49 protein-coding genes and 1 tRNA gene (2 of these 50 cut by a window edge) are annotated in these 56,510 nt (G+C 72.8%); 16 read left to right on the top strand and 34 right to left on the bottom strand.

Going from position 1 to position 56,510, the window contains the following annotated elements; all coding sequences use genetic code 11:
• Positions 1-665, bottom strand: the 5' portion of a protein-coding gene (locus ACFWJ4_RS05780) for a sugar ABC transporter permease (protein WP_359911703.1). 337 nt of this gene lie to the left of the window's left edge; 665 of the gene's 1,002 nt are visible here — the first part of the coding sequence; the start codon lies at positions 663-665; the stop codon falls past the left edge of the window.
• Between the two features lie 215 nt (positions 666-880).
• A complete protein-coding gene (locus tag ACFWJ4_RS05775) occupies positions 881-2,158 on the bottom strand; it encodes an extracellular solute-binding protein (RefSeq protein ID WP_359911700.1) in 1,278 nt (425 codons plus the stop codon).
• A gap of 310 nt (positions 2,159-2,468) precedes the next feature.
• Between ACFWJ4_RS05775 and ACFWJ4_RS05770 the strand changes: the two genes are divergently transcribed.
• On the top strand, positions 2,469-2,975 hold the full coding sequence (locus tag ACFWJ4_RS05770) for a GNAT family N-acetyltransferase (protein ID WP_380539581.1): 507 nt from the start codon (positions 2,469-2,471) through the stop codon (positions 2,973-2,975).
• A gap of 32 nt (positions 2,976-3,007) precedes the next feature.
• Here the strand turns inward: ACFWJ4_RS05770 and ACFWJ4_RS05765 are convergent, their stop codons facing one another.
• Entirely contained in the window at positions 3,008-4,072 is a 1,065-nt protein-coding gene (locus ACFWJ4_RS05765) for an aldose epimerase family protein (protein WP_380539578.1), read from the bottom strand.
• Between the two features lie 311 nt (positions 4,073-4,383).
• On the bottom strand, positions 4,384-7,401 hold the full coding sequence (locus ACFWJ4_RS05760; protein ID WP_380539575.1) for an ATP-binding protein: 3,018 nt from the start codon (positions 7,399-7,401) through the stop codon (positions 4,384-4,386).
• Between the two features lie 309 nt (positions 7,402-7,710).
• On the opposite strand from ACFWJ4_RS05760, the gene ACFWJ4_RS05755 reads away from it, so the two are divergent.
• The 3 genes from ACFWJ4_RS05755 to ACFWJ4_RS05745 all read left to right on the top strand — a co-directional run bounded on the left by ACFWJ4_RS05755 (position 7,711) and on the right by ACFWJ4_RS05745 (position 11,285).
• A complete protein-coding gene (locus tag ACFWJ4_RS05755) occupies positions 7,711-8,658 on the top strand; it encodes a terpene cyclase (protein WP_380539572.1) in 948 nt (315 codons plus the stop codon).
• Between the two features lie 556 nt (positions 8,659-9,214).
• Positions 9,215-10,738 (top strand): aldehyde dehydrogenase family protein, encoded by a 1,524-nt coding sequence (locus ACFWJ4_RS05750; protein ID WP_380539569.1) that lies wholly within the window; start codon positions 9,215-9,217, stop codon positions 10,736-10,738.
• A gap of 223 nt (positions 10,739-10,961) precedes the next feature.
• A complete protein-coding gene (locus ACFWJ4_RS05745; RefSeq protein WP_359911682.1) occupies positions 10,962-11,285 on the top strand; it encodes a nuclear transport factor 2 family protein in 324 nt (107 codons plus the stop codon).
• 2 nt (positions 11,286-11,287) lie between these two features.
• Here the strand turns inward: ACFWJ4_RS05745 and ACFWJ4_RS05740 are convergent, their stop codons facing one another.
• Positions 11,288-12,511 carry a serine hydrolase domain-containing protein gene (locus ACFWJ4_RS05740; RefSeq protein WP_380539566.1) on the bottom strand — a complete coding sequence of 408 codons (1,224 nt, stop codon included), beginning with the start codon at positions 12,509-12,511 and terminating at the stop codon, positions 11,288-11,290.
• Between the two features lie 111 nt (positions 12,512-12,622).
• Here ACFWJ4_RS05740 and ACFWJ4_RS05735 point away from each other — a divergent pair, with 111 nt between their 5' ends.
• The 3 genes from ACFWJ4_RS05735 (at position 12,623) to ACFWJ4_RS05725 (ending at position 16,141) form a co-directional block, all read left to right on the top strand.
• Positions 12,623-13,132, top strand: coding sequence for an NUDIX hydrolase (locus ACFWJ4_RS05735; protein ID WP_380539563.1), 510 nt, complete (start codon positions 12,623-12,625; stop codon positions 13,130-13,132).
• A 98-nt stretch (positions 13,133-13,230) separates the two neighbouring features.
• On the top strand, positions 13,231-14,073 hold the full coding sequence (locus ACFWJ4_RS05730; protein ID WP_380539560.1) for a TetR/AcrR family transcriptional regulator: 843 nt from the start codon (positions 13,231-13,233) through the stop codon (positions 14,071-14,073).
• 139 nt (positions 14,074-14,212) lie between these two features.
• Complete coding sequence (locus ACFWJ4_RS05725; protein ID WP_380539557.1) at positions 14,213-16,141, top strand: hypothetical protein; 1,929 nt, start codon at positions 14,213-14,215, stop codon at positions 16,139-16,141.
• 281 nt (positions 16,142-16,422) lie between these two features.
• Here ACFWJ4_RS05725 and ACFWJ4_RS05720 read toward each other — a convergent pair whose 3' ends face one another.
• The 11 genes from ACFWJ4_RS05720 to ACFWJ4_RS05670 all read right to left on the bottom strand — a co-directional run bounded on the left by ACFWJ4_RS05720 (position 16,423) and on the right by ACFWJ4_RS05670 (position 27,598).
• Positions 16,423-17,136 carry a spermidine synthase gene (locus ACFWJ4_RS05720; RefSeq protein WP_380539554.1) on the bottom strand — a complete coding sequence of 238 codons (714 nt, stop codon included), beginning with the start codon at positions 17,134-17,136 and terminating at the stop codon, positions 16,423-16,425.
• Positions 17,137-17,252: 116 nt separating this feature from the next.
• A complete protein-coding gene (locus ACFWJ4_RS05715; RefSeq protein ID WP_380539634.1) occupies positions 17,253-18,380 on the bottom strand; it encodes a YeiH family protein in 1,128 nt (375 codons plus the stop codon).
• Between the two features lie 58 nt (positions 18,381-18,438).
• Positions 18,439-19,020: a cysteine dioxygenase gene (locus tag ACFWJ4_RS05710; RefSeq protein ID WP_380539551.1), complete on the bottom strand. Its 582-nt coding sequence runs from the start codon at positions 19,018-19,020 to the stop codon at positions 18,439-18,441.
• A gap of 211 nt (positions 19,021-19,231) precedes the next feature.
• On the bottom strand, positions 19,232-20,137 hold the full coding sequence (locus ACFWJ4_RS05705; protein WP_359911662.1) for a LysR family transcriptional regulator: 906 nt from the start codon (positions 20,135-20,137) through the stop codon (positions 19,232-19,234).
• Positions 20,138-20,311: 174 nt separating this feature from the next.
• Positions 20,312-21,181: an amino acid ABC transporter permease gene (locus tag ACFWJ4_RS05700; RefSeq protein ID WP_359911659.1), complete on the bottom strand. Its 870-nt coding sequence runs from the start codon at positions 21,179-21,181 to the stop codon at positions 20,312-20,314.
• The gene (locus tag ACFWJ4_RS05695) at positions 21,178-21,822 is read right to left on the bottom strand and encodes an amino acid ABC transporter permease (RefSeq protein WP_380348813.1); all 645 of its coding nucleotides are present in this window, start codon (positions 21,820-21,822) and stop codon (positions 21,178-21,180) included. The genes ACFWJ4_RS05700 and ACFWJ4_RS05695 overlap by 4 nt, the downstream gene beginning before the upstream one ends.
• A 12-nt stretch (positions 21,823-21,834) precedes the next feature.
• Positions 21,835-22,716, bottom strand: coding sequence for a glutamate ABC transporter substrate-binding protein (locus ACFWJ4_RS05690; protein WP_359911653.1), 882 nt, complete (start codon positions 22,714-22,716; stop codon positions 21,835-21,837).
• A gap of 99 nt (positions 22,717-22,815) precedes the next feature.
• The gene (locus ACFWJ4_RS05685) at positions 22,816-23,544 is read right to left on the bottom strand and encodes an amino acid ABC transporter ATP-binding protein (RefSeq protein WP_380539631.1); all 729 of its coding nucleotides are present in this window, start codon (positions 23,542-23,544) and stop codon (positions 22,816-22,818) included.
• Between the two features lie 47 nt (positions 23,545-23,591).
• The gene (locus ACFWJ4_RS05680) at positions 23,592-23,837 is read right to left on the bottom strand and encodes a LapA family protein (RefSeq protein WP_359911650.1); all 246 of its coding nucleotides are present in this window, start codon (positions 23,835-23,837) and stop codon (positions 23,592-23,594) included.
• A 169-nt stretch (positions 23,838-24,006) separates the two neighbouring features.
• A complete protein-coding gene (locus ACFWJ4_RS05675) occupies positions 24,007-25,779 on the bottom strand; it encodes an ABC transporter ATP-binding protein (RefSeq protein ID WP_380539548.1) in 1,773 nt (590 codons plus the stop codon).
• Positions 25,780-25,822: 43 nt separating this feature from the next.
• The gene (locus ACFWJ4_RS05670) at positions 25,823-27,598 is read right to left on the bottom strand and encodes an ABC transporter transmembrane domain-containing protein (RefSeq protein WP_380539545.1); all 1,776 of its coding nucleotides are present in this window, start codon (positions 27,596-27,598) and stop codon (positions 25,823-25,825) included.
• A 557-nt stretch (positions 27,599-28,155) separates the two neighbouring features.
• Here ACFWJ4_RS05670 and ACFWJ4_RS05665 point away from each other — a divergent pair.
• Positions 28,156-29,022 (top strand): aldo/keto reductase, encoded by an 867-nt coding sequence (locus ACFWJ4_RS05665; RefSeq protein ID WP_380539542.1) that lies wholly within the window; start codon positions 28,156-28,158, stop codon positions 29,020-29,022.
• Between the two features lie 180 nt (positions 29,023-29,202).
• On the opposite strand, the gene ACFWJ4_RS05660 is transcribed toward ACFWJ4_RS05665, so the two are convergent.
• A complete protein-coding gene (locus tag ACFWJ4_RS05660) occupies positions 29,203-30,099 on the bottom strand; it encodes a MarR family winged helix-turn-helix transcriptional regulator (RefSeq protein ID WP_380539539.1) in 897 nt (298 codons plus the stop codon).
• Positions 30,100-30,472: 373 nt separating this feature from the next.
• Here ACFWJ4_RS05660 and fabG point away from each other — a divergent pair, with 373 nt between their 5' ends.
• Positions 30,473-31,240 carry a 3-oxoacyl-ACP reductase FabG gene (fabG, locus tag ACFWJ4_RS05655; RefSeq protein ID WP_359901584.1) on the top strand — a complete coding sequence of 256 codons (768 nt, stop codon included), beginning with the start codon at positions 30,473-30,475 and terminating at the stop codon, positions 31,238-31,240.
• Between the two features lie 378 nt (positions 31,241-31,618).
• On the top strand, positions 31,619-32,281 hold the full coding sequence (locus ACFWJ4_RS05650) for a phosphatase PAP2 family protein (RefSeq protein WP_380539536.1): 663 nt from the start codon (positions 31,619-31,621) through the stop codon (positions 32,279-32,281).
• Between the two features lie 144 nt (positions 32,282-32,425).
• Here ACFWJ4_RS05650 and ACFWJ4_RS05645 read toward each other — a convergent pair whose 3' ends face one another.
• A complete protein-coding gene (locus tag ACFWJ4_RS05645) occupies positions 32,426-32,677 on the bottom strand; it encodes an I78 family peptidase inhibitor (RefSeq protein WP_380539533.1) in 252 nt (83 codons plus the stop codon).
• Between the two features lie 75 nt (positions 32,678-32,752).
• Between ACFWJ4_RS05645 and ACFWJ4_RS05640 the strand changes: the two genes are divergently transcribed.
• Complete coding sequence (locus ACFWJ4_RS05640; RefSeq protein WP_359901593.1) at positions 32,753-33,025, top strand: DUF6343 family protein; 273 nt, start codon at positions 32,753-32,755, stop codon at positions 33,023-33,025.
• A 224-nt stretch (positions 33,026-33,249) separates the two neighbouring features.
• On the opposite strand, the gene ACFWJ4_RS05635 is transcribed toward ACFWJ4_RS05640, so the two are convergent.
• The 15 genes from ACFWJ4_RS05635 to ACFWJ4_RS05565 form a co-directional block, all read right to left on the bottom strand.
• Positions 33,250-34,647: an aspartate aminotransferase family protein gene (locus ACFWJ4_RS05635; RefSeq protein ID WP_380539530.1), complete on the bottom strand. Its 1,398-nt coding sequence runs from the start codon at positions 34,645-34,647 to the stop codon at positions 33,250-33,252.
• Positions 34,637-36,547 (bottom strand): 1-deoxy-D-xylulose-5-phosphate synthase, encoded by a 1,911-nt coding sequence (gene dxs, locus ACFWJ4_RS05630; protein WP_380539527.1) that lies wholly within the window; start codon positions 36,545-36,547, stop codon positions 34,637-34,639. Before dxs ends, ACFWJ4_RS05635 begins: the two co-directional genes overlap by 11 nt.
• A gap of 193 nt (positions 36,548-36,740) precedes the next feature.
• A complete protein-coding gene (hpnH, locus tag ACFWJ4_RS05625) occupies positions 36,741-37,769 on the bottom strand; it encodes an adenosyl-hopene transferase HpnH (RefSeq protein ID WP_359901601.1) in 1,029 nt (342 codons plus the stop codon).
• A 2-nt stretch (positions 37,770-37,771) separates the two neighbouring features.
• Positions 37,772-38,452, bottom strand: coding sequence for a 1-hydroxy-2-methyl-2-butenyl 4-diphosphate reductase (locus tag ACFWJ4_RS05620; protein ID WP_359901604.1), 681 nt, complete (start codon positions 38,450-38,452; stop codon positions 37,772-37,774).
• A complete protein-coding gene (gene shc / locus ACFWJ4_RS05615) occupies positions 38,449-40,386 on the bottom strand; it encodes a squalene--hopene cyclase (RefSeq protein ID WP_359901739.1) in 1,938 nt (645 codons plus the stop codon). Before shc ends, ACFWJ4_RS05620 begins: the two co-directional genes overlap by 4 nt.
• A gap of 151 nt (positions 40,387-40,537) precedes the next feature.
• Positions 40,538-41,626, bottom strand: coding sequence for a polyprenyl synthetase family protein (locus ACFWJ4_RS05610; protein WP_380348844.1), 1,089 nt, complete (start codon positions 41,624-41,626; stop codon positions 40,538-40,540).
• 236 nt (positions 41,627-41,862) lie between these two features.
• Positions 41,863-43,296 carry a hydroxysqualene dehydroxylase HpnE gene (gene hpnE / locus ACFWJ4_RS05605; RefSeq protein ID WP_380539524.1) on the bottom strand — a complete coding sequence of 478 codons (1,434 nt, stop codon included), beginning with the start codon at positions 43,294-43,296 and terminating at the stop codon, positions 41,863-41,865.
• A gap of 127 nt (positions 43,297-43,423) precedes the next feature.
• On the bottom strand, positions 43,424-44,281 hold the full coding sequence (hpnD, locus tag ACFWJ4_RS05600) for a presqualene diphosphate synthase HpnD (RefSeq protein WP_380539628.1): 858 nt from the start codon (positions 44,279-44,281) through the stop codon (positions 43,424-43,426).
• A 41-nt stretch (positions 44,282-44,322) separates the two neighbouring features.
• Entirely contained in the window at positions 44,323-45,285 is a 963-nt protein-coding gene (gene hpnC / locus ACFWJ4_RS05595; RefSeq protein WP_380539521.1) for a squalene synthase HpnC, read from the bottom strand.
• Positions 45,286-45,590: 305 nt separating this feature from the next.
• Complete coding sequence (locus ACFWJ4_RS05590; RefSeq protein ID WP_359901613.1) at positions 45,591-46,400, bottom strand: ABC transporter ATP-binding protein; 810 nt, start codon at positions 46,398-46,400, stop codon at positions 45,591-45,593.
• A complete protein-coding gene (locus ACFWJ4_RS05585; protein WP_380348796.1) occupies positions 46,393-47,334 on the bottom strand; it encodes an ABC transporter permease in 942 nt (313 codons plus the stop codon). The genes ACFWJ4_RS05590 and ACFWJ4_RS05585 overlap by 8 nt, the downstream gene beginning before the upstream one ends.
• A gap of 152 nt (positions 47,335-47,486) precedes the next feature.
• Complete coding sequence (locus tag ACFWJ4_RS05580; protein WP_359901618.1) at positions 47,487-48,383, bottom strand: glycosyltransferase; 897 nt, start codon at positions 48,381-48,383, stop codon at positions 47,487-47,489.
• Positions 48,380-49,117, bottom strand: coding sequence for a CDP-alcohol phosphatidyltransferase family protein (locus tag ACFWJ4_RS05575; RefSeq protein WP_359901747.1), 738 nt, complete (start codon positions 49,115-49,117; stop codon positions 48,380-48,382). The genes ACFWJ4_RS05580 and ACFWJ4_RS05575 overlap by 4 nt, the downstream gene beginning before the upstream one ends.
• A 91-nt stretch (positions 49,118-49,208) precedes the next feature.
• Entirely contained in the window at positions 49,209-50,270 is a 1,062-nt protein-coding gene (locus ACFWJ4_RS05570; protein ID WP_359901620.1) for an iron-containing alcohol dehydrogenase family protein, read from the bottom strand.
• Complete coding sequence (locus ACFWJ4_RS05565) at positions 50,258-51,013, bottom strand: phosphocholine cytidylyltransferase family protein (RefSeq protein WP_359901623.1); 756 nt, start codon at positions 51,011-51,013, stop codon at positions 50,258-50,260. The genes ACFWJ4_RS05570 and ACFWJ4_RS05565 overlap by 13 nt, the downstream gene beginning before the upstream one ends.
• Positions 51,014-51,694: 681 nt before the next feature.
• Here ACFWJ4_RS05565 and idi point away from each other — a divergent pair.
• The gene (gene idi, locus ACFWJ4_RS05560; protein WP_359901625.1) at positions 51,695-52,348 is read left to right on the top strand and encodes an isopentenyl-diphosphate Delta-isomerase; all 654 of its coding nucleotides are present in this window, start codon (positions 51,695-51,697) and stop codon (positions 52,346-52,348) included.
• Between the two features lie 57 nt (positions 52,349-52,405).
• Here idi and ACFWJ4_RS05555 read toward each other — a convergent pair whose 3' ends face one another.
• On the bottom strand, positions 52,406-52,873 hold the full coding sequence (locus ACFWJ4_RS05555; protein WP_359901750.1) for an ATP-binding protein: 468 nt from the start codon (positions 52,871-52,873) through the stop codon (positions 52,406-52,408).
• Between the two features lie 599 nt (positions 52,874-53,472).
• On the opposite strand from ACFWJ4_RS05555, the gene ACFWJ4_RS05550 reads away from it, so the two are divergent.
• From ACFWJ4_RS05550 to ACFWJ4_RS05535, 4 genes are all read left to right on the top strand, one after another.
• Positions 53,473-53,557, top strand: a tRNA-Leu gene (locus ACFWJ4_RS05550).
• 314 nt (positions 53,558-53,871) lie between these two features.
• Positions 53,872-55,521 (top strand): APC family permease, encoded by a 1,650-nt coding sequence (locus ACFWJ4_RS05545; protein ID WP_380539519.1) that lies wholly within the window; start codon positions 53,872-53,874, stop codon positions 55,519-55,521.
• Between the two features lie 305 nt (positions 55,522-55,826).
• The gene (locus ACFWJ4_RS05540; protein ID WP_380539625.1) at positions 55,827-56,291 is read left to right on the top strand and encodes a DUF6624 domain-containing protein; all 465 of its coding nucleotides are present in this window, start codon (positions 55,827-55,829) and stop codon (positions 56,289-56,291) included.
• 115 nt (positions 56,292-56,406) lie between these two features.
• Positions 56,407-56,510, top strand: partial view of an aldehyde dehydrogenase family protein gene (locus tag ACFWJ4_RS05535; RefSeq protein WP_380539517.1) — the beginning only. It continues 1,333 nt past the right edge of the window; 104 of the gene's 1,437 nt are visible here — the first part of the coding sequence; it begins with the start codon at positions 56,407-56,409; its stop codon lies off the right edge, out of view.

Below are 56,510 nucleotides of genomic sequence, written 5' to 3'. Positions count from 1 at the left end.
GGGATCGACTGGAGGCCGCCGAGCAGCGAGATCATCATGAACGGCACACCGGCCCAGGTGTTCACCATGATCGCGGCCGCCTTCTGCGCCCACGGGTCGGTGAGCCAGCCGGGCTCGGGCAGGTGCAGGAAGGAGAGGATGTTGTTGACGACGCCGCCGTCGGCGAGCATCAGGCGCCAGGAGAAGACGGTGACGAAGGTCGGTACGGCCCAGGGCAGGATGAGCAGCATCCGGTAGGCGGCGCGGCCGCGCAGCTTCTGGTTGAGCAGCAGGGCCAGGCCGAGACCGAGGGTGTAGTGCAGGCAGACGCAGACGGCCGTCCAGGCGATGGTCCAGACGAAGTGCGACCAGAAGCGGTCGTACGAGCCGGGGCCCCACAGGATGTCGGCGTAGTTGTGGAAGCCGACGAACTCGTAGCTCGCCGGGATCTCGTTGACGCCGATCTTGCGGGCGACGTTGAGGCTGTTGGCGTCGGTGAGGGTGAGCCAGATGCCCTCGGCGAGCGGGTAGAGCACCAGCGCACCGAGCACCAGTACGACCGGGGCGATCATCGCGTAGGCGTACCAGTGCTTGGCGTAGGAGCGCTTGACGCGTTCCAGCAGGCCCGGACGCTGCTCGCGTTCCCGGTTGCCCTTGCCGGTGGCGCCCTGCACGGCGACTGACATCGTTTGCACCTTCTCGGGGGGAATTCTCGGGGGGAGCCGACGGCCCGGTCCGCAGTGGGCGACGGGTGTCGCGGGGCGGGCGGCGACGGGCCGCGGACAGCGAACGGATGACAGCTGACAGATGATGAAATCTGTTATCCGTCATTCGTTCGCCGTCGCGCGGTCACCGCCACCCGCCCGCTGTCATCCGTCGACCGGCGGGCCGGGCACAGGGACTACTTGGCGAAGCCCGGCAGGAGCTTGGCGTAGTCGGTGGAGACGGTGTTCAGCGCGTCCTGGGTGCTGGTGCCCTGGACGGCCTTGCCCAGGTTGGTGCCCAGCGAGGCGAACAGCGAGCTGTACTCGGGCAGCTCGGGGCGCGGCTTGGCGCTGCTCAGCACGGCCTGGAAGCCGGCGATGCCCGGGTCGGCCTTGACGTCCGCGGTGAAGGCGTCGGAGCGGGTGGGCAGGGTGGAGTTCTTCTGCGCGATGAACGCCTGGCTCTCGGCCGAGGTCATGAAGGCGGCGAACTTCTCCGCGGCGGCCTTGTGGGCCTTGTCGGCGCCCGCGTAGACCGAGATGTTGTGGCCGCCGGTGGGAGCGCCACCCTTGCCGCCGGAGCCACCGGGGACGGCGGCGATGCCGAGGTTGTTCTTGTCGGCGAAGGCCGAACCCTTGTAGATGTTGGTGATCTCCCAGGGGCCCTGGACGATCGCCGCGACCTTGCCGCTGTTGAAGGCGTCCATCATGTGCGCGTAGGCGTCGGTGGTGACGTCGGCCTTGACGGTGCCCGGCGCGGTGAACATCGACTTGTAGGTCTCGACGGCCTTGACGGCCTCCGGCGAGGCGACGGTGATCTTCTTGCCCGCGGCGTCGACGGTGTCGGTGCCCTCGCCGAACAGGAACGGCATCGCGTAGTAGCCGTCGGCGGCCTTCAGCCAGAAGCCGTCCACGCCGGCCTTCTCCTTGACGGCGGCGGCGTCGGTCTTCAGCTCGTCCCAGGTCTTCGGCGCCTCGGTGATGCCGGCCTTGGTGAACAGCTCCTTGTTGTAGAGCAGGCCGAGGGTGTCGGTCACCAGCGGCACGCCGTACAGCTTGCCCTCGTACTTGGCCTGCTGGATCAGGCTCGGCTGGAAGGCGGAGGTGTCCGCGGCGGCCGGGGTGCCGTCCAGCGGCTCCAGGTAGCCGGCCTTGGCGAAGGCGGCGGTCCAGCCGACCTCGGAGCGGAACACGTCCGGAGCACCCTTGGCCCCCATCGCGGTCTGGAGCTTGTTCTGCGCCTGGTCGAACGGCACGTTGACGAAGTCGACCTTGACGTTCGGGTTCGCAGCCTCGAACTTCTTGACGAGCTCCTGGTAGTTCGGCGCCTCGTTGGTGGCGTTCGAGGTGTCCCAGTACGTGAGGGTGACCGGCCCGTCGGCCTTGCCGTCGGAGCTGGAGCCGCTGCTGCTACAGGCAGCCATCGAGACCGCGAGGGCCACAACGAGGGCAGAGGCCGCGATGCCACGCCGCATGAGAACTCCTTGGGAGGGTGGGGGTGCCCGAGATGTTCGGAGACAGGCGCATAATGGCTGCCTCGTACCGACCGCACCGTTGCTGCCGTCGGGCTCGGGAAGGAAGTTAACAGCGGTGCAAGATCGACGGAAAGTCCTTGCAGCAAGTTTCTGCAAGAAACCGCGATCGTTACGCCCGCGTGTCCTGGACGTTGCCGCTCGGTAGTTGACGGCCGCACCGATTGCCCGAGTTTGCCCGATTCCCCCCTTCGCTGACTGGCCGACGGCACCACCGTGCGTGGCCGAAAGCGGCCTGCAGCAGACTGGACGCATGCGAATCAGAGCCGTCACCAGGGACGAACTTCCACTGCTCGCCGAACTGGAGCGGGCCGCCGGCGCACCGTTCGCCGCGATCGGCATGCCGGAGATCGCCGAGGACGAACCCCCGGCACCGGAGGAGCTGGCGCACTACCTGGAGCAGGGCACCGCCCTGGTCGCCGAGGCCCCCGACGGGACCGTCGCCGGCTACCTGCTCGCCGAACCGGTGGACGGCGCGCTGCACATCGAACAGGTCTCCGTGCACCCCGACCACGCCCGCCGCGGCATCGGCCGGGCACTGATCGAGCACCTCGCCGAGACCACCGACGCCCCCGCGCTCACCCTCACCACCTTCGCCGAGGTCCCCTGGAACGCCCCCTACTACGCCCGCTGCGGTTTCCGCCCGCTGGCCGGGGAGGACCTCACCCCCGGCCTGCGCGAGATCCGCCGCAAGGAGGCCGAACACGGTCTGGACCGCTGGCCCCGGCTCTGTATGCGCCGGGACCTCGCGCAGCCGTAGCGCGCCGGGCGCCGCCGGCCGGGTACCGCCCGCTAGTTGGTCCCCAGCCGGAGCACGGTCGTCGAGCGGAACTCCTCCCCCGGCCGCAGCTCCGTGCTGGGGAACGCCGGGTGGTGCGGGGAGTCCGGGAAGTGCTGGGTCTCCAGCGCGATCCCGGCGAACGGCCCGTACGGGACGCCGCGCGCGCCGGTGACCGAGCCCTGGAACTTGTTCGCCGTGTAGACCTGGACGCCCGGCTCGGTGGTCAGCACCTCCAGGGTGCGGCCGCTGACCGGGTCCTCCAGCAGCGCGGCCCGCGCCGGGCTGCCGTCCCCCGGCCGGGCGCGCAGCACCCAGTTGTGGTCGTAGCCGCCGGGCCCGGTCAGCTGGGGGTGCTCGTCGTGCACCGACTTGCCGATCGGCGTGGCCACCGTGAAGTCGAAGGGCGTGCCGGCCACCGGCTCGGGCCGGCCGTACGGGATCTGCCGCTCGTCGGCGGGCGTGTACGCGTCGGCGTCCAGGGTGAGCAGGTGACCGAGGACGTCGCCGCTGCCTTCACCCGAGAGGTTGAAGTACGCGTGGTTGGTGAGGTTGACGACGGTCGGCTTGCTGGTGACGGCGCGGTAGGCGATCACCAGCTCGCCGGAGGCGTCCAGGGTGTAGGTGACGGTGACGTCCAGCGCGCCCGGGAAACCCTGGTCGCCGTCCGGGCTGTGCAGCGCCAGCCGCACGCCGCCGTCGACCGGCTCGGCCTCCCACATCCGGTGCGCGAAGCCGTCCGGCCCGCCGTGGAGGGTCATGCCGCCACCCGTGGGGGCGAGCTGGTGCTCCTCGCCGTCAATGGTGACCGACGAGCCGTCGATCCGGTTGGCGTACCGGCCCACCACCGTGCCGTAGTGCCGGGCCGGGCCGAGGATCTCCGACAACCGGTCGGTGGCCAGCAGCAGTTGGGCGGAGCGGCCGGAGCGGTCCGGTGCGCTCAGGGTGTGCAGGGTCGCGCCGAGGGTGAGCACGCTCGCCTCGTACGGGCCCGCCGTGAGCGTCCAGCGCTCGATCGCGGCGCCCGCGCCCGAGGGCTCCAGGGGTTCCTGCCGCACGCTGGTGGCCTCGCTCGCCATGGGCCTGCTCCTCACTCGCGGCCGGGTCGCACCGCGGCCGCCCGGTTCCGGGTCCGTCGAGGGGTCGCCGCGGCAGCCCCGTGTCCGTCAGCCTAGCGACGGCGGCGGCCGAGGGGGCGCTTCCGCGAACCCACGCGCCGCCTCCCGCGCCACCGTCCACCATCTGGCGCCCCCTACGACCGCCGGGCGCCCCATCCGCGCACCGTGCACCGGCCACGACCGCCGGGCGCCCGCCACGAACCGGGCGCCCCATCCGCGCACCGTGCACCGGGCACGACCGCCGGGCGCCACGACCGACCCCGGGGCCGCTCCTAGCCGTCCAGCTCCTCCAGCCGGCCCGCGTCCCGCTGCTGCTGCGGCGGCAGACCGAGCGCCGAGGCCAGGCCGTCCGGCCCGCTGCCCGCCTTGCGGTAGACCGCCGCCAGCCGACGGTTGACCAGCCCGAGCGGCACCCCGAGCTCGTCGGCGATCCGCTGCGGCGGCACTCCCTGCACGGCCCGCTGGGCGACCTCCCACTCGGCGCTGCTGAGCGTCTCCAGGGTGTCCCGGAAGTCGCGCAGCCCCAGCCGGTTGGGCCGCAGGCCGTAGTTGGCCAGCTCCCGCCGGGCCCGGTCGACCAGCCCCTCCGCGGAACAGTGCTGGGCCAGTTCGATGCCCTGGTACAGGTACTCCTGGGCGTCCTCCAGCCGCCCGACCCGGCGCAGCGCGGCGCCGAGGTCGACCAGCGCGACGGCGTGCTCGTAACCGGCCGGGGACTGCCCGAGGTACGCCACGGCGTCCTCCAGCAGTTCGACCGCCGCCTGGCCGTCCTCGATCCGGGCCTGCAGGCGCAGCGCGCTGCCGATCGCCGAGGCGGTGCCGAAGTTGCGTGCGTCCCGGACCGCCCGCTGGGCGTAGTCGCGGGCACGCTCGGGCTCGTCGTCCGCGATCGCGATGGCGAGGTGGCCGGCCCAGGGCGCCCAGACGGTGTTGTGCCAGCCGCGGACCTCCAGTTGGGCGCCCGCCTCGGTGAGCGCGGCGGCCGCGCCCGCGTACTTCTCCTTGGCGACCAGCAGCTTGCCGTACAGCGAGGCCGCGTCCGGCAGCACCATGGCCGTCGCGTGGTACGGCGGGTGGAAGCCGAACTCGTTGGCCAGCTTCCAGGCCTCGTCGACCCGGCCGCGGGCGATCAGGGTGTCGACGAGCACGCCGATCGCGTCCCACGCCAGCGGCAGCTTCTCCCCGATCCGCTCGGAGATGCGGTACGCCCGGCGCAGGAAGTCCTCGGCCTCGGCGAGCAGGCCGCGGCGGAACCGGGCCAGGCCCATCAGGAAGTAGGCGAAGCCCCGGTGGGCACCGCTCCACCCGGCGATCTCGAACTGGATGATGGCGTCCGCGGCCAGCCGTTCGGCCTGGGCGATGCGGTCGTTGTAGATGTACGTCAGGCCGAGCATCGAGGGCAGTTCGAAGCCCCAGGTGGTGTCGGTCCAGCCGAGGCCCTTGGGCAGTCGGCCGCCGTCGAGGACCTCGTCGGCGAGCGCGAGCGCATCGGCGGAGGCGGCGCCGCGCAGGGTGAGGTCCCAGGCGCGCATGGCGAGCACGGCCCGGTCGGCCGCCTCCCGCCCGCTCAGGCCCCGGCACATCTCGCCGAGCCGGGCGGAGCGACCCGGGCCGTCCTCCTCGGACTTGCGGAAGGCGTGCCACATGAACGAGGCGGCCTGGAGCCGCTGGCGCCCGGCCGGTTCGGTGGTCCTCAGGGCTTCTTCCTGGCAGACCAGGGCCGCCTGGCCCAGTTCACCGGCGCGGGCGAGCACCTCGGAGAGCCGGAAGGTGGCGTCCACGCGCAGGGCGGGGCGCAGCGGCACCTCGTCGGGGTCGAGGGCCAGCTTGAGCTGGTTGACGGTGGCGACGGGGTCGGTGAGCAGCGCGGAGCACCCGAGTTCGTAGAGCACCTCGGCCTTGATCTCGTCGGCGGGCGGCTCGTTGAGCGCGCGGTGCAGACAGCGCTGGGCCGCCTCGGGGGCGCCGATCAGCTGGTGTTCGACGGCGGCGCGGCGCAGCTTCTTGACGATCCGGTCGTCGCCCTCGCCGGAGTGGGTCTCGACCAGGTGGCGGGAGGCGGCGAGCAGGCCGAGTCCGGCGTTCTCGATCTCGGCGGCGGCGATGCCGTGCATGCCGAGGCGGGTGGCGTCCGGCATGGTGTTGTAGATGGAGCTGGCGATCAGCGGGTGGACGAACTCCAGGTTCCCGTTGGGGGTCTGGGTCAGCACGCGCTGCTTGCGCAGCTGCTTGATGGAGTCGCGGGCGCCCTCGGTGCTCTGGGTGGAGATCCGGGTGGCGAGGTCGACCCGGATGTCGGTGCCCAGCATCGCGCAGGCCCAGGCGAAGCGCAGGGTGCTGGCGCCGAGCCGGTCCAGCCAGCTCTTGAGGGTCATCCCGGCGGCGTCGACGGCGAGTTCGCGCAGCTGCCGGGAGTTCTCCTCGACCGGTTCGAGTTCCTGCTCGCGCACCTGGTCGAGCAGGGCGTTGGCCTCGAACGGGTTGCCGTTGACGACGTTCCAGAACTCGTAGCAGAAGGCGTCCTCGGCCCTGTCGCCGAGCTCGGCGCGGATCATGTCGGTGACGGAGCTGAGGGTGAGCCGGTTGAGCTCGTGCTTGCGACCCTTGAGGAGGAGGACGTCCCGCCGGAAGTCCTGGGTCTCGATGGGCCAGTCGTTCTCGTCCTCCCGGAAGGCGAAGACGAGCAGAACGGGAAGTTCACTCGATCGGATGGCGAACTTGGTCAGCCAGGAGAGTGACTCGCCGTCCGCCCAGTGCAGGTCGTCGACGATCATCACCATCGGCGCGCGGCGCGGCGCGAGCTGGGTGAGGACGTAGTCGAGGCCGTCGCGCACGCCCTGCGGGTCGAGGCGGCGGGCGCCGGCCTTGGGCTGCTTGAGGCCCATGGCCGGTCCCACGACCTCTTCCCAGGTGCCCATGACCTGGCTGAACACCTCGGGCTTCAGGTCGGTGAGCACGGGCTGGAGCAGCTGGCGCAGGACGTGGTACGGCTCCTTGAACTGCCGTTCACCGCCTCGGGCGAACAGCACGGTGGCGCCGTCGCGGAGCTTGGCGAGCCGCCTGACCTCGTGCAGCAGACTGGTCTTGCCGATGCCGGGGCGGCCCGAGAAGGTGAGCAGGTCGCCGATCTCGGTGCCGCCGGCGGCGAAGCCGCGGCAGAGCCGGTCGACAGCGGCCTCCACCGAGCGCAGTTCGGCGTCGCGGTCGCGCAACCGGACCCGGGGCGCGATGCCGTCGCCGTCGTGGGCGGAACCACCGCCCGCCCGAAGTGCGTTCTCCTGCTCGGTCACCGTCGTGCCTCCGCCTCGCCCGCTGCGTCACAGCTCCATCACTGCGTGGAGCCGAGGTTAGCGCCGTGCGGACCTCCCCGTGGGGCATTCGTGCAGGCTGGGGCGGACGGTGAGGGTTTGGGGGCCCTGTCAAGGGCAATTGCCCTACATCCCTAACATCCCATCATTGCATCAGATACCCTACGGCCTTCGAGGCGCGGATGATCTTGCGAAGCCCACCCTCACCGTCCGCGCCCCGTCGCGCCAACTCCCCCCACCATCACCGCTCCAACAACAAGCGCCCCCACCCTCCGCTGCACCGGGAGTCCGATGTCTGACGACACCTCACTTCAGATTCCGTTCCCGCACCGCCGCAGTCCGCACGGCATCCACGCCACCGCACTGCACAGGGACTGGCTGATCCGCCACCCGCTGCTGCCCGACGCCGACCATCCCGGCTACGCGCACTGGGAGGTGGTGGACCTCGCCGCACTCGGCTATCCGGACGCCGGCCCGGACGAACTCGCCCTGGCCGCCGACCTGATGGGCTTCTACTTCCTCTTCGACGACCAGTTCGACGGCCCGCTCGGCCGCCGTCCCGCCGAGGTGGCCCCGATCTGCGAACGGCTGATCGCCGTCCTGCACGGCGCCCGCCCCGACCAGGGCTCCGCGGTCGAGACCGCCTTCGCCGATCTGTGGAACCGCAGCATGCGGGGCATGCCGGCCCGCTGGCAGGCCCGCGCCGCCTACAACTGGGAGTACTACCTGGCCAGCCACCCGGCCGAGGCGGCCGGCCGGATCTCCACCCGGCCGCCGGACCGCGCCGGCTACCTGGAGCTCCGCCGGGGCACCGCGGCGATGGAGACCATCTTCGACATGGTCGAACGCCTGGGCCAGTTCGAGGTCCCGGCCGCCGTCCTGCACCACCCCGTGCTGCGTCAGCTCCGCCAGCTGGCCGCCGACATACCGTCGCTCAGCAACGACGTGCACTCCTACCCGCTGGAGGCGCCGCGCGGGGACGTGAACAACCTGGTCATGATCGTCCAGCGGGAACGGCGCTGCTCGGCCGAGGAGGCCTGCGCGGCGGTCATCGCCGAGGCCCAGCTGATGGTCGACCGCTGCGCCGAACTGCACGCCCGGCTGCCCGACGTCCACCGCGAGTTGGGCCTCTCCCGGATCGAACGCACGATCGCCCAGCGGTACGCGGACGGGCTGCTCACCTGGCTGGCCGGCTACCTCAGCTGGGAGGCCCGCACCGGCCGGTACCACGCGGTCTGACCGACGTGCGCCCCGGGCCGCCCGACGGGCGTGCGGTGGCGCGACCCGAGAGCACCGCCCCGGCCGTACGGCGGCGCACGGCGGCACGCCGCAGGGGCGGTCCGGCCGACGTACGGCGGCTTACGGAGGCACGCCGGGGACAGCCCCACCGACGCGCGACGGCGCGCGGCCGCGGGTCGCGGGGGTGCGTCCGAAACGCGCGCCCCCGCAGTGATCCGTTTCGGGACGCCCGCGGAGATCGGGAACGGGCCCCGGGGTCCCGCGGAGATCGGGATCACACCCGGGGTCCCGCGGAGATCCGGTCCGGGACGTCCGGCGGCCCAGGCCCCCGCGAACGACCGGAAGACACACCCTCCGTACCGGACACGCGTACGGACCGTAGCCGCGCCGGGCGCCCGGCGGTAATGCTCCCCGCCGGGGGGCGCCCGGGCGGGGCGCCGCTCCGTTTGCGTGCCCGACCCCTCCCGCCGGACCGCCCCCGAACGGGCGGTCCGGCGTGCCGCCCGTGGCCAGAGCCGTGCCCGGCGGCGCCCGACGCAGCGAGGAGACAGCGAACATGACGGTCTACCAGCCCCCCGGCACGCCCGGCAGCATCGTCGCCTACCGCCCCCGGTACGAGCACTGGATCGGCGGCGAATGGGCGCCTCCGGTGCGCGGCGAGTACTTCGGCAACCCGACCCCGGTCACCGGCGAGGTGTTCACCGAGGTCGCCCGGGGCACCGCCGAGGACATCGAGGCCGCGCTGGACGCGGCCCACGCCGCGGCCCCGGCCTGGGGCCGCACCTCCGCCGCCGAGCGCGCGCAGGTCCTGCTGCGGATCGCGGACCGGATGGAGACCAACCTGGAGCAACTGGCCGTCGCGGAGAGCTGGGAGAACGGCAAGCCGGTGCGCGAGACGCTGGCCGCCGACCTCCCGCTCGCGGTCGACCACCTGCGCTACTTCGCCGGTGCGCTGCGGGCCCAGGAGGGCAGCCTCTCCCAGCTGGACGAGGACACCGTGGCGTACCACTTCCACGAGCCGCTGGGCGTGGTCGGCCAGATCATCCCGTGGAACTTCCCGATCCTGATGGCGGTCTGGAAGCTCGCCCCGGCGCTCGCCGCCGGCAACGCGGTGGTGCTCAAGCCCGCCGAGCAGACCCCGGCCTCGGTGCTGCTGCTCGCCGAGCTGACCGCCGATCTGGTGCCGCCCGGCGTGGTCAACATCGTCACCGGCTTCGGCGAGGAGGCCGGCGCCCCGCTGGCCGCCAGCCCCCGGATCCGCAAGATCGCCTTCACCGGCGAGACCGGCACCGGCCGGCTGATCGCCCGTTCGGCCGCCGAGAACCTGATCCCGGCCACGCTGGAACTCGGCGGCAAGAGCCCCAACGTGTTCTTCGCGGACGTCGCCGCCGAGGACGACGCCTTCTACGACAAGGCCGTCGAGGGCTTCGCGATGTTCGCCCTCAACCAGGGCGAGGTCTGCACCTGCCCCAGCCGCGCCCTGATCGAGACCCCGGTCTACGAGCGGCTGCTCGGCGACGGCCTGGCGCGGGTGCGGGCGATGCGCCAGGGCAACCCGCTGGACACCGAGACCCAGGTCGGCGCCCAGGTCAGCGTCGAGCAGCTGAAGAAGATCCTCTCCTACTTCGAGATCGGCCAGGACGAGGGCGCCAGGATCCTGGTGGGCGGCGAGCGGGCCGACCTCGGCGGCACGCTGGCCGGCGGGTACTACGTCACGCCGACGGTCTTCGAGGGCGACAACTCGATGCGGGTCTTCCAGGAGGAGATCTTCGGACCGGTCGTCTCGGTCACCCGCTTCGACGGCTTCGACCAGGCCGTCGCGCTCGCCAACGACACCCAGTACGGGCTCGGCGCGGGCGTGTGGACCCGCAGCATCAACACCGCCCACCGGGCCGGGCGCGCCATCCAGGCGGGCCGGGTCTGGACGAACTGCTACCACGCCTACCCGGCCCACGCGGCCTTCGGCGGCTACAAGAACTCCGGCATCGGGCGGGAGACCCACAAGGCGCTGCTGGAGCACTACCAGCAGACCAAGAACCTGCTGGTCAGCTACTCCCCCGACGCGGTCGGCTTCTTCTAGACCCGACAGACCCGACAGGCCGGGAAAGCGGAGCGGGAGGCCCATCGGGGCCTCCCGCTCCCTCGCCACTCCCCGTGGCGGGCTCCGGGGCGAATCGCCTGTTCCGGGGATCAAAGCACATGAATGCGGCCAATTCACCGACGCGCCGCCGACATGCCCGGACGGCCCGCGCGAAAGCCGTAAACAGGACTCCCCGCCCCTCACCCCCATCAGGGAGTCCCGCGTGACCATCGCCCCCACGAAACTCAGCGACCCCGCCGTCCGCGCCTTCGTCACCGCGGTCAACGCGGGCGACCGCGAGGCCTTCTTCGCGCTGCTGGCCCCGGACGCGACCATGGCCGACGACGGCTCCGAGCGCGACCTGGCGGACTGGGTCGACCGGGAGATCTTCGGCCCGAACGGCCGGATGGCCGTCCAGACCGAGTCGAGCGGAGGCCACGCGCTGGTCGCCGAGTTCACCAACGAGACCTGGGGCACCATGCGCACCGCCTGGCGCTTCACCGTCGACGGCGGGAAGATCCACCGCTTCGAGACCGGCCAGGCCTGAGGCTACCGGTCCAGCCCCAGGCACCCCCGCACCGCGCGGATCAGGTTCCGCGAGCGGATGTCCCCGGTGACGCCCGGCTGCATGCCGTTGGTGACGTAGCCGAAGCCCAGCCCCAGGTCGGGGTCGGCGAAGCCGAGCGAACCGCCCCGACCCGGGTGGCCGAAGCTCGCCGGGGAGGCCATCGGCGCGGTCGGGCCGTGCCGCCAGAAGCCCAGGCCGAAGGTGGAGTTGACGATCAGCACCCGGTCCGGCCCGCTCACCGCCGGCTCGACCGCGCGTGCCAGCACCTCGGGGCCGAGCAGCGGCGGCAGCAGCGCGCCGGAGCCGTCCGGGCGGTCGGCCGCGCCGATCAGTGCCGCGTAGAACCGGGCGAGTGACCGGGCGGTGCCGATGCCGCCGGCGCCGGGGATCTCGGCGGCCTGCACCGCCGGGTCGTTGAGGTCCACGCCGGGGCGCACCGAGGCGAAGGAGCGGGCGGTCAGCGAGGCCGGGTCCTGGTAGGCGTCCCGGACGGACTGCTTGGGTCGCAGCCGCAGCCCGCTCGGACCGGTCCGGGCCGCGTCCGGCGCCGGGAGGTCGACGAGTCTGCCGACCCTGGGCGCGGCGCCGGCCGGCAGCCCGATCCACAGGTCCAGCCCGAGCGGCCGGGCGACCTCCTCGGCGAAGTACTGGCCCACCGTCCGGCCGCTGACCCGGCGCACCACCTCGCCGACCAGCCAGCCGAAGGTGTACGGGTGGTAGCCGTGCGCGGTGCCGGGTTCCCAGGCGGGCGCCTGCGCGGCGACGGCGGCGGCCGCGCGCTCCCAGGTGAGCACGTCCTCCAGCCGCAGCGGCACGTCCAGCGCGGGCACTCCGGCCTGGTGCGAGAGCAGCCAGCCCACCGGTATCCGGCCCTTGCCGGCCGCCGCGAACTCCGGCCAGTACGAGGCCGCCGGGGCGTCCAGGTCGAGCAGGCCGCGTTCGGCCAGGAGCAGCGCGGTGGTCGCGGTCAGGCCCTTGGTGACCGAGCGCAGCACCTGCGCGGTGTCCGCCGTCCACGGCACCGCGGGCGCCGGCCGGCCGCCGACCTCGGGCCGGGCGTCACCGCCCCACAGATCGACCACCTTGCGGCCGCGCACGTACAGCGCGAAGGCCGCACCGAGCTCGCCGTAGTCGGCGAAGTTCCGCACGAAGGCCGCCCGTACGGGCTCGAACCCCTCGGCCGTCTCGCCCCAGATCTCCACCACCGCGTGCCGCCCTCGACCAGTTCCGTTGCTTCTCGTGCCACTCGTGTTCGTTCTCGATCTCCTTCGATCGAATCCGTTCGAACCGAGCCCCGAAACCCTAACCTGTCCCTCATGACCAACCCTGCCGAGGAACTGCTGGACATCGTCGACGAGCACGACCGCGTGATCGGGACCGCCCTGCGCGGCGAGGTGTACCGGCGCGGGCTCACCCACCGCTGCGTCTTCATCCTGGTCCGCGACCCGGCCGGGCGGATCTTCGTCCACCGCCGCACCGACACCAAGCTCTTCGCCCCCGGCGCGTACGACATGTTCGTCGGCGGCGTGGTCGGCTCCGGCGAGACCTACGCCGAGGCCGCCGTCCGCGAGGCCGAGGAGGAGCTCGGCGTGCACGGCATCGCCCCGAGCCCCCTGTTCAAGTTCCTCTTCGAGCAGGACCGGCTCTCCTGGTGGTGCGACATGTACGAGGCCGAGTGGGACGGCCCGGTCTCCCCCCAGGAGTCCGAGGTCGCCTGGCACACCTGGCTCACCCCCGCCGAACTCGCCGACCGCCTCACCCGCGACTCCTTCGTCCCCGACGGCCGCGAGGCCTACCGCCGCTACCTGGACCTCCGGTCCGCGTAGCGCCGCCACGACCTCGGCGTTCGGGGCCGGTGCGCGGGCCGGAGGGCAGTGGGCCCCTGTCTCCACCGCAGGGCCCTCGACGAACTAGGGTGGCGCGCATGGCCTCCCGTACGCCGTCACCGACGGCCGATCGCGCAGCACGGACCTCCGCCTCCGCCCGGGCGGCGGGCGAGCGGCCGCGTCGGCGGCTGAGCGTGGACGAGCGGCGGGAGCAGCTGATCGCCGTGGCACTGGAACTGTTCAGCCGGCGGCCGCCGGAGGAAGTGTCGATCGACGACATCGCCGCCGCCGCGGGGGCCTCCCGGCCCCTGGTGTACCACTACTTCCCCGGCAAGCAGGCGCTGTACGAGGAGTCGCTGCGGCGGGCCGGGCAGGAGCTGTCGGCCCGGTTCGAGGAGCCCATGGACGGGCCGCTGTCGGAGCGGCTCCACCGGGTGATGGGCCGCTACCTGGACTTCGTGCAGAGCCACGGGCCGGGCTTCGCCGCTCTGCTGCGCGGCGGCTCGGTGGCGGCCAGCGCGGGCACCTCGGCGGTGATCGACGACGTGCGCAGGGCCGCGCAGGAGCAGATCCTGGCCCACCTGGCGCTCCCCGAGCCGAGCGCCGGACTGCGGCTGACCGTCCGGGCCTGGATCGCCAACGCCGAGATCACCTCGCTGGAGTGGCTGGTCGAGCGCTCGGTGCCGCTGGAGGAGCTCCAGCTGCACCTGGTGCAGGAGTTCGTCGCCTCGCTCACCCTCACCGCCGCCCGCGAACCGGCCCTCGCCGCCGAACTGGCCTCCTTCTTCGCCGACGAACGCCCGGACGGCCCGACCGGGCGCCTGGTGCGGGACCTCGCGGGGCTGTTCGCCGTGCCGGGGATCGTCGAGGCGGTCACCGCACTCGCCGCCGGCGCCCCCGAGGACGGGTCCGCGCAGGCCACCGGCACCACCACCGAGTGATCATCGGGTCATCCTGCGGTTCGGTCCGGACGGCGGGCTCTGATAGGAATGAGCCGGGATCTGACGACCCGCCGCCGCGGCGGGCCCGGTCCCACCCGAACCACCGACGGCAGACGGAGCAGAGCGGGGGGCTCACCAGGTGACCCAGGACGTGCAGTTCAGCGTGGAGGCCAATCCCTTCGCGGCGGCAGAGCAGGTCTGCGCGACCCTCGGCACCCTCACCGACGCCCTCTTCGACGAGCGCACCTCGCGCCACCCGGCGGCCTCGCTGAGCGCCCCGCGGGCGACCGAACACCCCGCCGCCGAAACGCTGTTCGGCCTGCCCCTGGCCCCCAACGGCCCGGTGCACACCGCCCTCGACCGGCTCGGCACGGTGACCACCGCCGGCACCGCCCGGCCGGGCACCGGCGCACGGCTCACCGACCGGGTGGTCACCGCGCTACAGGCCCGGTACGGCGGCGGCGCGGTGCGCGGTGCCATCGCCGACCGGGGCACCACCTCGGCCGCGCTGTTCCAGCTCCCGGTCACCGGCGAGTTCGCCGACGCCAAGCTGCGCCCGCCGTTCGCCCCCGCGCTGGCCGCGCTGGCGGCCGGGCAGCAGACCCGGCAGCCGGTCGAACTGCCCACCGGCGCGGGCGCCGAGGTCCGGCTGGTCGTGCCGCCCGGCTTCCACGCGCTGACCTCCCCGGGCGGCCCGCCCGGTGTCTCCGCCCGTGCGGTGCCCCCGCTGCCGGCACTGCCCGACGGCACGCACCGGACCGACGAGACGCACCGGCCCGGCGACACTGACCGGACGGGCGGTACGGACCCGGCCACCGTGGCGGCCGCCGACGAGCTGGCCCGGCACCTGGCGGAGGTCGCCGAGGAACTGTTCAGCGCCACCGGCCCGGAGCCGCGGCGCGACTTCGCGGTGATCTCCGCCACTCTGGCCGACCTGATCCGCGACGCGGGCGTCGTCTACGCCGGCGTCTGCGCCCTGGAGCTGGACGACCGCACCTCGGACGCCGCCCTCGTCGTCTCGCTCGCCCGGCACCCGCTGCCGATCACCGCGCTCGCCACCGAACTGGCCACCGTCCGGCGGCACGCCGAGGTGTGGACCGTCCTGCTGCCGGCCGGTCCGGCCGCCGTCCTGGTCGAGGGCCGGACCGCCCCGGTGCCCGGCCCGCTGGCCGCCGACGGGCAGCGGCGCTGGGTGGTCACCTCGGCCGTCCAGGCCTTCGTGCCGCTGCCGGACGGCGGGACGGTGCTGTGCGCCCAGCTGTCCACGGCGCGGCCGGAGGACTGGGAGCTGTACACGGAGGCGTTCGCGGAGCTGCTGAAGAGCGTCCAGTTCGGCTGGGACGGCATGCCGGCCGCGATGAGCGGCGTTCCGGTCCAGGCTCCCGCTCCGGTCCGGACGCCCGCCCCGGCGCAGGCCCCTGCTCCGGCTCAAGCCCCTGCTGCCGCTGCCGTCGCCGTCGCCGCCGAGACGGACGCGGAGGAGAAACCGGTGCACCTGCGCGGCACACCGGTACGGGTTCCTCCCGCGGACTTCAACCCCTTCGCGCCCGTCGCGGAGGTCCCCTCCTCCGGTGGGGAGGACACGGCGCCGGATGCCGAGGACCGCCCGAAGGGCACGCCCGTGATGGTCCCGCCGGCTGACTTCAACCCCTTCTCCATGGAGGGCATCCCGGACGCGCCGGGCGACGCGCCCGCGGCCCGGCCCGCCGGCGCCGCTCCGGTCGCCGCTCCGGTCGCCGACCCGTTCGGGACCACGGTCACGGCCGAGCAGAAGGCCGATCCGTTCGGCACCACCCTCCCCTCGCAGGGCCCCGCCGTCCCGCCGCCGCCCTCGACCCCGCCCGTCGTCCCGGCCCAGGCCCCGCCCGTCGCAGTGGAAGCGGCGGCACAGGAATCGGAGCAGCCCGGGGACGAGGAGGAGGCGGGTCCGCGCAAGGGCACACCGGTCATGGTCCCGCCGCCGGACTTCAACCCCTTCTCCATGGAGGGCATCCCGGCCCTGCCGACGGACGAACCGGAGCCGGTAGCCGCGGTCGGCGCCGAGCCGGAGAACCGCCCGTTCGGCTGAGCCGGAGGCGCGGCGAGCCGCCGGGCGGTGACACGACGAACGGATGACGGCCGACAGTCGACAGATTTCAGATTTCAGCGAACGAAATCTGAAATCTGTTACCTGTCAGCTGTCATCCGTTACCCGCTTCCGGCCCCTGCCCCCGGCGCCAACTCCCCTGCCGCGAGCGCCGTCGGAGGTCGGCCGCGATCCGCTCCGCCATCAACCGCCGCACACCGCCCACGGGTTCGCCCACGCTCCGGGCGCACCCGCTCCCGCCCCGGCCGGACCGGCTTCGGCGCTCAGCCCGCCCGCCGGGCCACGTGCACCACGTCCGGCACCCCCCGGGCGACCAGGACCTCGTGCGTCACCACGTCCGAGAAGCCCACCGCCCGCAGCGCGTCCTCGAAGGCCCGCGAAGGCTGCGCACTCCACACGGCCAGCACCCCGCCGGGCCGCAAGCGGTGCCACAGCACCGTCAGCCCGTCCGCGCCGTACAGCCCGTCGTTGGACTCGGTGACGGTCCAGTCCGGCCCGTTGTCGATGTCGAGGCACAGCGCGTCGTAGCGCTCGCCGTCCGCCGCCGCGAGGTACTCCAGCAGGTCGGTGTGGAGAACCTCGACCCGCTCGTCGTCCAGTGCACCGCCCGAGAAGGCGCCGAGCGGGCCGGTCCGGTGCCAGTCGATGATCGCGGACTCCCGCTCGACGATGGCGATCCGCCCCCAGCGCGGCTCGGCCGCCGCGTACGCCAGCGAGAATCCGACCCCGAGGCCCCCGATCAGCACCGACGGCCGCTCGACCGGGCCACCGCCCGTACGGTCCAGCTCGTCCAGCGCCGTCTGGATCAGCAGCCGCTCCGAGCGCCCGTCGGCGGTGTCCATCAGGAAGCAGCCGTTGGCGATGATCTCGAAGTCCCGACCGCGTTGCCGGAGCACCACCTCACCGTACGGGCCCTCCCGCCGGTCGAGCGTGACGACGGCCTCGCGGCCGTCGCGTTCGGGCAGTGCTGTGGTCATCCGTCCTCCTTGGCGGACTCGGGTGAACTCGGGTGAACTCGGCCGCACCACCGCCCTGGCACCGGCGGGCCGGGTGGGCTTGCGCCCGACAATAGCCGAGTCCGCACCCGGGTCCGTCAGGTCGTGACCAGCACCCCCGCGTACGAGACTCCCGCGACGACCACCCAGGATCCGAGCCCGAGCAGTGCGATCCGCCCGCCGGTGCGGGCCATGGTCGGCAGGTGCACCGCACTGCCGAGACCGAACAACGCGGCGGCCAGCAGCAGTTCCTGGGCGTCCGAGGCCAGGCCGAGCGCCCGCTCGGGCAGCACCCCGGTGGTCCGCAGGACGATCATCGCGAGGAACCCCGCCACGAACAGCGGCACGATCGGCGGGCGGTTGCCGGTCTTCACCGACTTCTCACCCGACTTCTCACCCGGTTTCCCGCCCACCTCGCCCTCCGCCGGAGCCCCCGCCGCCGACGTCACCGCCGCCGAAGCCCCGGTCGAAACCCCCGCCGCGACCTCCACCGAAGCCACCCGCGCCACCCGCGCCGCCCGCAGGTTCCGCCGCACCATGACGGCCACCCCCGCAACCAGCGGCGCCAGCAGCACCACGCGCATCAGCTTGACCAGCACCGCCTCCCGCAGCGCCCCGGCCCCACTGGTCTGTGCGGTGGCGACCACCTGCCCGACGTCGTGCACGCTCGCCCCGACCCAGCGCCCGAACTCCAGCTCGTCGAGCCCGAGCGGATGCTGGAGCAACGGGAGCACGGCGATCGCCAGTGTCCCGCACAGGGTGACCAGCGCCACCGAGGCCGCGACGTCCTCCTCCTCGCTGCCCGCCGCCTGGCTGACCGCGCCGATCGCCGAGGCCCCGCAGATCGAGTACCCGGTGGCGACCAGCAGCGGCTGGTCGCCGGGCAGGCCGAGCCGCCGGCCCAGCCAGAGCGTGCCCGCGAAGGTGGCCGCGACCACGGCCAGCACCATGGCCACCGTGGCCCAGCCGAGGCCGAGCACGTCGTCCAGGCTGAGCTTGAGCCCGAGCAGCACGATCCCGAGCCGCATCAGCCGCTTCCCGGCCGTGGACAGCCCCGGCCGGGCGATCCCGCGGACCACCGGGCGCACCCCGGGCAGGTGGGCCGCCACCATGCCGAGCACGACGGCGGCGGTGAGCTTGGGCACGGCCGGCACCAGCGCGTGGACGCCCAGCGCGGCGGCCACCCCGAGGGCGGCGAGCAGCAGCCCGGGGGCGTCCCCGCGCATCGGGGGCAACGAGCGGGTACGGGCGGCGCGGTGCCGGAGGGTCAGTGCCACGCCGGGATCACTGCTGCCCGTCGGCGGGCATCCGGTAGACCCGCCGGATGCTGGTGCCGAGCCGGGAGACGTCCGCACCGTAGACGTGGATGGAGATCGCCGTGCTGCTACAGGAGTTGCGCACCAGGTGGATGTCGCCGGGCGGGGCGAAGGCGGCGACGGTACCGGCCGGGCCGGCCACGTGCTCGGTCTCGACCAGCCGGGCGGTGGGGCCGCCGGAGACCAGCCGGTAGCGGGTCTCGCTCTCCTGCCCCTGGTGGACGCCGGCCACGCACCAGGAGACGTGGTCGTGGATCGGGGTCTGCTGCCCGGGCAGCCAGACCAGGGCGACGACGGAGAAGCTGCCGTCCTCCTCGGCGTGCAGGACGTGCTGGCGGTAGCGCTGCGGGTCGCCCTCGCGGTGGGCGGGGCCGAGCAGCGCGTCGGGACCCTCCGGGTCGGCGTGCAGGTGCGGGGCGAGTCGCTCGCCGACCAGGTAGGCGGTGAGCTCCGGCGGGAGTCCGCGGTCCACGACGGCGCGGATCTCACTGATCAGCGCGGTCATCCGCTCGGTGAGTCGGTCGCTGCCGACCGTGGCTGAGGGAGTCATCCCAGCAGGTTCGGCCCTGGCGACCTATCACGTCCAAGGAGGGTTCGTAAGGAACCTCCCCACTAACGCTTATATGTCAGCAGGGCAGCCGCTCACCGGCTACCTACTGCCGCTCACCCGTTACCTGCTGCCGGTCGCCCGTTACCTGCTGCCGCTCGCCGGCGCCCTCCTGCTTCCGCTCGCCGCCGGGAGTCGTCACCCGGGTCGGCGCTCAGCACCCGACCCGACTCGCCGCCGCCTGCCGCAGGTGGTCCAGCACCAGCCCGGTGGCCGGGATCCGGCGGTGCTCGCGCAGCACGTACGCGCTCACCTGCCGCCGCAGGTGCGGTTCGACGGCCCGTCCGGTGACCTTTCGGTGACACATGAAGGAGAGCACCAGTGCCGGCATCAGCGCGATCCCGACCCCGGCGGCGACGAGCGACTGCACCGCGAGGTTGTCGTCGGTGGAGAACACGATGTCCGGCGCGAACCCCTCCTCCGCGCAGACGTGCAGCAGGTTGGCCCGGCAGCGCGGACAGCCGGCGATCCAGCGTTCGCCGCCGAGGTCGGCCAGCCGTACGGCGTGCCGGCGGCCGAGCGGGTGCCCGACCGGCAGCAGCACCGTGAGCAGGTCCTCCATCAGCGGGATCTCGTCCACTCCCTCCGGCACCTCGGTGGCCACACCGGGGTAACGGAAGGCCAGCGCGATGTCGCACTCCCCGCGCAGCAGCCGCTGGACGGAGTCCGGCGGCTCGGCCTCCAGCAGTTCGACCCGCACGCCGGGGTGCTCGGCCAGCAGCCGGGCCATCGCCTCGGGTATCAGGGTGGCGTTGGCGCTGGGGAAGGCGCAGACCCGCACCCGTCCGGCGCGCAGCCGGGCGAGGGCGGCGAGCTGTTGCTGGGCGGCGGACATGCTGTCGAGGATCAGCTCGGCGTGCCGGGAGAGCGCCTCGCCGGCCTCGGTGAGCCGCAGTCCGCGCCCGGCCCGGGTGAAGAGCGGAACGCCGACGGTGCGTTCGAGCGCCTTCATCTGCTGGGTGATGGCGGGCTGGGTGTAGCCGAGCTCGCGGGCGGCGGCCGAGTAGGAACCGGCCCGGACGACCTCGTGGAACGTCCTGATGTGCCGCGAATCGAACACCGGCTCCATGACCCCTCCCGCCCATCCGTTCTCGACAGCCCCGCTCCGGCCCTGCCCGGACCGTGCTCGGACCGCGCCCGGGCCTCGCCCGGACGCCCGAGAATCATAAGAGGAATTTGGAGGTATCGACCCCAACCCCACCCGTACCTATGGTTCAGCCCCGAACCAGGCTCCTCACTGCTGCGCCGACGGCGGCAGCCCCATCGCCACCTCGGCCTTGACCACCGGTGCCCCGCCGCGCACGCCCGGGCTGCGCCGGCTGCGCCGTTCCACGAAGCGGGCGAGCCAGGAGAGCAGCAGACACATGCCGATGTAGATCGGTGCGATCACCATCACCACCGGGATGAACGGCAGGTCGTAGTCCAGGTTGGTGGCGATCAGCTTGCCCGCGTGCAGGAACTCCTCGTAGGTGATCAGGAAGCCCAGCGAGGTGTCCTTGAGCGCGACCACCAGTTGGCTGATGATGGCCGGCAGCATCGCCCGGTTGGCCTGCGGCACCAGGACGTACGACATCACCTGGGTCTTGCGCATGCCCAGTGCGTACGCCGCCTCCCGCTGGCCCTTGGGCACCGCGAGCACGCCGGCCCGGAACACCTCGGCCAGCACCGAGCCGTTGTAGAGCACCAGCCCGGTCACCAGCGCCCAGAGCGGCTGCACCTTGAGCGCGACGAAGACGAAGAAGATCATCACCAGCACCGGCATGGCCCGGAAGAACTCCACCACCAGCGTGGAGAGCCAGCGCACCACCCGGTGGTCGGAGAGCCGCCCGGCCGCGAACAGCGCGCCGAAGGGCAGCGCGAACAGCACCGTCCAGCCGAAGGCCTTGAGGGTGTTGCCGAGCCCGCGCAGCAGCAGTTCCTGCACGCCCCGGTACTCGAACGGCTGCCACTTGGCGTACGTGAACTGGTTGGTGTGGAACAGCATGTAGATCACCCAGCCGATCAGCGCCGCGATCAGCAGCAGCGCGATCCCGCCGTACAGCCGGTGCCGGGCGAGCGCCTTCGGGCCGGGGATGTCGTACAGCGCCGAGGATTCAACGGTCATCGGGACACCGCCACTCGTCGTTCCAGCAGGTTGAAGACGGCGCTGATGGCCAGAGTGATGATCAGGTATCCGACGGCGATCCAGACAAAGGTCCAGACGATGCTGTAGCCCAGCTCGTTGATGGTCCGGTAGGTGCCCAGCAGTTCGGTGACGCTGAACGAGCCGGCGATCGCCGTGTTCTTGGCCAGCGCGATCATCACACTGCCGAGCGGCGCCACCACCGAGCGGTACGCCTGCGGCAGCACCACCAGGCTCATCGTCTGCCCGAAGCTCATGCCCAGGCTGCGGGCCGCCTCGCCCTGCCCGGTCGGCACCGTGTTGATGCCCGCGCGCATCGACTCGCAGACGAAGGCCGAGGTGTAGCAGCCCAGCGCGAGCACCGCGAAGGTGTAGAAGGGCAGGGTGATGTTGAACCGGGGCAGGCCCAGCACCACGATGAAGAACAGCAGCGTCAGCGGCGTGTTGCGCAGCAAGGTCACCCACACCGTCCCGAACACCCGCAGCGGCTTGACCGGCGAGACCCGGAAGCCCGCGATCAGCACGCCCAGCACCAGCGACAGCACGGCGCTCACCGCGAACAGCGAGAGCGTGCCGAGGAACCCCTCCCAGTAGGTCGACCAGTTGTCGATCAGCGTTTTCACGGCGCGGCCCTCTCAGTACCGGTCGATCTGCGGCGGGGTGGGCGCCGGCTCCCCGGAGAGGCCGAGGGTCGCCTCGAAGGCCCTCTGCCAGTCGCCGTTCTGGATGTGGTGCTCCAGCGCGTCGTTGATCGCGCCGCGCAGCACGGTGTCCTCCTTCGGCACCCCGATCCCGTACGGCTCGGTCGAGAACAGCGGGCCGACCACCTTGAGCTCGTCCGGCACCTTGGCCGCGTACCCGAGCAGGATCGCGTTGTCCGTGGTCACCGCGTCGACCTGGTTGGTGATCAGGTTGTCCACGCAGGCGGAATAGGTGTCGTAGCCGATCAGCTCGGCCTTCGGGTACTTCGACTGGATCCGCTGGTACGGCGTCGATCCGGCCGCCGAGCAGACCTTCTTGCCGTCCAGGTCCTCCGGGCCGTGGATGGTGTCGTTGTTCTTGCGCACCAGCAGCGACTGCCCGGCGATGAAGTACGGACCGGCGAAGCCGACCAGCTTCTTCCGGTTGTCGTTGATGGTGTAGGTGCCGACGTAGTAGTCCACCTGGCCGTTCTGCAGGGCGGTCTCGCGGTTGGCCGAGGCGATGGTCTTGAACTGGATCCGGTCCGGCGGGAAGCCCAGCGAGGCGCCGACCATCTTGGCGATCTCGATGTCGAAGCCGGAGTACTCGCCGGTGGCCGGGTTCTTCTGGCCCAGGTACGGCTGGTCCTCCTTGGCGCCGACCACCAGGTGGCCCCGGCTGCGGGCGGCGTCCAGGGTCGGCGAGCCGGTGATCGCGGAGGCGTCCTGCACCTGGTAGCTGGGCAGGGCGCTGGGCTGCGGGCCCTTGGGCGGCGGGGTCCCGGGCTTGCCGCAGCCGGCCGCCAGCGCGGCGAGCAGCAGGGCGACGGCGAGCACGCGCCGGCCCGCCCGTGCGGCGGGCCGCACCCCGGGCCGCGCGACCGGCCTCCCCGCGGGCCGAGCCCCGGGCGTCGTCTCACGGTTCACGGCGCCGCCTCAGTGCTTCAGGATCTTGGATAGGAAGTCCCGGGCGCGATCGCTCTCAGGGGCGCTGAAGAAGTCCTCCGGGGCGCGGTCCTCGACGATCCGGCCGTCGGCCATGAACACCACCCGGTTCGCGGAGGCCCGGGCGAAGCCCATCTCGTGGGTGACCACGATCATCGTCATGCCCTCGCTCGCGAGCTGGCGCATGACGTCCAGCACCTCGTTGATCATCTCGGGGTCGAGCGCCGAGGTGGGCTCGTCGAACAGCAGGGCCTTCGGGTCCATGGCCAGCGCGCGGGCGATCGCGACCCGCTGCTGCTGCCCTCCGGAGAGCTGCGCCGGGTACTTGGCGGCCTGGTCGGCGAGGCCCACCCGCTCCAGCAGCGCGTGGGACTTGGCGTCCGCCTCGGCCCTGGGCCGGCCGCGGACCTTGATCTGCGCGAGCGAGACGTTCTGCAGCACGGTCTTGTGCGCGAACAGGTTGAAGGACTGGAACACCATGCCGACCTCGGCGCGCAGCCTGGCCAGGCCCTTGCCCTCCTCGGGCAGCGGGCGGCCGTCGATCAGGATGGTGCCGTCCTCGATCGGCTCCAGCCGGTTGATCGCCCGGCAGAGGGTCGACTTGCCGGAGCCGGACGGGCCGATGACCACGACCACCTCGCCGCGCCCGACCGTCAGCTCGATGTCCTGCAGGACGTGCAGGTCCCCGAAGTGCTTGTTGACCCCGCGCATCTCGATCAGCGGGGTGAAGGCAGAGGCGCCGGCCGGCGCCGGCCCGGGGGCTGCGGTCACCTGTTGCGCCGTCCCTTCAGCAGCCAGCCCAGCGCGACGCCCGCGATGAGCGTGGCCAGCAGCGCGATCCAGAGCGGCGCGGTGACGGTGAAGACCCAGAACTGGATCTGGACCCTGTCGAGGTTGGCGAACAGGAACCACACGGCGAGGACGACGATGACGCCGATCCCGATGTAGCGCGTGGGGATGCCGCCGATCTCACCGCGCGGGGAACGGGATGGTCCGTCTGAAATCTTGGTCACCGGAGCAGTCTGCGGGCCGGGCGGCCGATTTGCCCGGTTACGCGCTCTTCCGGGCCAGGGAGTAACCCGTACGGGGCAATCAGGCCCCGTACGGGTTTGAGTCCGCTCCCGTCCGCTCAGGTCCAGTCCGGCCCGACTCCGGTCCGGCCGCCGGCCGGACCGGAGCCCGCTACCGCTCGTCCCGCCAGGACCGCCAGAGCGCCGCGTACGGACCGCCCGCCGCGACCAGCTCCGGGTGGCTGCCGTACTCGCTGATCCGCCCGCCCTCGACCACCGCGATCACGTCCGCGTCGTGCGCGGTGTGCAGCCGGTGGGCGATGGCGATGACCGTCCGCCCCTCCAGCACCCGGGAGAGCGAGCGCTCCAGGTGGCGGGCGGCCCGCGGGTCCAGCAGGGAGGTGGCCTCGTCCAGCACCAGGGTGTGCGGATCGGCCAGCACCAGCCGGGCCAGCGCCAGCTGCTGGGCCTGCGGCGGGGTCAGTGAGGTGCCGCCGGAGCCGACCTCGGTGTCCAGGGCGTCCGGCAGGGCGTCCACCCAGGCCCCGGCGTCCACGGCGTCCAGCGCGGCCCGCAGCTCGGTGTCGTCCGCCCCGGGCGCGGCCAGCCGCAGGTTGTCCCGCAGGGTGCCGACGAAGACGTGGTGCTCCTGGTTCACCAGGGCGACCTCCGCGCGCACCCGCTCGGCCGGCATCCGCGCCAGCGCCGCCCCGCCGAGGGTCACGCTGCCGCGGCCGGGGGCGTAGATCCCGGCCAGCAGCCGGCCGAGGGTGGACTTGCCCGCGCCGGACGGCCCGACCAGCGCGACCCGGCTGCCCGGGGGGACGTCCAGGCTGATCCCGTGCAGGACGTCGGCGCCCTCGCGGTACCCGAACCGGACGTCCTTCGCCTCGACCCGACGGCCGTCCGGCAGGACGGACTCGTCCCCCTCGTGCTCGGGCACCTCGCGCACGCCGACCAGCCGGGCCAGCGAGGCCTGGCCGATCTGGAGCTCGTCGTACCAGCGCAGGATCATGTCCACCGGGCCGGTCAGCATCTGAGCGTAGAGCACGCCGGTGGTCAACTGACCCACGGTGATCCAGCCTTGGACGGTGAACAGACCGCCGAACAGCATGGTGGCGAGCACCGCCAAGGTGTAGACCGCGTCGATGGTCGGGAACCAGACCGAGCGCAGCCACAGGGTGTACCGCTCCCAGGCCAGCCACTCGCGCAGCTTGCGGTCGGTCAGCCGGACCCGCTGGTCCCCCAGCCGCAGCGCCTCCACCGTCCGCCCGGCGTCCACCGTCTCGGCCAGCACGTTGCTCACCGCCGCGTACCCGGCCGACTCGCTGCGGTAGGACTGCGGTGCGCGCCGGAAGTACCAGCGGGAGCTGACCAGCAGCAGCGGCAGCCCGATCAGCGAGGTCAGCGCGAGCAGTGGCGAGGTGACCAGCAGTGCGCCGAGCACCAGCAGCAACGACACCACGGCGACGGCGAGTTCGGGCACCGCCTCGCGCACCGACTTGTCCAGCCGGTCGATGTCGGTGGTGCCCCGGGAGACCAGGTCCCCGGTGCCGGCCCGCTCCAGCACGCCGGTCGGCAGGGCCACCGAACGGACCAGGAAGTCCTCGCGCAGGTCGGCCAGCACCCGCTCGCCGAGCACCGCGCCGCGCATCCGCGACCAGCCGGTGAACGCCGCCTGCACCGCGAGTGCCAGCAGGTACCAGGCGACCGCCACCGCGATGGTGGACCCGACGGTCCCGGTGGCCAGCGACTCGACCAGGCGCCCGAGCACCCAGGGCCCGACCAGCCCGGCCACGGTGGCCACGGAGTGCAGCGACACCACCGCGGAGAACCCGGCGCGGTGCCGCCGCGCGAGCAGCAGCAGGTATCCGCGCACCGCGGCCGGGGAGCCGACCGGCAGGGTGGCGGCCGGCTCCTGTTCCTCCTGGAACGGAGGCTTCATGACGTGCTCCTCGCGTGCGTAGCAGGGAAGTTGACGATGTTCCTCATACGGCCTCACCCACCGGAGCGGCCGCCTCCTCGCCGCGGGTGACCACGGCCCGGTAGGCCGACTCGGTGCGCAGCAGCTCGCGGTGCGGCCCGGCCGCGACGACCCGGCCCTCCTGCAGCAGCACCACCCGGTCCGCCCGGTCGAGCAGCAGCGGGCTGGTCGCGAACACCACGGTGGTGCGGCCCGCCCGGGTGTCCCGCAGCCCGGAGGCGATCCTCGATTCGGTGTGGGCGTCCACCGCGCTGGTGGGCTCGTCCAGCACCAGCACCGGCGGGTCCGCCAGCAGGGCACGGGCCAGGGCGAGCCGTTGGCGCTGCCCGCCGGAGAGCGAGCGTCCGCGCTCGGTGATCCGGGCGCGCATCGGGTCTCCCCCGCACTCCGGCGAGCCCTCCGCCAGGGCCGTCAGCACGTCCTCCGACCGGGCCGCCGCCAGGGCCGCGGCGGCCGTGACCCGCCCCGAGGACGGGATGTCGAAGAGCTCGGCCAGCGTGCCGGAGAGCAGCACCGGTTCCTTGTCGTGGACCAGCACCGCCGCCCTGGCCTCGGCCAGCGGCACCGCGTCCAGCTCCGTGCCGCCGAGCCGCACCGGGGCCTGCGCCCCCTCGCCCTCGGCCGGCGGGACGTGGCCGCCGAGCCGCTCGGCCAGCGCCCCCGCGAAGTCCGGGTCCCCGCAGACCACCGCGGTCAGCTCGCCGGCCCGCGCCGTCAGCCCGCTCGCCGGGTCGTGCAGGTCGGCCTTGTCCGGCCGGACCAGTGAGGCCTCCGCCGTGCCGGCCGTCCGGCCGAGCGAGAGCACCCGGACGGTCCGCGCGGCGGAGACCCGGGCAACGCTCCACGCGTGCGCCGCCTCGCCCAGGATGCGCAGCGGGGCGGCCAGGAAGGCCGTGGCGCCGTAGACCGCGATCAGGGTGCCGACGGCGAGCTCGCCGGAGGCCACCAGCCGGGCGCCGTACCAGGTGACGCCGACCACGAACAGGCCTGGCAGCAATACCTGTTGAGCCTGCATCAGCGACTGGATCCGGGCCGAGCGGACGGCCGCGGCCCGGACCTTCTGGGAGGCGGCCCGGTACCGCTCCAGGAACAGCTCCTCGCCGCCGATGCCGCGAAGCACCCGCAGCCCGGCGACGGTGTCGGCCGCCAGCTCGGTGGCCTTGCCGCCGAGGGTGCGCTGCTGCTCGTAGCGCCGCTCGAACGGCCCGATCAACGGCCAGACGGAGGCCGCCAGCACCGGGACGCCGAGCAGCACCCCGGCCCCGAGCACCGGATCGACCAGCAGCACCGCCACGCTGACGGCCAGCCAGACGATCACCGCCGACCGGACCCGGGCGACCAGTTCGACGTACCAGCCGATCCGCTCGACGTCCCCGCTGCCGACCGCGACGACCTCTCCGGTGGCGATCCGGCGGGACAGCCCGGCCCCGAGGCGCGAGGCCTGCCGGGACACCAACTGCCGTACGTGGGTGGCCGCGTGGATCCAGTTCCAGACCGCCTGGCGGTGCACCAGCACGGCGCCGAGCGCGGCACCCGCGCCGAGCAGCAGCAGGATCCCGCCGGCCCGCCAGATCCCGCCGGCGTCACCGTCCACGGCGGCCTGCACGCCGAACCCGAGCGGTATCGGCAGGGCGGCCCGGCACCCCAGCTCGATCAGCGACCAGAGGGTGGCGAGCACCTGCCCGCGCCGCTGGCGGCGCTGCAGCCAGCGCAGGAAGGCCGGGGGTGAGGAGAGGTCGGGACTGCCGGGATCGGCCAGCGGCAGGGGGGTGAGCAGCATGACACTCCGATACGAGCGGTGCGCGGCCACGAGCGCACAGGGGTTCGGGAGAGCTACAGGAGTTCGAGGAACGGCGCACACGGAGCACCTGGGTGACGTGCGCGCAGTGCGGACGGCAGCCCTACGGCGGGCGGCCCGACGAGGAGCGGCCCGAGCCGACAGGCGGATGACGCGCGGCACGGCAGCACGGCTGCGGCGCGACGTCGACGATGCGCCCGGAGCGGAGCCGGACGGGGTGGGATGGGCACGAAGGGCCCGAGAGTCAGGACGTCATGATCGGGAGCCTGCCAACCTCCGCGCGATCTGCGCAACGTGTTTTTCACCACGGCATTTCGCCCCGGCCCGCGCGCTCCGCACCCCGGCCACCGCGAGCCGGACCCGCACGCCCCCCGCACGCCCGGCCGGGGCGGTCCCCACCCCGCCCCGGGTCGGCCGGGCCCTCGGCCAAACCCCCGCAAAGCTTCACCCAAGATTCGCCCGTTCGGCGGGAACAATCACACCGGGACGCCAGTTGCCCCCACTGGAACCACAGGACAATCAGGAGGGCACCCCTTCCCGTGAGCACCATCCCCACCGTCACCCTCAACGACGGCGCGCAGATCCCGCAGCTCGGCTTCGGCGTGTGGCAGGTCCCGGACGCCGAGGCCACCCCGGCCGTCCGCACCGCGATCGAGGCGGGCTACCGCTCCATCGACACCGCGGCCATCTACGAGAACGAGGCCGGCACCGGCGCGGCGATCGCCGACGCCCTGGCGGGCGGCGTCGCCCGCGAGGACCTCTACGTCACCACCAAGCTGTGGAACTCGGGCACCCGCGACTGGTCCGGCGAGCAGGGCCGCGACGCGGTGCTGCGCGAGTTCGACGCCTCGCTGGCCAAGCTCGGCCTCGAATACCTCGACCTCTACCTGATCCACTGGCCGCGCCCGATGCACGGCGACAGCTACCTGAACATCTGGAAGGCCTTCGAGCAGCTGAAGGCGGGCGGCCGGGTCAGGTCGATCGGCGTCTCCAACTTCGGCACCGAGCAGCTGAGCCGCCTGCTGGACGAGGCCTCCGTCGCCCCGGCCCTGAACCAGGTCGAGCTGCACCCGTACTTCCCCCAGGCGGAGCTGCGCGCGTTCCACGCCGAGCACGGCATCGCCACCGAGGCCTGGAGCCCGCTGGGCCAGGGCAAGGACCTGCTCGCCGAGCCCGCCCTGGTGAAGACCGCCGAGAAGCACGGCCGCACGGTCGCCCAGGTGGTGCTGCGCTGGCACCTCCAGAGCGGCGTGATCGCCATCCCGAAGTCGGTCACCCCGTCCCGGATCCGCGAGAACCTGGACGTCGCCGGCTTCGAGCTGGACGCCGAGGACCTCGCGGCGATCGCCGCCGTGGCCACCGGCAAGCGGATCGGCCCGGACCCGCAGGAGTTCGACTGGAACTGACGCCCGGCCCGGGGGTCCGGCCCCGGACCCCCGGATCGCCTGACGGCCGTCATGCCGAAGACCGCCCGCTCCCGTGGGGGGAGCGGGCGGCCTCAGGCGTACCCCGATCCGCCAAAGTCCATGGCCATGGACCCTCAGCGTTTTGGCGAATCGTTTTGGCTACTGCGGCGAAGTCTTGACCTAGAGCCTGCCCGCCTTCGCGATGAGCGCGAGCGCGGCCTCGTGCTCGCTCTCATCCAGCGGGGCCAGCAGCAGCCGCTGGACCTCGGCCACCCCGGCGGCCGAGCGGTGCAGCAGGTCCTGTCCCGCCGGTGAGAGCGAGAGCAGGTTGCGCCGCCCGTCCGAGGGGTCGCGCCGGCGCTGCACCAGACCGCGGCGCACCAGCCGGCTGACCATCTCGGCCATCGTGGCCTTGTCCAGCGAGGCCAGCTCGCCGACCGTGCGCTGGTCGGCGCCCGGTTCCAGTTCCAGCGCGTCCAGCACCGCGTACTGCGGAGCCGTCAGCTCGGCGCCCACGTGCTCCGACCAGAGCTTGGTGTGCACCTGCTGGCTCACCCTGATCAGGTAGCCGATCGCCCGCTGGGCGTCCAGTATCGGCCGCGCGTCGGTGATGACGGCGACCGCCGCGGGCTCCAGCCTGGCTATCTTGGCCATCACCCGGACGATCTCGACCTGTTCCTCCGCCGTGAGCGGCTCGAACAGGACGCGCTGAACGCGGACCACACCACCGGTGGCCTCGCGCACCGCCTGGGCACCGCTCTGCGAGAGCGCCAACAGTTTGCGCCGGCCGTCGGCCGGGTCGCGCCTGCGCAGCACCAGGCCGCGGCGGACCAGCCGCGCGACCATCTCCGCCATCGTGGCCTTGTCGAGCGAGGCCCGCTCGCCGACCGTCCGCTGGTCCGCACCCGGTTCCAGGGCCAGGACCAGCAGCACGGCGAACTGCGGAGCCGTGAGATCGGCTCCGACGTGTTCGGACCACAAACGGGTGTGGACCTGCTGTGCAACGCGAATGAGGTGTCCGGGCGACTGCTGCAGTCGCGCAGACACGCGGGTTGTCGGGATCTCCCCCAGCACCATGTATCCGTCCCGATGTCACACCCGGTGTGTGTGGGACACCCGGGTGGGGCAGTAACGGCGAGTGGGCGTCCAGCTATGAGGGAGGGCGCTCCAGCCGTGCAGCCGGTGGCTGCTGGCGGACACTATACAAACGGCGGGCCCTTGCTGGCAGGCAGGGGCGGATAGTAGACGCAGGTTCGGCAACATTGGCATATTTACGGACTGCGAACGGCTTGCAGTAACTCGTTCTCAGCAGAAAGCCGACCGGTCGGTCCTTACCCACCGTCACCTGCGTCTCTCCACCCTGGCCGCCCTCCCTACCCGCCGGTAGGGTGTGGCCACCCTCTCCGGGGGCTCTCCCCGGGAGGCAACCCCGAGAGAGACGAGACCGAGCATGACCGAGCAGAGCACCGCCCCCCGGGTCGCCGTCGTCACCGGCGCCGCCCGCGGCCTGGGCGCCGCCACCGCCGTCCGGCTGGCCGCCGACGGCTACGCGGTCGCCGTCCTGGACCTCGACGAGGCGGCCGGCAAGGAGACCGTCGACCGGATCACCGCCGCCGGCGGCAGGGCGCTGGCCGTCGGCGCCGACGTCTCGGACGCCGAGCAGGTCCAGGCCGCCGTCGACCGGGTGGCCGCCGAGCTCGGCACCCCGGTCGTCCTGGTGAACAACGCGGGCGTACTCCGCGACAACCTGCTCTTCAAGATGTCCGAGTCCGACTGGGACACGGTCATCAACGTTCACCTCCGCGGCGCCTTCCTGATGACCCGCGCCGTGCAGAAGCACATGGTCGACGCCGGTTTCGGCCGCATCGTCAACCTGTCCTCCTCCTCGGCCCAGGGCAACCGCGGCCAGGCCAACTACTCGGCCGCCAAGGCGGGACTCCAGGGCTTCACCAAGACTTTGGCCATTGAGCTGGGCAAGTTCGGCATCACGGCCAACGCGGTCGCCCCCGGCTTTATCGCCACGGACATGACAGCAGCCACCGCCGCCCGGGTCGGCATGGACTTCGAAGACTTCAAGCGGGCCGCGGCCTCGCAGATCCCGGTCCAGCGGGTCGGTGAGCCTGAGGACGTCGCCCACACCATCTCCTTCCTCGCGAGCGAGGGCGCCGGCTTCGTCTCCGGCCAGGTGATCTACGTCGCGGGCGGCCCCCTCGACTGAGCACGGAACCTACACAGGGTTACCACGGAGTGGGAAGCCGGCCGCACCGGCCTCCCACTCCTCCTGCTTTACCGGGGCTTTTGCAGAATCATTCGACGACCACACTGACTTTCGATCCTGGAATAGTGGAAATCACCCCCCGAGCCAGCCCCGATCGACCCAATTGTCGATTTCCCGGGAAAATGACAATTACCACCGGAATAGCCCTGTCCGGCTGGGTAAGGTCACCCCGTGCAATCCAGAAGTACCCCCGCTCCCATTCCGCGCCAGAGGCCGGAGCGCCGCACCGCCGAACCCCACCGCCGGGAACGCCCCACCACCCCGGGCCACCCCCTCCCCCCGGCCGGCCCCGGCCCCGGTGAACCCGGCTGGCCCCCGATGAGCCGACGGCAGGCCGCCCTGCTCGCCGTCACCCTCGCCGGCTACCTGCTGGTCCTGGCCGGGGTCCTGCTCAACACCGAGCTGGTCGACCTCGACTGGTCGGTCCGACTGCTGCGTCCCTACGAGCGGTGGCCCCGGCTGGAGCCGCTGCTCGACACCTGGGTGGTCGCCGGGCAACGCGGGCCCTCGGCGATCGCCGCCTTCTGCTGGCTCGGCTGGCGGGCCCACCGCCTCGGCCGGCTGCGCCCGCTGCTGGTCATGGGCATCGCGCTGCTGTTGCTCAACGTCACCGTCGGCGCGGTCAAGATCGTCACCGGCCGACTCGGCCCGCACTACGCCCAGTACGTCGGCTCGCCCGAGCTCTTCTCCGGCGGCACCATCTTCCCCTCCGGCCACACCGCCAACGCGGTGGTCACCTGGGGGGTGCTCGCCTACCTCGCCGTCCGCTGGCGGCGCACCGGCGCGCTGATCGCCGCCGCCACCGCCTGCTCGATCGGCCTGACCACGGTCTACCTGGGCACCCACTGGGTCACCGACGTCCTGGCCGGCTGGGCCGCCGGACTGCTCGTCCTGCTCTCGCTGCCACTGCTGGAGCCCCTGGTCGCCGCCGCCGAACAGCGGCTCCACCGGCGCTTCGCCCGCCGGCACCTGCCCTGCTGAACCCGAACCGCACCCGACCCTAGCCACGCCCGACCCGAGCCACGGCGAACCCGACCGCACCGGACCCGCACCAGGTCCGCACCGAAGCCGAAGCCCGAATGCCGAAGCCGAACCCGGCCCCCGAGCCGACGGAACGGGCCGGACCTACCCCTCCCAGCTGCGCTCGACCACACCGTTGCGCACCGCGAGGTTGAGCCGCCCCTGGCGGTACTCCATGGTCATCAGGTCCCCCGGCTCCAGCACCCGGACCGACGCCCAGCCGTGCCTTCGGGCCAGCTCCCGGGCCCGCTCGATCCGCAGCCCCGCGTATCCCTCGCCGTCCTGGCCCCCCGCACCCGAACCGGCGCCCGAACCCGCCGCGCCGGACCCCGCCCCCACCGCGCCCGAACCCGACATCGCGCCTCCCCGGCTCGCCTCCTCGGACGTACGCTGGAATCGTAGCCCGACCGGCGTGGTCAGGAGGTGAACGGCATGCGCACCACCACCCCGCGACGGTGGCGCAGCGGCACCGAGCCGGCCACCGCCCGCAGCGATCTCAAGCTCCGCTACCTGCTCTCGCTCACCTTCACGCCGCTGTTCGCACTGGCGACGGTGGGTTTCGCGCTCTGGGCGGCCGCCTCCCCCGCCGACGGCGCACCCAGCCGGGGCACCCTCACCGGCTTCGCCGTGGCCTGCGGCCTGCTCACCCTGTTCGCCGCCGTCGATCTCGTGGTGGTGATCCGGCGTCGCCGGACCGAGCTCTGACGTGGTGTCTCCCATGGAGTGGGAAGTCGGCCCGGCCGACTTCCCACACCGCGCCACCGACATCCCACCCCCCCGGCGCCGCCCCGCTGCTGGGGGGGGTGTCTCCAGTGTGGGGTGTGCTGGGCCCCCGCCCACCCCCCCACTCCGCGCCACCGACTTCCCACGCCCCCGGCTCCCACTCCACGCCCCCGGCTTCCCACGCCGCGCCACCCACGGCCCCGGGCTCAGCGGCCGCCGACCGCCTGCTTGACCAGCGTCCGCCCGAAGTCCCACATCAGTCCGCTCCCCCGGTGGGCCTCGTCCATGATGTCGGTGAAGGCTTCCACGAATCGGTCCACATCGCGCTCGGTGATGATCAGCGGCGGGATCAGCTTGATCACTTCCAGGTGGTCGCCGGACACCTGGGTCAGGATGCGGTGCCGCTGCAGCAGCGGCACCACCACCATCTGCGCGAACAGCCCCTTGCGCGCCGCCTGGAGCGCGGTCCAACCGGTGCGCAGCTTGAGCGACTTGGGCCGGCCGAACTCGATCCCGATCATCAGCCCGCGCCCGCGCACCTCGGCGAGCAGCTCGTAGGTGTCGACCAGTGCGGCCAGCCGTTCGCGGAAGTGGTCGCCCACCTTGCGGGCGTTCTCCACCACCTGCTCGTCGCGCATCACCTCCAGGGTCGCCAGCCCGGCCGCCATGGCCTGGGCGTTGGACCCGAAGCTGGCCGAGTGCACCAGCACCCGGTCCATCGAGGAGTACACCTTCTCGAAGATCCAGCTCTTGCCGAGCGTCGCCCCGATGGGCACGTACCCGCCGGACAGCGCCTTGGCCGCGCAGACGAGGTCGGGCAGCACCCCGTCCTCGTGCTGGTAGGCGAAGAACTCGCCGGTGCGGCCGATGCCGGTCTGTACCTCGTCGCAGATCAGCAGCGCCTTGTGCTCGTGCAGCAGGGCCTGGGCGGCGCGCAGCCAGCCGGGCGGCGGAGCCTGGACACCCTTGCCCTGGATCGGCTCGACGATCAGCCCCGCGACGTCGCCGCGCTTCAACTCCTTGGCCAGCGCGCCGAGATCGCCGAGCGGGATGGCGGTGTCCGGCAGCAGCGGGTCGAAGCCCTTGCGGAATCCGTTCTCCCCGTTGACCGAGAGCGAGCCGGTGGTCAGTCCGTGGAAGGCGTGGTCGGCGTAGAGGATCCGCCGGCGTCCGGTGGCGTACCGGGCGAACTTGAGGGCGGTCTCCACCGCCTCGGTGCCGCTGTTGCCGAAGAACACCCGGTCCAGTCCGGGCGCGTACGACAGCAACCGCTCGGCCAGCAGTCCGGGCAGCGGCGGGCAGTCGAAGCGGACCAGGTCCGGCAGGTCGAGGTCCATCACCTGCTGGACCGCCGAGCGCACCACCGGGTGGTGGCGGCCGAGCGCGAAGATGCCGAAGCCGGCCAGCATGTCGAGGTACTCGTTGCCCTCGGCGTCGTAGAAGTACTGGCCCTCGGCGCGCTCGTAGTACTTGTCGAAGCCGATGGTGTGCAGCATGCGCGGCAGCTGCGGATTGAGGTAGCGGCTCTGCAACTCGTAGCGCTCGCGGCCGCGTTCGGCGATCAGGGCGGCGAGGTCGAAGGGGCGGTCTGGGTCAGCCGGCATGGCGCGGGTTCGCTCCTCGGGTCGGTAGCAGGTTCTTGGCGAAGACGGCGGTCTGGGCGGCGACCCCGGTGCCGGTCAGTCCGGCCTCCTCCAGGATCTCCCCGCGCGAGGCGTGGCCGAGGAACTCCTGGGGCAGGCCGAGCACCCGCACCGGCACGTCCACGTCGGCGTCGCGCAGCGCCTGGGCGAGGACCGAACCGACGCCGCCGGTACGGCCGTTGTCCTCGACGGTGACCACCAGCCGGTGGGCGGAGGCCAGTTCGGGCAGCGCCGGGTCGACGGGCTTGACCCAGCGCGGGTCGACCACGGTCGCGGTGAAGCCCTCGGCGAGCAGCAGCCGGGCCGCGTCCAGGCAGGCGGAGGCAGTGGTGCCGACCGCGACCAGCAGGATCTCCGGCACCCGCCCGGTGCGCAGCAGCACGTCCACCCCGCCGATCCGCTCCACGGCCGGCACCGCGGGCCCGACGTTCCCCTTCGGGAAGCGCACGACGGTCGGGGCGTCCCGGACCTCGACGGCCTCGCGCAGCTGGGCGCGCAGCTGTTCGGCGTCGCGGGGTGCGGCGAGCCGCAGGCCGGGGACCACCTGGAGGATCGACATGTCCCACATGCCGTTGTGCGAGGCGCCGTCCGGCCCGGTCACCCCGGAGCGGTCGAGCACGAAGGTGACGCCCAGCCGGTGCAGGGCGACGTCCATCAGGACCTGGTCGAAGGCCCGGTTGAGGAAGGTCGCGTAGACCGCGACCACCGGGTGCAGCCCGCCGGTGGCCAGCCCCGCCGCACTGGTGACGGCGTGCTGCTCGGCGATCCCGACGTCGAAGGTCCGCTCCGGGTAGGCCTTGGCGAACGGGGCCAGGCCCACCGGCTGGAGCATGGCCGCGGTGATCGCCACCAGGTCCGGCCGCTCGGCGCCGAGGGTGACCAGCTCGTCCCCGAACACCGAGGTCCAGGAGACACCACCGCTGGGCGAGATCGGCAGGCAGGTGTAGGGGTCGATCGGGTTGACGGCGTGGAAGCGGTCGGCCTCGTCCTGCTCGGCCGGCCGGTAGCCGCGCCCCTTGACGGTCAGGCAGTGCACGATGACCGGCCCGCCGAAGTTGCGGGCCTGGCGCAGCGCCTGTTCGACCGCGCCCAGGTCGTGGCCGTCGATCGGTCCGAGGTACTTGAGGCCGAGGTCCTCGAACATGCCCTGCGGGGCGAAGGCGTCCTTGAACCCCTTCTTGGCGCCGTGCAGCGCGTCGAAGATCGGCTGGCCGACCAGCGGGGTGCGCTGCAGGGCCTCCTTGCCGAGGGCGAGGAAGCGCTCGTAGCCCTGGGTGGTGCGCAGGGTGGCCAGGTGGTTGGCGAGGCCGCCGATGGTCCTGGCGTAGGAGCGCTCGTTGTCGTTGACGACGATGACCAGCGGCCGGTCGCGCGCCTCGGCGATGTTGTTGAGCGCCTCCCAGGCGAGCCCGCCGGTGAGCGCGCCGTCGCCGATCACCGCGACGGTGTGCCGGTCGTGCTGGCCGAGCAGTCGGGCGGCCTTGGCCAGGCCGTCGGCGTAGGAGAGCGCGGTGGAGGCGTGCGAGTTCTCGACCAGGTCGTGCTCGGACTCGCCGCGCGAGGGGTATCCGGAAAGCCCGCCGCGCATCCGCAGCCGGCTGAAGTCCTGGCGGCCGGTGAGCAGTTTGTGGACGTAGCTCTGGTGGCCGGTGTCGAAGACGATCCGGTCGTACGGCGAGTCGAAGACCCGGTGCAGCGCGATGGTCAGCTCCACCACGCCGAGGTTGGGCCCCAGGTGGCCGCCGGTGCGGGTGACGGCGTCGATCAGGAAGTCGCGGATCTCGTCGGCGAGCAGCGGGAGTTCGGCCGCCGGGAGCTTGCGCAGCTCGGCCGGCGACGTGACGCGGGAGAGCAGTGACATGGGTACACCTCACGACTCGGAGCGGTGCGGTGGCGCCTCCGGCCGGCCCGGGCGGCGCGTGGCCCGGCCCGGTTCGGGAACGGACCCGGTTCGGGATCAGGCCCGGTTCGGGAACGGGCCCGGCCCGGTTGGGCGGAGCCGGCCCGGGCGCGGGGCCCGGGCCGGGGTGCCGACCCGGGGGCCGGCTCCCGTCTCAGCGGCCCTTGTTGCCGCTGACGGTCTCGGTGATGGCGCGCAGCGACTGCTGGAGCGAGCCCATCGTCGCGAGGACGGCGGTCGGCTCGTAGCCGCAGTGGGCCATGCAGTTCTCGCAGCGAGGGTCCTTGCCGCGGCCGTACTTGCTCCAGTCGGTCTTCTCGACCAGTTCGCGGTAGGTCGGCACGTAGCCGTCGGCCATCAGGTAGCAGGGCCGCTGCCAGCCGAACAGCGAGTAGTTGGGGATGCCCCAGGGGGTGCACTCGAAGTCGGCCTTGCCCTCCAGGAAGTCGAGGAAGAGCGGGCTGTGGTTGAGGCGCCAGCGCTTGCGGTTGCCGTCGGCGAAGGCCGTGCGGAAGAGCTCCCTGGTCTGCTCGACGCCGAGGAAGTGCTCCTGGTCGGGGGCCTTCTCGTAGGCGTAGGCGGGCGAGATCATCATCTCGTCCACCTTGAGCTCGTCGTTGAGGTAGTCCAGCACCTCGATGACGGTCTGCGGGGTGTCGGTGTTGAAGAAGGTGCTGTTGGTGGTGACCCGGAAGCCGCGGCGCTTGGCCTCCTTGATCGCGGCCACCGCCTCGTCGAAGGTGCCCTCCTTGGCCACCGACTCGTCGTGCCGCTCGCGCATGCCGTCGATGTGCACCGCGAAGGTGAAGTACGGCGAGGGCGTGAACTTGTCCATCTTCTTGCGCATCAGCAGCGCGTTGGTGCAGAGGAAGACGTACTTGCGGCGCTCGACCAGCTGCCGGACGATCTCGTCGATCTGCGGGTGCATCAGCGGCTCGCCGCCGGCGATCGAGACCATCGGGGCACCCGACTCCAGGACCGCGCCGACCGCCTGGGCCACGGGCATCCGCTGCTTCAGCACGCCCGCCGGGTGCTGGATCTTGCCGCAGCCCTCGCAGGCGAGGTTGCAGGCGAAGAGCGGCTCCAGCTCCACGATCAGCGGGAACTTGTCCCGGCGCTTGAACAGCTTCTGCTGCATGAGGTAGGTGCCGACCCGCACGGTCTGGCGCAACGGCATGGCCATGGCTAGCTCGCCTCCTGGGGGAGCGTCGAGGATGTGGGGTGGTTCAGGTCTGCGGAGCCGGGCGCGCGCTCCTGCCGGTACCAGTCGACCAGGGCGGGGACCGTCGCCCGCAGGGTCCGCCAGGCACGCACCCCGGCCGGGAGGGTGCCGAACCGCAGCAGCTCGTGCTCGGGCGTGTCCACCACCACCCGCAGGACGGCCGCCGGCAGCGCGGGCCGCACCTCGCACAGCGCGGCCAGGACGGCGGCGGCCTCCATGTCGACGGCGAGCGCGCCCTGGAGGTGCAGGGCGCGCCGTTCGATGCCGCGCACCACGTGGTCGGCGGTGTGGTGGACGCCGGTGTGCACGGTCAGGCCGCGCTCCTTCAGCGCCCGGGTGAGCCCCGGGCCGGAGTCGACCGGGTACAGGTGGCCCTCGGCGTCGCGCACGCCGTCGGCGGCCACCACGTCGCCGGGCAGGACGCCGGGGCCGACCGCGGCCCCGAAGCCGGCCACCACCACGGCGCCGTAGCCGGTGGGGGCGGAGCCGAGCAGCCGTCGGACGGCCGTCCCGGCGCGCCGCCGGCCGACCCCGGTACGCAGCAGTACCGGGGAGCCGCCGACCGCGCCGCGCCAGTCACCGCCGCGCAGGGCCCAGACCTCGGGGCCCAGGGCGCAGAGCACCAGCAGGGGCGCGGTGGTCACCGGGCCGCCCCGATCGCCGGGGCGCCGTCGGGCCGGCCCGTGCCCGGGGCGCCGTTGAGGTAGCGGCCGAGCGCGGTGACCGGGAAGACCAGCCGGTACAGGTGGTAGTTGATGGAGAAGTCCCACGGGAAGCCGGTGCCGGTGAACTGCGGCTCGTCCCAGGTGCCCTCGGGCAGCTGGGTGCGCACCAGCCAGTCCACGCCGCGCTCCACCGCCGGGTTGGCCCGGCCCTGCGGCCCCTCGCCGGCCGAGAGCAGCGCCATCAGCGCCCACGCGGTCTGCGAGGCGGTGGAGTCGCCGCGCCCGGCCCAGCGCGCCGGGTCGTCGTAGGAGCGCATGTCCTCGCCCCAGCCGCCGTCGGCGTTCTGCCGGTCCTCCAGCCACCGCACCGCCCGGCGGATCGCCGGGTGCTCGTCCGGGACGCCGGCCGCCACCAGGGCGGGCAGCACCGAGCCCGTGCCGTAGATGTAGTTGGTGCCCCAGCGGCCGAACCAGGAGCCGTCCGCCTCCTGGTTGCGCAGCAGCCATTCGACGCCGCGCCTGGTCCGGGGGTCGCGGGAGCGGCCGGTCTCGGCGAGCATCTCCACCACGTGCGCGGTGACGTCGGCGGACGGCGGGTCGACCACCTCGCCGAAGTCGCAGAACGGCAGCTTGTTGGGCAGCGTGCCGGTGTTGTCCACGTCGAAGGCGCCCCAGGCGCCGTTCTTGGACTGCATGCCGAGGTTCCACAGCACGCCCCGGTCCACCGCCGCGTCGACCTTGCCCGGATCGGGGTGGGCGACCCGGCGCAGCGCGAGCACCACCTCGGCGGTGTCGTCGATGTCGGGGTAGGTGTCGTTCTCGAACTCGAAGGCCCAGCCGCCGGGGGCGAGCCCGGGCCGCTTCACGGCCCAGTCGCCGGGCTTGCGGATCTCCTCGCCGAGCATCCAGTCGACGGCGGAGACCAGCGCCGGGTGGTCGGCCGGCACTCCGGCGTCGACCAGGGCGATGGTGGCCAGGCAGGTGTCCCAGACCGGGGACTGGCAGGCCTCCAGCCAGCGCTTGCCGTCCTCGGTGTGCACGGTGAAGCGGTCGAAGGAGGAGAGCCCGGCCTTCACCACCGGGTGCTCCAGCTCGTAGCCCTCCAGGTGCAGGGCGATCAGCGAGTAGACGGCGGGGGGCTGGATGCCGCCCCAGCAGCCGTCGGCCTCCTGCCGTTCGACGATCCAGCGGCAGGCCTGCGAGACGGCCAGTCGGCGCAGCGGGCGGAAGGCCCGGCGGTGGTAGGCGTGCAGCGCCTTGTCGAGGCGTTCGAAGAGGCCGTCCCAGGTGGTGGCGGGGGCGAGCGGCCGGTGGGGGTACGGGTCGTTCGGGTCGGTGTGCAGCTCGGTGAGCGCGAAGGGGGCCGGACGGACCGGGCGGTGGGACGAGACGACGGTCAGCGGGACGATGGTCTGGCGGGCCCAGCAACCGAAGGCGTAGATGTTCAGCGGCAGCCACTTGGGCAGGAAGATGATCTCGGGCGGCATCTCGGGCAGCCGGTCCCAGGGCCACCAGCCGAACAGGGCGAGCCAGATCCGGGTGAACACCCGGGCGGCCGCGATGCCCCCGGCGGAGCGGACGTAGCGCGCGGCGGCCAGCATGTGCGGGGCGTCCGGGTCGTCGCCGGCCAGCTTGAGCGCGACGTACGCCTCGACGGTGGTGGACAGCTCGGGCGGCCCGCCGTGGAAGGTGGACCAGGTGCCGTCCTCGCGCTGCTGGGAGCGGATCCACTCGGCGGTGGCGTGGGTCAGCTCCTCGGTGCGGATTCCGAGGAACTGGCGGAGCAGTAAGTCCTCGGCATCCATGGTGACGTTGGTCTCCAGGTCGCCCTTCCACCAGCCCTCGGACGACTGCAGGGAGAGCAGGTGGGTGGTGGCGCGGGCCAGGGCCTCCCGCGCGTCGGCCGGCCGCAGGTCCGCCCCACCGGCCGGCCGGAGCTGGTCGGTGTCCTCGGGCTGCCACCGCCCCGTGCCCAGCAGGGCCGGGGGGCGGTCGCCCACCGCGACCGGCTCGGGATCGTACTCAGGGTCGAGCCGGCCGTCCGCGGTTGCTGTCAACGTAACGTCACCTCTCTCGTACCACCACGAATTCGGCGAGTGCGACGAAGTGCTCGCGCACCTCGTCGGTCATGGGCACCTCGTCCAGGGCGGCGAGGGCAGTCGTGTGCTGGCGGCGGGCCTCCTCCTGGGTCCAGGCGCGGCCGCCGGCCTCCTCGATCAGCGCGGCCCGGTCGGCGAGCTCGGGCTCGCTCTCCTCCCCGCGTCCCTTCGGGTCGGCCAGTTGCTCGGCGAGCCGGCGCGAGGCCGCTCCGCCCTCGGCCAGTGCGGCGGCCACCGGCAGGGACTTCTTGCGCTGGCGCAGGTCTCCCCAGTGCGGCTTTCCGGTGACCTCGGTGGCCCCCCAGATGCCGAGCAGGTCGTCGACCGCCTGGAAGGCCAGGCCGAGGTGGTGGCCGTAGCGCTGGAGCGCGCCGGAGACCTTGTCGTCGGCGCCGGCCAGGACGGCGCCGATCGCCGAGGCGGCGGCCAGCAGGGCCGCCGTCTTGCCGCCCTCCATCTCCAGGCACTCCGCGACGGTGACGCTGTCGCGCTGTTCGAAGGCGACGTCCATGGCCTGGCCGTCGATCAGCCGGCGGGTCGCCGTGGTGAGCAGTCGGACGGCACGCGCGGCGTCGGTGGCGCTGGCGCCGCCGGTCACCGCGGCGTCGAGCAGCACCTCGGTGCCGAGCGTCGCCAGGGCGTCGCCGACCAGGATCGCCTGGGCCGGTCCGAAGACCGTCCAGGCGGTGGCCCGGTGCCGTCGGGTCTCGTCACCGTCCATCAGATCATCATGGAGGAGGGAGAAGTTGTGCACCAGTTCAACCGCGACCCCGCCGGGCACCCCCACCTCGGCCGCCGCGCCGGTGGCCCGGGCGGACAGCAGCGCCAGCGCCGGGCGCACGGCCTTGCCGCCGTCCCCCGTCACCGGCGTGCCGTCCCGGTCGATCCAGCCGAAGTGGTAGGCGGCGACGGTGTCCATGGGTGCGGCCAAACGGGCGACGGCGGCCCGTAGCGGCGGGGTGCAGAGCGTACGGCTGCGGGCGAGCAGCTCCGGCACCGAGACCGGTTCGGCGTGCGCCGTGCCTCCGACGGCGAAGCCGGTGCGTGACTCCACGTGCGTTCCCTCTCCCTCGTGGTGCCGGACCGCACGGGGCGGCCGGGTGCCGGCAGTGCGGCAGGTGTCGAATCGAGTGCCGGTGCCGATGGTGCCGGTGTCGGTGGTGCCGATGTCAGTGGTGCCGGTGTCGGTGGTGCCGGTGCGGCCGGACGGGCCGCTGCCGGTGGTTGCGCCGATGCGCTCGACGGTACGCCCGTCGGCTCTGGCGGGCTCTCCGGCGGCGGGGCCCGCCGTCACCTGGGCCACCTCCCGTCGCCGCGGTCCACCGGCACCCGGGTGCCGGCCGCGGCGAGCGCGGCGTCCGCCGCGGCGTGGCCGCTGCGCACGGCCCCTTCCATGGTCGCGGGCCAGCCGGTGGCCGTCCACGAGCCGGCCAGCAGCAGGCCGGCGACGTCGGTACGGGCCGACGGGCGCAGCGCCCCGTTGCCCGGGGCCGGGTCGAAGGTGGCGGTGCGCTCCCGGGTGACGAAGAAGTCCAGCACCTCCGCCTGGGCCGCGGCCGGCAGCAGCCGGCCCAGCTCCGGCAGGTAGCGGCGGCGCAGCTCGGCGACCGGGAGGTCGATCTCGTCCTGCGCGGCGGACTGCGACAGCGCCAGGTACTGGGCACCCGGGTGGGCCCGGCCCAGCGGGGCGGCGGCCAGGCCGGAGTGCGCCGTGCGGTCGAAGACCCACTGGACCGGGGAGCCGAGCGCGGCGAAGAACGGCCGGCGCAGCACCTTGCGGTCGTAGATCACGTGCACGTTGAGGATCGGCGCGGTGCCGAAGCCGGCCAGCCGGTCCTGCCCGGGGATCGCGTTCGGCGGCAGCAGCGCGGCCGTGCTGTCCTGGGCGCCGGCCAGCACGACGGTGTCGGCGGTGAGCAGTTCCCCGCTCTCCAGCCGGACGTCGTGCTGCGGCGCGGCCGGCTTCAGTTCGGCCACCCGGGACCGCAGCAGCACCCGGACGCCGGCCCGCTCCAGCTCGGCGAGCGCCCGGTCGTGGTGGATCGTGCCGAGCGGGACGGCGGAGACGCCGATGTCCGAGGCGCCCGGGTCGGAGAGCAGACCGGTCTTGAACACCATCCCGGCGAGCGCCATCGACACCTGGTCGGCCCGGCCGTTCAGGGTGGCGACGCCGACCAGGTCCCACAGGGCGGCCTGGGTGGCGGCGTTCTGCCCGTTGCGGCGCAGCCACTCGCCGAAGGAGATCGCGTCCAGCGCCGGGTCGGCGAGGTCCAGCCGCTGCAGGGCGAGCGCGCCGCGGACCACCCGGGCGCGGTCGGCCGGGGACAGGTGCGGGTAGCGGGCCAGGCTGGCGGCAAGGTGCAGCGGGACGGGCAGGCCGGCCCGGCGCAGCCGCCCGAGGGTGCGCACCGGGGCGGCCCGCGGCCCGGTGACGGAGAGCACCGGGATGTCGAGGCGCTCCTGGAGGTGGACCAGCCGGGTGGCGCCGAGCCGCTCCAGCAGGCCGCGGTAGGCGGTGCAGCAGCGCAGGTAGACGTGCTGGCCGTTGTCGACGGTCAGCTCACCGCGCTGGAAGGAGAAGGCCAGGCCGCCGAGCCGCGGCCGCCCCTCGGCGAGGGTGACCCGGTGGCCGGCCTCGGCGAGGCGCAGTGCGGTGGTGATCCCGGCCAGACCGCCGCCGACCACGACGGCGGCCGGGCGCGCGGCATCGGCTCGCCCGGTCATCGGCCCTCCCCCTCGCAGTCGGTGGACCGCCCGCAGGCGGTCGCTGAAGCCGGTACTCGTCCGGTCGGCACGGAACTACCCGCACGTGATTCCACGCTGACACAGCGTGACAGAACTGGTGTGAGAATCAAGAACGCCCCCCGGCGAGCCCGGAAAGCGCCACGTACGCCTTCTCCCAGCCCGGCAGGGAGACCCGGCCGCGCAGCACCGACTCCGGGTCGGTGGCGATCCGGCCGAGCAGCCGGTGGTAGATCCCGGCCATCGCGGCGGTGCAGGCGCGGCTGCGGCGGTCGAGCATCGGCAGCAGCCGCAGGCCCTCCTCGAAGGCCGCCTGGGCGCGGGCGGCCTCGAAGGCCACCAGGCCGGTGAAGTCCGCGCCGACCGGCGGCTCCGGCAGGGCGAAGCCCTGCTCGCAGCCGAACCTGACCAGGTCCTCGGCGGGCAGGTAGGTGCGGCCGTTCAGGGCGTCCTCGCGCAGGTCGCGCAGGATGTTGGTGAGCTGCAGCGCCAGGCCCAGGGTGTCCGCGTAGCGCGCCCCGAGCTCCGGGTCGTCGCAGCCGTAGACGCCCAGCGAGAGCCGACCGATCGCGCCCGCCACGCAGCGGCAGTAGACCTTCAGCTCCTCGTAGGTCTGGTACTCGGCGCCCTTGAGGTCCATCTCGACGCCGTCGATCAGCTCGTCGAAGCCGCCGAGCGGGATCGGGAAGCGCCGGGCCGCGTCGGCCAGGGCGACCTTGATCGGGTCGGTGTCGTCCTCGGCGACGACCCCGGAGCGGACCTCGTCCACCAGTTCCCGGGTGCGCAGCAGCGCCTCGGCCTTGCGGTCGTCCGGGAGGTCGCCGTCCCCGATGTCGTCCACCCGGCGGGCCAGGGCGTACAGGGCCGACATGGCCAGCCGCTTGGGTTCGGGCAGCAACCGGATGCCGTAGCTGAAGTTGCGCGCCTGCAGTCCGGTGACTGCCTCGCAGTACCGGTACGCCGCCATGACCTGGGCCGACGCCAGTGGTGATACCGCCACTCGGGCGTTCACCTTCCCTTCGCGAAGATGGCCGCCGCCTTCGCTGCGAGGCGGCGCTTGTCAGGCTTCGCCTGCTGGGCGAGCACGTCGTACCCGGCGTCCTCGACGGCCGCCAGGGCCGCGTAGCCACCTGCGGTGAATCCCGCCAGGAGCAGTCGAAGCCTCCCCCGAACCGTACCTACCAATGGTGCGCCGCGGTCGAGCAGGGTGCGGGCCCGCTCGACCTCGAAGGCGATCAGCTCGCGCACCGCGCCGTCGGCGGAGGGGGCGGCCAGGTCCGCCTCGGTGACACCGAAGCGGGCCAGGTCCTCGGCGGGCAGGTAGATCCGGCCGTGGGCGAGGTCCTCGGCCACGTCCTGGATGTGCTCGACCACCTGGAGGCCGCTGCACACGGCGTCCGAGAGCTCGATCCGCTCGGGGGTGGAGACGCCGGCGATGGCCAGCACGAGGCGGCCGACCGGGTCGGCGGAGAGGGTGCAGTAGCCGAGCAGGTCGTCGAAGGTGGCGTAGCGGGCGGTGGTCTGGTCCACCCGGTTGGCCTCGATCAGACGGCGGAACGGCTCGGGGGTCAGGCCGTGCCGGTCGACCAGCGGGACGAGCGCGTCCAGCAGCGGGTGGCGGGGCCGGTCGGCGCCGGCCCCGGGGCCGCGGGCGGTGCGCAGCGCGGTCTCGAAGACCCGGTCGAGGTCCTGCTCCAGTCCGTCGAGCAGGGCGAGCCGGAAGGCGGTCTCCTGCGGGGTCGGCGGGCCGGGCTGGGCCGAAGGGGTGGCGGGGGGCGTCTGCTCGACCCCGAGCAGGCGGGCGGTGGCGGCCGGGTCGGCCAGGTCGCCGTCACCGGCGTCGTCGACCAGGCGGGCGAAGCCGTACACCGCCATCAGGTCGTCGCGCCAGGCCGCGGGCAGGAAGAAGGGTGCGACGGGGAAGTTCTCCGCGCCCGCCTTGTCCAGGGTCTGTCCTGCGGAACCGTTCACCGGCGTATCTCTGGGCTGGGCCGAAGCCGACACTGCTGTCACTCCCCCGTTCTACACCGCGTGGCACGACCGGCCCGACTCGGACACGCGTCCGAGCGCGGGGGCCACGCACGGCACACCGCCCCCGAGACCACCAGGCTGGCACGCCGGGGCCCGGCGGAAAAGAGCGCCCCGCCCCGGGCACCGCGCGCTCACCCCCGCGGCGGCGGGCCGGCCGGGGCCGCGGGGCGTACGGACCGGGCCGCGGGCACGGTGAAGGGCCGGCTCCGGAAGTTCCGGAACCGGCCCCTGGGGTGTGACGGAGACTACGGTCGGTCGCCGCGCTCGTAGCGGCTGACGACCTCCTCGGTGGGTCCGTCCATGACCAGCTCGCCGGCCTCGATCCATATGGTCCGCTCGCAGACCTCGCGGATCGAGTTGTTGTCGTGGCTGACCAGGAAGACCGTACCGGCGGACTTGCGCAGCTCGTCGATCCGGCGCTTGCTGCGCTGCTGGAAGGCCTGGTCGCCGGTGGCGAGGGCCTCGTCGATCAGCAGCACGTCGTGGGTCTTCGCGGCCGCGATCGAGAAGCGCAGTCGGGCGCCCATGCCGGAGGAGTAGGTGCGCATCGGCAGGGAGATGAAGTCGCCCTTGTCGTTGATGCCGGAGAAGTCGACGATGTCCTGGTAGCGCGCCTTCACCTGGGCCGGGGTCATGCCCATCGCCAGGCAGCCGAGGATGACGTTGCGCTCACCGGTGAGCTCGTTCATCAGCGCGGCGTTGACGCCCAGCAGCGAGGGCTGGCCGTTGGTGTAGATGCCGCCCTTCTCGGTCGGCAGCAGGCCCGCGATGGCGGCCAGCATGGTCGACTTGCCGGAGCCGTTGGAGCCGATCAGGCCGATCGCCTCACCCTTGTACGCGGTGAAGCTGACGCCCTTGACCGCGTGCACCTCGCGCACGCCGGCGGCGCGCTTGCGGCTGATGATGCGGCTCAGCGCCGAGGTGGCGCTGCCCTTGCCGGAGCCGGCGCCGTGCACCTTGTAGACGATGTGCACGTCGTCGACGACGACGGTGGGCTCGCGGGCCACGTCCGTGTCCAGGACGGTGTCGCTCTTGCTCAGGTCGATGTCAGCCACGGCCGTACTCCTCCTCGGCCTTCCAGAAGAAGACGTATCCGACGACGAACATGCCCACGCCCCAGGCGAGGCCGTACGCCCACTGGTGCGGCGGGAGGGCCTGGTGCACCGGCTGGTGCGGGTTGTAGATGACCGGCGCGAAGGCGTGCCGCAGCAGGTCCATGTAGATCGACGCCGGGTTGAGCGACATCAGCGTCTGGATGTAGTGCGGCCAGTGGGTGATCTTGTCCTGGATGCTGAACATCACACCGGACAGGAACATCCAGGCGCGCATCACGAACGGGATCAGCTGGGAGATGTCGCTGGTCCGGGAGCCGATCCGGGCCATCACCAGCGAGATGCCGGTGTTGAAGAGCGTCTGCAGGAGCAGCGCCGGGATGATCAGCAGCCAGGTCCGGCCCGGGGTGATGCCGGCGGCGAGCACCGTGACGACCAGGACGACCATGGAGATCAGCAGCTGCTGGAGCTGGATCACGGTGAAGGCGATCGGGAGGCTGGCCCGGGGGAAGTGCAGCGCCCGGATCAGCCCGAGGTTGTCGGAGATCGCCCGGGTGCCGGCCTGCACCGCGTTCTGGGTGAACTGGAAGACGAAGACGCCGATGCAGAGCCAGGCGATGTAGGTGTTGTCCGGGAAGCCCTGCTTGCTCGCCAGGATCACGCCGAAGACCAGGTAGAACACCGCGCAGTTGAGCAGCGGGGTCACCACCTGCCACAGCTGGCCGAGCTTGGCGTTGGTGTACTGGGCCACCAGGCGGGCGGTGGCGAAGGCCCAGATGAAGTGGCGCCGGGCCCAGAGCTGCTTGGAGTAGGCGAACAGGCCGGGACGGGCACCGCTGACCGCCAGACCGTACTTGTCCGCAAGCTGCTTGGGGGTCAGGCCCGCGTCCACCCCTCTGGGGGCCGAGAGGCTGACGGGTTCACTCACTGTCGACACATTCGTCCTTCACGCGGGATCGGTCGGGGCGGCCGGTCGGCGAGGTCCGCCGGTGCACCGATGGGGATCCACTGGGATCTCGGGGGAGCCGGCCGGTGTGTGGGCACCGGCCGCAGCGATCGGGCATTCGATGCGGGTGCCATCGGATGCGATCAGATGATCGGTGGTCGGCCCAGCCTGGTCAGTCGCCAGACGGTACGCCACCGCATGGGCCGCCGCGGACCGCAGGGTTCGCGCCAGCCCGCCCGGAACCCGCCCCACCAGGCCTTCAGCGCCTCCGGGGAGGGGCGGCGGGCCAGGGTCAGCAGGAACCAGGTTCCCGGATAGAGAGGCACCAACAGGGCCGGAAGGTTCCGCCTCGCGAGCCAGACCCGGTTTCGGGCCACGTTGTGGAAGTAGGTCGCGTGGCGGGCCGGCGAGGTCGTGGGGTGGTGCAGCACCACGTCCGCCCGGTAGTCGATGGCCCAGCCGGCGTCCAGCGCGCGCCACGCGAGGTCGGTCTCCTCGTGGGCGTAGAAGAACTCGGCGGGCAGCTGCCCGGCCTGCTCGAACACCTTGCAGCGCACCGCGCTCGCGCCGCCGAGGAAGGTCGTCACCCGGGACGAGCGCAGCGGGTCGCTGGCGCGCAGCCGGGGGACGTGACGGCGCTGGGTGACCCCGGTGTCCGGATCCGCGATCCGGAAGGCGACGATGCCCAGCTCCGGGTCGGCGGTGAAGGCCTCGCGCAGCAGGCGGGCCGAGTCGGTGCGCGGCAGGTTCCCGTCGTCGTCCAGGAAGAGGACCGCGTCGACCTCCGCCCCGTCCCGGCCGAACAGCTCGATGCCGACGTTGCGCCCGCCCGGGATGCCCAGGTTCTCCGGCAGCTCGACGCTGCGCACGCCCTCCGGCAGCGGGGGCAGCTTCACGCCCTGGCCGACCACGGCCAGTTCGACCGCCGGGCCCTCCTGGGCGCGGACGGCCTCGATCAGGGCGTTCAGCTCGGCCGGCCGGTTGCCCATGGTGATGATCACGGCGCCGAGGCGGAAGTTCTCCGCGGTGGTCCCGTTCATCGCAGCCTGCTGGAGAGGACGATGCTCAGCAGGTGCAGCACGGTCTGGAGCATCGCGATCGCCGCCAGGACGACCACCGCGAGCCGGGTGAAGAGGAGTCCGCCGTGCACGGCGTCCGCGACGCCGGCGGCCAGGACGAACAGCGAGGCCTCGACCGCGCCGACCAGGCGGTGGAACTTCAGGAAGGAGGCCGCCCGGCGGGCCCTGGCGACGGAGGACGACCGCGGGACCGAGGCGCTGTCCTCGACGGCCGTCATGCCGCTGCGCGCCCGGGCCACGTCCACCAGGTCGGTCTCGGACTTGATCAGGATCGCGCCGAGCGCGGCCAGGGTGCCGAGGAAGGCCCACTCCCAGTGCGACCCGGCGCCCTCGCGGTGCAGCAGGTCGGTGGCGCGCAGGCCGAGGCCGGTCAGCAGGGCCGCCTCGGACATGTAGTGGCCGACCCGGTCCAGGTAGACCCCGGTGAGCGAGGTCTGCCGGCGCCAGCGGGCCACCTCGCCGTCCACGCAGTCCAGCAGCAGGTAGACCTGGATCAGCAGGGCGCCCAGGACGGCGCCCGCGATGCCCGGCACGACCAGCGCGGCACCGGCCAGGATGCCGGTGAACATCATCAGGTACGTCAGGCCGTTGGGCGTGATCGCCGTCATGGTGGAGAGCACGCGGGTGATCCGCAGCGAGATCTTCCGCATGTACAGGCGCCCGGCCCAGTGCTCGGCGCTGCGGCGCTGGAGCATGCCCTCCGGGTGGATCACCGCGCGCAGTTCCTCGATCGAGGGCCTGCGGCTCAGGTCCACCGGGGGCCGTTGGGCTCCCGCGGTGGAGGGGTCAGCTGTTGACGGCTTGGACATAGTCGGCGTACGCGTCCCTGATTGCGGAAGGGGAGAGGTCGAGGTGTTCGAGGATGGTGAAGCGCCCCGGTCGGGTGTTCGGAGCGTAGTGCACCGCTTCGGTGAACTCCGCCTCGGTGAAGCCGATCTGAGCGGCGGTCACCGGCAGTCCGTGGCTCGCCAGGCGCTCCACGATCAGACCGGTCAGCTCGCGCTCGCCCCGCAGGAAGCTGGCGAAGGCGGCGCCGAGGCCGACCTGCTCGCCGTGCTGGGCGGACCGCTTGGGATACAGCACGTCCAGGGCATGCGAGATCTCGTGGCAGGCACCCGACGAGGGCCGGGTGCTGCCCGCGATGTTCATCGCGATGCCGGACAGTACCAGGGCCTCGGCGAGCGCCGTCAGGAGGTCCTGGTCCTGGGTGCCGCCCGGGTGCCGCAGCAGGTTCTCGCCCGCCGAGCGGGCCATCGCCACGGCCAGTCCGTCCACCGGTTCACCGGTCACCGCGTGCGACAGCTCCCAGTCCGCGCACGCGGAGATGTTGGAGACGACGTCGCCCACGCCTGCCGCCACGAAGCGCGGCGGGGCCTGCCGGATCACGTCCAGGTCGACCACGATGCCGATCGGGCTGGGCACCCCGTAGGAGCCGCGCCCGGCGTCGTTGTCCAGGGTGGAGACCGGCGAGCAGATGCCGTCGTGGGCCAGGTTGGTGGCGACCGCGACCAACGGCAGGCCGACCCGGGCCGCGGCGTACTTGGCGGCGTCGATGATCTTGCCGCCGCCGAGGCCCACGATCGCGTCGTAGTGCCCGCCGCGCATCGCCTCGGCCAGCCGCACCGCGCTGTCCAGGCTGCCGTCGTCCACGTTGTACCAGTCGGCTCCGGGCAGGGCCGGCTCCAGGCGACGGCGCATGGCCGAGCCGGAGCCGTTGCTGATCGCGACCGCGATCCGGCCCGAGGCCGACAGCCGCTGGTCCGCGAGGATGCCGCCGAGCGCGTCCAGCGCGCCCGGGCGGATCTCGACGAACAGCGGCGACGGAACCAGTCGGGTCAGTACCGGCACGCGATCTCCCGCGCCTTCGCCAGGTCGTCGTGGTTGTCGACCTCGACCCAGGAGACCTCGCCGATCGGCTGCACGTCGATCCGCAGGCCGCGGTTCACCATCTCCTGGTAGCCGTCCTCGTAGTACAGCTGCGGGTCGCGCTCGTAGGTGGCGCGCAGCGCGTCGGTCAGGTCGGCGGCGGCGGACGGGTTGATCACCGTGACGCCGATGTACTCGCCGGTCGCCTCGGCCGGCTCCATCAGCTTGGTGATGCGGCGCATGCCCGTGGCCGGGTCGACGATCACCTTCATCTCCTCGTCGGCGAGCTTCTTCACCGTGTCGAGGGCGAGCAGGATGCCGGGGGCGGTGCCGGACTCGGTCAGTCGCCGGTTGCCCTCCAGCATGGTCCGCTGGACGGAGACCGGGTGGACGGTGTCGCCGTTGGCGAGCAGCAGGCCCTCGGCGAACAGCTCGCGGGCGCACCACAGCGAGTAGGCGTTGTTCCACTCCTCGGCCTTGTCGTTCTCGACCAGGTGGAGCTTGACGCCGTACTTGTTCTCCAGGGCGTCCTTGCGGTCGTACACCGCCTCCTTGCGGTAGCCGACGACGATCGCGGCCTCGCGCAGTCCGACCTCGGCGAAGTTGCCGAGCGTGAGGTCCAGGACGGTCCGCTCCCCGTCGACCGGCACCAGCGCCTTGGGCAGGGTGTCGGTGTACGGGCGCAGCCGGCGGCCGGCGCCGGCTGCCAGAACGAGGCCGATCATGCGGGTCTCCTGATCCGTCGTGCTGTGCGCGGATCTGTGCCGGAGGTCGGCGGCGCCACCGGTTCGCCCGGACCGGCGTTCGACCGGGGCGGGCGGCGGCGCGCCGGTGCCGGCACAGATCCGGGCACCGTGTCGTATGTGATGGTAGGCGACCGGGGCGACCGGCCAGAACGCGCCCGTGGGCCCGGGGCGGCCGACAGGGCGGCGGGCCCCGGGCGGCGGGCGGGACGAGCGGCGGCCGGAACGGCAGGCAGAACGGCGGCCGCGGTGGCGGTGGAGCGGCCCTGGGCGGCGGTGGAGCGGCCTGCGTCGGCAGTGGAGCGGCCCGGGGCGGCGGTGGGGCGGCCTGCGGCGACGGTGGGGCGGCCCGCAGCGACGGTGGAGCGGCCCGGGGTCCGCACCGGCTCCGCCGGGCCGGTCGAACGGGCTCCGAACGCGCGGCGAACGGTTCTGCGAATTCCGTGCCCCTTTCGGGGGCTCCCCGGATCCTTCTCTGGCCGGTTTCCGATTCCTCCGGGTCATGATCCGTCCGGTTGTGCGTGGGACCCCTGGCGAGTGCCACCCATACGGCAGACTGGAGCCCGACGCCGGCGCCGGTGCCCCTGCTGTGTCCGCCGCACTCCACCCGGTGCGTCGGAGACACCCGATGCTCCCGTTGCTCCCGCTCCCGAAAGAGGCCCCATGCCCCAGAGTCTGCCGACCGACCCGACGCACTTCGCTGCCGAGATCGACACCGGTCTCGACGTGGAGACCGATGTCACGGTCGACCCCCGGGCCACCGGATCCGCCCCGGCCGGAGCCGAGATCCTGCTGGAACTGGTCGACGACGAGGGCGTCACGATCGGCACGGGCGAGAAGCTCTGGGCCCACCAGCAGCCGGGCCGCCTGCACCGGGCCTTCTCCGTCTTCCTGTTCGACCGCCAGGGCCGGCTGCTGCTCCAGCGCCGGGCGCTCGGCAAGTACCACTCCCCCGGCGTCTGGTCGAACACCTGCTGCGGCCACCCGTACCCGGACGAGCCGCCGTTCGTCGCCGCCGCCCGGCGCACCGCCGAGGAACTGGGCGTCGCGCCGGCGCTGCTGTGCGAGGCGGGCACCGTCCGCTACGACCTGCCGGACGAGGCCTCCGGGCTGATCGAGCGGGAGTGGAACCACCTGTTCGTGGGACTCGTCACCGCGCCGGTCGAGCCGGACCCGGAGGAGGTGGACGACTTCGCCTTCGTGACCGCGCAGGAGCTGCGGGAGCTGCGGGCGGAGCGGCCGTTCTCGGTCTGGTTCGAGACGGTCTTCGAGGCCGCGCTGCCGGGCATCCGGGAGATCGCCGGGCGGGACTGGTAGTCCTGGTCCGGCCGCTCCGACCGCTCCGTCCATCGGCCCGGTCGTCGGCCCGGCCGGTCAGTGGCCGGGCTCCGGGGGGACGGGCAGCGAGGCCCAGATGACCTTGCCGCCCTCCCCCGTGTGTTCGACGTCGCACACCCCGCCGGCCTGCAGGGTGACGCTCTTCACCAGCAGCAGGCCGCGCCCGCCGGTGCTCGCGGTGTCGTTCTCCAGCGCCTTCGGCCGGTACGGATCGCCGTCCTCGACCGACACCCGCACCGAGGCCCGGTGCACCGACAGCTCGGTGACCACCTCGGGGGACAGCTCGGCGGCGTGCGTCACCGCGTTGCTCACCAGCTCCGAGACGATCAGCAGCAGGTCGTCCACCAGCTCCTGGTAGCGCACCCCGGTCATGCCCTGGGCCAGCAGACGGTCCCGCACCGCGTGCCGGGTGAGCGGCACCGAGGCCTCGGTGGCGGGCACCGGGAAGCGCCACACGCCCTCGGCGGGGCCTCCGGAGACCGTGGCCCCACCCCGGCCCTCCATCCGCCTGTCGCGTCTCGGTTCGGCCTTCGCCGCTCCGCTGATCTGCTCCACGTCCAGCCGCCCTTCGTCCGCGACCCGGGAATCAGGCGATCCGCTTCATGGCGCCCTCGGTCCACAGACGCTACGAGAGCCGTCGCGGCGGCCGTGGCACCGTCGACAAGTTGCCCGTGTCGGACCGGTTCCGGCCGCAACCGACCGCGGCCGGTGCGGGAGTCGACCGGTTCCTTCGCGGACGCCACCGGTTCGGGCCGGATTCGAGCGCGTTCCCAGGCTGTACCAACCTGTGCGGGCCGCGTTCCGGGCCGCGTGCGGCCCCCGCGGACCGCGTTCCGGGCCGTGTGCGGGCGGTACGGGCCGCGTTCCGGGCCGCGTTCCGGGCCGCGTGCGGGCGGTGCGGGCCGCGTTCCGGGCAGGCTCCGGGCTCGCCGCGGGCGCGGTACGGCCCGGACGCCGCGGCCCGCGGGGGCCGGACGGGCCTCGGACCAGGATGTCCGGTGGCCCCGCCCCGAGGAAGCGCAGGTGAGAAGCACTCCAGAACCCTGGTAATGTTCTCTCTGTCGCCGAGGGGGCGAGGAAAAAACCCCCGAAGCACACACCCGGTCCGGGTGGCGGAATGGCAGACGCGCTAGCTTGAGGTGCTAGTGCCCTTTATCGGGCGTGGGGGTTCAAGTCCCCCCTCGGACACAGCCGAATTCCCCGTGGGAGCCGAAAGGCACCCACGGGGAATTTCGTTTTTCGGGCCGCCCCTTTTCCGGGCCGGCCCCGGTCGCCATCCTCGACCACCACCCCTTCCGGGCACTGTGGCCTCGGTCTCCTCGCCGGTCCGCACCGGCCCGGACGCCGGACACGAGATGGCAACAATCGGACGGTTTGAGCTTCCTCTGAGGTATTCGCCCCTTTTCGGAACATAGGCTGCTCTCCGTTTGTCCGAAATACCGGCTCAAAATCGCAAAAACACCGACACCACCCGATGAACCACGAGCGAGAGGACCGATACGTTGAGTGAGCCCGAATCGTCGACGGCATCACACCAGAACTACCGCCGATCGCTCGGCACGATCAGCCTGACCGCGGTCGGGCTGGGGTCGATCATCGGCTCCGGGTGGTTGTTCGGGGCCGAGCGGGCCGCCAAGCTCGCCGGACCCGCCTCGATCCTCGCCTGGGTGATCGGTGCCGCGGTGGCGCTGACCATCGCGCTCACCTACAGCGAGCTGGGCTCGATGTTCCCCAAGGCCGGCGGCATGGTCCGATACGGCCAGTACTCGCACGGGTCGCTGGCCGGCTACCTGGCCGCCTGGGCCAACTGGATCGCCATCGTCTCGGTCATCCCGGGTGAGGCCACCGCCTCCGTGCAGTACATGAGCTCCTGGCACTTCGGCTGGGCACAGGGGTTGTTCGACGGCAAGGAGCTGACCCTCAGCGGAGTGGCGCTGGCCAGCGTGCTGCTGCTCGTCTACTTCGCCCTCAACTGGTTCGCGATCACGCTGTTCGCCAAGACCAACACCGCGATCACCGTCTTCAAGGTCGTCGTCCCGACGGTGACCGCCGGTGCGCTGCTCTTCGCGCACTTCGACACCGCCCACTTCACCGACCACGGCGGCTTCGCGCCGAACGGCTGGAGCTCGGTGTTCACCGCCGTCGCGGTCTCCGGCATCGTCTGGGCCTTCAACGGCTTCCAGTCCCCGCTCAACCTGGCCGGCGAGGCCCGCAACCCCGGCAAGTCGCTGCCGAAGGCCGTCATCGGCTCGATCCTGATCGCCCTGGTGATCTACGTCGCGCTGCAGATCGCCTTCCTCGGCGCCATCCCCGGCGGCGATCTGGCGAACGGCTGGAGCAACCTCTCCTACACCTCGCCGCTGGCCGACCTGGCCATCGCCTGGGGCCTGAACTGGCTGGCGATCACGCTGTACGCGGACGCCTTCATCTCGCCCTCCGGCACCGGCATGATCTACGCCGCCACCACCTCGCGCATGATCCACGGCGTGCAGGAGAACGGCCACCTGCCCAAGATCTTCGGCAAGGTCGACGCCAAGACCGGCATCCCGCGCCCGGCGCTGGTGCTCAACCTGGTGGTCGCCTTCCTGTTCCTCGCGGTCTTCCGCGGCTGGGGCTCGCTGGCCGAGATCGTCTCGGTGGCCACCGTGATCTCGTACATCACCGGCCCGGTCGCCGTGATGGCGCTGCGCCGCCTGGCCCCGGACCTGCCCCGGCCGGTCCGGCTGCGCGCCATGCCGGTGATCGCCCCGGTCGCGATGGTGTTCGGCTCGCTGGTGCTCTACTGGGCCCGCTGGCCGCTCACCGGCAAGGTCATCCTGCTGATGGCCGCCGGTCTGCCGATCTGGGCCTGGTACGAGCTGCGCAAGCCGTTCGCCGAGCTGAAGCCGCACCTGAAGGCGGGCGCCTGGATGGTCGCGTACCTGTTCGTGATGGCCGGCGTCTCCTGGGCGGGCAGCGCCGACTTCGGCGGGCACGGCTACCTGCCGGAGGGCTGGGACCTGCTGATCGTCGCCGCGATCGGGCTGGCGTTCTACCGCTGGGGCGTCGCCAGCGCCTGGGCCAACCCCTCGCTGGCCGCGGTCCGCCAGGAGATGGCCGAGGAGGCCCGGAGCGCCGCGCCGGACGACGCCGCGGAGCCCTCGCGGGTCTGAGGCGCCTGAGCACGTGAACTCACGGTGAAGGGCCGGTCGGAATCCTCCGACCGGCCCTTCGGCGTTCGCGGGGACCGTGCGCGGTGCGCCCCGTTTCCGGTGCGCTTCGTTCCCGGTGTACGTCCATTCTGCCGTGGCGGGCACCCCCGGGTCACCGTCTTCGGGGATGATCTTCGTCGCGGTTTCCGCGCCTAGCGTGGTCGCGGGCGGTCCTCGACGGGAGGGCCCGGGCAGGGAGCGTCGTCGACGTGACGGAAGCACAGCAGTACGGTCAGGATCCGGCCCTCGCGCGGGAGCTGACCGGGATGACGGCCGAGGACGGCGCGGCCGCCCGGCTGGCGAACAGCCCCGACCTGGCCGAACAGGCGGCCTGGCGCCGACTCACCGCCCGGCACGGGGACCGGCTCGCGGAGATCATGGCGGCGCACGGCTGGCCGACCGAGCGCACCGTCGGCCCCGAGGCCGCCCGGGCGGCCTGGCTGGTGGCGCAGCACGCGGACCGGCAGCTCGACGTCCAGCGGCGGGCGGTGACCCTGATGGGCGGGGCCGTCGCCAGGGGCGAGGCGAGCGCCCGCGACCTGGCCTTCCTCCAGGACCGGCTGGCGGTCAACGAGGGTCGGGAACAGCGCTACGGGACGCAGATCGGCGCCGTGACGGACGGCCGCCCGGTGCCGTGGCCCTGCGAGGAGCCCGAGCGGCTGGACGAGCGGCGCGCCGAGGTGGGCATCGAGCCGTTCGACGAGTACACCGCGCGGTTCGCCCCGAAGTAACCGTCACGTCCGCCGGGCGGGATTGACTCTTGCGCGCGGCCGTCCGCGCCGCATTGACTGGCCTCCGACCAGCGCTGCTGGTCAAGGGTCGGCTGAGTGGACGAGAGGACGATCGGTGCGGCAGTACGCGCAGTACCCGGAGCACGGCGACCAGTACATCGACGGCGAGTGGCGGCCCTCCGGTGACACCGGGTCGATCACCGTGCTGAACCCGGCGAC

The organism is Kitasatospora sp. NPDC127067, assembly GCF_042724755.1.
GTDB classification, from domain to species: Bacteria; Actinomycetota; Actinomycetes; order Streptomycetales; family Streptomycetaceae; genus Kitasatospora; species Kitasatospora lactacystinica.
This window is presented reverse-complemented; position numbering and strand designations above follow the sequence as displayed.

What these genes read in the sequence shown, in the direction of transcription:
- ACFWJ4_RS05775 (WP_359911700.1), bottom strand. Translation starts at nt 2,158, where the DNA reads ATGCGGCGTGGCATCGCGGCCTCTGCCCTCGTTGTGGCCCTCGCGGTC.
- ACFWJ4_RS05770 (WP_380539581.1), top strand. Translation starts at nt 2,469, where the DNA reads ATGCGAATCAGAGCCGTCACCAGGGACGAACTTCCACTGCTCGCCGAA.
- ACFWJ4_RS05765 (WP_380539578.1), bottom strand. Translation starts at nt 4,072, where the DNA reads ATGGCGAGCGAGGCCACCAGCGTGCGGCAGGAACCCCTGGAGCCCTCG.
- ACFWJ4_RS05755 (WP_380539572.1), top strand. Translation starts at nt 7,711, where the DNA reads ATGTCTGACGACACCTCACTTCAGATTCCGTTCCCGCACCGCCGCAGT.
- ACFWJ4_RS05750 (WP_380539569.1), top strand. Translation starts at nt 9,215, where the DNA reads ATGACGGTCTACCAGCCCCCCGGCACGCCCGGCAGCATCGTCGCCTAC.
- ACFWJ4_RS05735 (WP_380539563.1), top strand. Translation starts at nt 12,623, where the DNA reads ATGACCAACCCTGCCGAGGAACTGCTGGACATCGTCGACGAGCACGAC.
- ACFWJ4_RS05730 (WP_380539560.1), top strand. Translation starts at nt 13,231, where the DNA reads ATGGCCTCCCGTACGCCGTCACCGACGGCCGATCGCGCAGCACGGACC.
- ACFWJ4_RS05720 (WP_380539554.1), bottom strand. Translation starts at nt 17,136, where the DNA reads ATGACCACAGCACTGCCCGAACGCGACGGCCGCGAGGCCGTCGTCACG.
- ACFWJ4_RS05715 (WP_380539634.1), bottom strand. Translation starts at nt 18,380, where the DNA reads ATGCGCGGGGACGCCCCCGGGCTGCTGCTCGCCGCCCTCGGGGTGGCC.
- ACFWJ4_RS05710 (WP_380539551.1), bottom strand. Translation starts at nt 19,020, where the DNA reads ATGACTCCCTCAGCCACGGTCGGCAGCGACCGACTCACCGAGCGGATG.
- ACFWJ4_RS05700 (WP_359911659.1), bottom strand. Translation starts at nt 21,181, where the DNA reads ATGACCGTTGAATCCTCGGCGCTGTACGACATCCCCGGCCCGAAGGCG.
- ACFWJ4_RS05675 (WP_380539548.1), bottom strand. Translation starts at nt 25,779, where the DNA reads ATGAAGCCTCCGTTCCAGGAGGAACAGGAGCCGGCCGCCACCCTGCCG.
- ACFWJ4_RS05670 (WP_380539545.1), bottom strand. Translation starts at nt 27,598, where the DNA reads ATGCTGCTCACCCCCCTGCCGCTGGCCGATCCCGGCAGTCCCGACCTC.
- ACFWJ4_RS05660 (WP_380539539.1), bottom strand. Translation starts at nt 30,099, where the DNA reads ATGGTGCTGGGGGAGATCCCGACAACCCGCGTGTCTGCGCGACTGCAG.
- fabG (WP_359901584.1), top strand. Translation starts at nt 30,473, where the DNA reads ATGACCGAGCAGAGCACCGCCCCCCGGGTCGCCGTCGTCACCGGCGCC.
- ACFWJ4_RS05650 (WP_380539536.1), top strand. Translation starts at nt 31,619, where the DNA reads ATGAGCCGACGGCAGGCCGCCCTGCTCGCCGTCACCCTCGCCGGCTAC.
- ACFWJ4_RS05645 (WP_380539533.1), bottom strand. Translation starts at nt 32,677, where the DNA reads ATGTCGGGTTCGGGCGCGGTGGGGGCGGGGTCCGGCGCGGCGGGTTCG.
- ACFWJ4_RS05640 (WP_359901593.1), top strand. Translation starts at nt 32,753, where the DNA reads ATGCGCACCACCACCCCGCGACGGTGGCGCAGCGGCACCGAGCCGGCC.
- ACFWJ4_RS05635 (WP_380539530.1), bottom strand. Translation starts at nt 34,647, where the DNA reads ATGCCGGCTGACCCAGACCGCCCCTTCGACCTCGCCGCCCTGATCGCC.
- dxs (WP_380539527.1), bottom strand. Translation starts at nt 36,547, where the DNA reads ATGTCACTGCTCTCCCGCGTCACGTCGCCGGCCGAGCTGCGCAAGCTC.
- hpnH (WP_359901601.1), bottom strand. Translation starts at nt 37,769, where the DNA reads ATGGCCATGCCGTTGCGCCAGACCGTGCGGGTCGGCACCTACCTCATG.
- hpnE (WP_380539524.1), bottom strand. Translation starts at nt 43,296, where the DNA reads ATGACCGGGCGAGCCGATGCCGCGCGCCCGGCCGCCGTCGTGGTCGGC.
- hpnD (WP_380539628.1), bottom strand. Translation starts at nt 44,281, where the DNA reads ATGGCGGCGTACCGGTACTGCGAGGCAGTCACCGGACTGCAGGCGCGC.
- ACFWJ4_RS05580 (WP_359901618.1), bottom strand. Translation starts at nt 48,383, where the DNA reads ATGAACGGGACCACCGCGGAGAACTTCCGCCTCGGCGCCGTGATCATC.
- ACFWJ4_RS05575 (WP_359901747.1), bottom strand. Translation starts at nt 49,117, where the DNA reads ATGCTCCAGCGCCGCAGCGCCGAGCACTGGGCCGGGCGCCTGTACATG.
- ACFWJ4_RS05565 (WP_359901623.1), bottom strand. Translation starts at nt 51,013, where the DNA reads ATGATCGGCCTCGTTCTGGCAGCCGGCGCCGGCCGCCGGCTGCGCCCG.
- idi (WP_359901625.1), top strand. Translation starts at nt 51,695, where the DNA reads ATGCCCCAGAGTCTGCCGACCGACCCGACGCACTTCGCTGCCGAGATC.
- ACFWJ4_RS05555 (WP_359901750.1), bottom strand. Translation starts at nt 52,873, where the DNA reads ATGGAGGGCCGGGGTGGGGCCACGGTCTCCGGAGGCCCCGCCGAGGGC.
- ACFWJ4_RS05540 (WP_380539625.1), top strand. Translation starts at nt 55,827, where the DNA reads ATGACGGCCGAGGACGGCGCGGCCGCCCGGCTGGCGAACAGCCCCGAC.